Annotated in this window: 49 protein-coding genes; 35 read left to right on the top strand and 14 right to left on the bottom strand. The window is 71.0% G+C overall.

Annotated features, from left to right (window positions below):
• On the top strand, positions 1 to 372 hold a 372-nt coding region (locus PV363_RS01070; RefSeq protein WP_301021507.1), incomplete at its 5' end, for a sortase.
• Positions 369 to 908, top strand: coding sequence for an orotate phosphoribosyltransferase (gene pyrE / locus PV363_RS01065; RefSeq protein WP_220343212.1), 540 nt, complete (start codon positions 369 to 371; stop codon positions 906 to 908). The genes PV363_RS01070 and pyrE, both read left to right, overlap by 4 nt.
• Here pyrE and PV363_RS01060 read toward each other — a convergent pair.
• On the bottom strand, positions 869 to 1909 hold the full coding sequence (locus PV363_RS01060; RefSeq protein WP_301021506.1) for a glycerophosphodiester phosphodiesterase: 1041 nt from the start codon (positions 1907 to 1909) through the stop codon (positions 869 to 871). The two genes, pyrE and PV363_RS01060, sit on opposite strands and share 40 nt — an antisense overlap.
• A gap of 86 nt (positions 1910 to 1995) precedes the next feature.
• On the opposite strand from PV363_RS01060, the gene PV363_RS01055 reads away from it, so the two are divergent.
• The 4 genes from PV363_RS01055 to PV363_RS01040 all read left to right on the top strand — a co-directional run bounded on the left by PV363_RS01055 (position 1996) and on the right by PV363_RS01040 (position 5595).
• The gene (locus PV363_RS01055; protein ID WP_301021505.1) at positions 1996 to 2625 is read left to right on the top strand and encodes a TrmH family RNA methyltransferase; all 630 of its coding nucleotides are present in this window, start codon (positions 1996 to 1998) and stop codon (positions 2623 to 2625) included.
• A 48-nt stretch (positions 2626 to 2673) separates the two neighbouring features.
• Entirely contained in the window at positions 2674 to 4035 is a 1362-nt protein-coding gene (locus PV363_RS01050; protein ID WP_220343215.1) for an FAD-dependent oxidoreductase, read from the top strand.
• 79 nt (positions 4036 to 4114) lie between these two features.
• On the top strand, positions 4115 to 5137 hold the full coding sequence (gene fbaA / locus PV363_RS01045) for a class II fructose-bisphosphate aldolase (protein ID WP_220343216.1): 1023 nt from the start codon (positions 4115 to 4117) through the stop codon (positions 5135 to 5137).
• A gap of 41 nt (positions 5138 to 5178) precedes the next feature.
• Positions 5179 to 5595 carry a DUF3151 domain-containing protein gene (locus tag PV363_RS01040; RefSeq protein ID WP_220345950.1) on the top strand — a complete coding sequence of 139 codons (417 nt, stop codon included), beginning with the start codon at positions 5179 to 5181 and terminating at the stop codon, positions 5593 to 5595.
• A gap of 129 nt (positions 5596 to 5724) precedes the next feature.
• Here the strand turns inward: PV363_RS01040 and PV363_RS01035 are convergent, their stop codons facing one another.
• Entirely contained in the window at positions 5725 to 6636 is a 912-nt protein-coding gene (locus tag PV363_RS01035; RefSeq protein ID WP_220366360.1) for a YegS/Rv2252/BmrU family lipid kinase, read from the bottom strand.
• Positions 6637 to 6750: 114 nt separating this feature from the next.
• Here PV363_RS01035 and PV363_RS01030 point away from each other — a divergent pair, with 114 nt between their 5' ends.
• From PV363_RS01030 to PV363_RS01020, 3 genes are read left to right on the top strand one after another with little or no spacing between them, the layout of a single operon-like run.
• Positions 6751 to 8034, top strand: coding sequence for an adenylosuccinate synthase (locus PV363_RS01030; RefSeq protein WP_301021504.1), 1284 nt, complete (start codon positions 6751 to 6753; stop codon positions 8032 to 8034).
• Positions 8035 to 8082: 48 nt separating this feature from the next.
• On the top strand, positions 8083 to 9345 hold the full coding sequence (purD, locus tag PV363_RS01025; protein WP_220343220.1) for a phosphoribosylamine--glycine ligase: 1263 nt from the start codon (positions 8083 to 8085) through the stop codon (positions 9343 to 9345).
• Positions 9346 to 9391: 46 nt separating this feature from the next.
• On the top strand, positions 9392 to 9829 hold the full coding sequence (locus tag PV363_RS01020; RefSeq protein ID WP_220343221.1) for a nitroreductase family deazaflavin-dependent oxidoreductase: 438 nt from the start codon (positions 9392 to 9394) through the stop codon (positions 9827 to 9829).
• A gap of 13 nt (positions 9830 to 9842) precedes the next feature.
• Here PV363_RS01020 and PV363_RS01015 read toward each other — a convergent pair whose 3' ends face one another.
• Together PV363_RS01015 and PV363_RS01010 are read right to left on the bottom strand one after the other, a co-directional pair.
• Complete coding sequence (locus PV363_RS01015) at positions 9843 to 10130, bottom strand: transcriptional regulator (protein ID WP_301021503.1); 288 nt, start codon at positions 10128 to 10130, stop codon at positions 9843 to 9845.
• The gene (locus PV363_RS01010) at positions 10127 to 10603 is read right to left on the bottom strand and encodes a hypothetical protein (RefSeq protein WP_220343222.1); all 477 of its coding nucleotides are present in this window, start codon (positions 10601 to 10603) and stop codon (positions 10127 to 10129) included. Before PV363_RS01010 ends, PV363_RS01015 begins: the two co-directional genes overlap by 4 nt.
• A 108-nt stretch (positions 10604 to 10711) precedes the next feature.
• Between PV363_RS01010 and purB the strand changes: the two genes are divergently transcribed.
• A complete protein-coding gene (gene purB, locus PV363_RS01005) occupies positions 10712 to 12133 on the top strand; it encodes an adenylosuccinate lyase (RefSeq protein ID WP_301021502.1) in 1422 nt (473 codons plus the stop codon).
• A 96-nt stretch (positions 12134 to 12229) separates the two neighbouring features.
• Here purB and PV363_RS01000 read toward each other — a convergent pair whose 3' ends face one another.
• Positions 12230 to 13039 (bottom strand): ABC transporter permease, encoded by an 810-nt coding sequence (locus PV363_RS01000; RefSeq protein ID WP_220343224.1) that lies wholly within the window; start codon positions 13037 to 13039, stop codon positions 12230 to 12232.
• Positions 13036 to 14049: an ABC transporter ATP-binding protein gene (locus PV363_RS00995; RefSeq protein ID WP_308290277.1), complete on the bottom strand. Its 1014-nt coding sequence runs from the start codon at positions 14047 to 14049 to the stop codon at positions 13036 to 13038. Before PV363_RS00995 ends, PV363_RS01000 begins: the two co-directional genes overlap by 4 nt.
• 63 nt (positions 14050 to 14112) lie before the next feature.
• Here PV363_RS00995 and PV363_RS00990 point away from each other — a divergent pair, with 63 nt between their 5' ends.
• A complete protein-coding gene (locus tag PV363_RS00990; RefSeq protein ID WP_301021501.1) occupies positions 14113 to 15060 on the top strand; it encodes a YafY family protein in 948 nt (315 codons plus the stop codon).
• A gap of 16 nt (positions 15061 to 15076) precedes the next feature.
• On the opposite strand, the gene PV363_RS00985 is transcribed toward PV363_RS00990, so the two are convergent.
• Both PV363_RS00985 and PV363_RS00980 read right to left on the bottom strand, forming a co-directional pair.
• Positions 15077 to 16612 (bottom strand): DUF6297 family protein, encoded by a 1536-nt coding sequence (locus PV363_RS00985; protein ID WP_301021500.1) that lies wholly within the window; start codon positions 16610 to 16612, stop codon positions 15077 to 15079.
• Positions 16609 to 17250 (bottom strand): ABC transporter ATP-binding protein, encoded by a 642-nt coding sequence (locus tag PV363_RS00980; protein ID WP_301021499.1) that lies wholly within the window; start codon positions 17248 to 17250, stop codon positions 16609 to 16611. The genes PV363_RS00985 and PV363_RS00980 overlap by 4 nt, the downstream gene beginning before the upstream one ends.
• A gap of 122 nt (positions 17251 to 17372) precedes the next feature.
• Here PV363_RS00980 and PV363_RS00975 point away from each other — a divergent pair, with 122 nt between their 5' ends.
• The gene (locus tag PV363_RS00975) at positions 17373 to 18515 is read left to right on the top strand and encodes a serine hydrolase domain-containing protein (RefSeq protein WP_255559665.1); all 1143 of its coding nucleotides are present in this window, start codon (positions 17373 to 17375) and stop codon (positions 18513 to 18515) included.
• 3 nt (positions 18516 to 18518) lie between these two features.
• On the opposite strand, the gene PV363_RS00970 is transcribed toward PV363_RS00975, so the two are convergent.
• Positions 18519 to 18953 carry a MarR family transcriptional regulator gene (locus PV363_RS00970; RefSeq protein ID WP_220366355.1) on the bottom strand — a complete coding sequence of 145 codons (435 nt, stop codon included), beginning with the start codon at positions 18951 to 18953 and terminating at the stop codon, positions 18519 to 18521.
• An 85-nt stretch (positions 18954 to 19038) separates the two neighbouring features.
• Here PV363_RS00970 and PV363_RS00965 point away from each other — a divergent pair, with 85 nt between their 5' ends.
• From PV363_RS00965 to PV363_RS00915, 11 genes are all read left to right on the top strand, one after another.
• The gene (locus PV363_RS00965) at positions 19039 to 19476 is read left to right on the top strand and encodes a nuclear transport factor 2 family protein (RefSeq protein ID WP_301021498.1); all 438 of its coding nucleotides are present in this window, start codon (positions 19039 to 19041) and stop codon (positions 19474 to 19476) included.
• 26 nt (positions 19477 to 19502) lie between these two features.
• Positions 19503 to 20372 (top strand): phosphoribosylaminoimidazolesuccinocarboxamide synthase, encoded by an 870-nt coding sequence (locus PV363_RS00960; RefSeq protein ID WP_301021497.1) that lies wholly within the window; start codon positions 19503 to 19505, stop codon positions 20370 to 20372.
• 138 nt (positions 20373 to 20510) lie between these two features.
• On the top strand, positions 20511 to 22061 hold the full coding sequence (locus PV363_RS00955; RefSeq protein ID WP_220366352.1) for a long-chain fatty acid--CoA ligase: 1551 nt from the start codon (positions 20511 to 20513) through the stop codon (positions 22059 to 22061).
• 164 nt (positions 22062 to 22225) lie between these two features.
• Positions 22226 to 22498, top strand: coding sequence for a phosphoribosylformylglycinamidine synthase subunit PurS (purS, locus tag PV363_RS00950; RefSeq protein ID WP_220343233.1), 273 nt, complete (start codon positions 22226 to 22228; stop codon positions 22496 to 22498).
• The gene (gene purQ, locus PV363_RS00945; RefSeq protein WP_220343234.1) at positions 22495 to 23163 is read left to right on the top strand and encodes a phosphoribosylformylglycinamidine synthase subunit PurQ; all 669 of its coding nucleotides are present in this window, start codon (positions 22495 to 22497) and stop codon (positions 23161 to 23163) included. Before purS ends, purQ begins: the two co-directional genes overlap by 4 nt.
• Positions 23164 to 23194: 31 nt before the next feature.
• Complete coding sequence (locus PV363_RS00940) at positions 23195 to 23497, top strand: GNAT family N-acetyltransferase (RefSeq protein ID WP_301021496.1); 303 nt, start codon at positions 23195 to 23197, stop codon at positions 23495 to 23497.
• A 111-nt stretch (positions 23498 to 23608) separates the two neighbouring features.
• Positions 23609 to 24022, top strand: coding sequence for a hypothetical protein (locus PV363_RS00935; RefSeq protein ID WP_220343236.1), 414 nt, complete (start codon positions 23609 to 23611; stop codon positions 24020 to 24022).
• Between the two features lies 1 nt (position 24023).
• Positions 24024 to 24512 (top strand): hypothetical protein, encoded by a 489-nt coding sequence (locus tag PV363_RS00930; RefSeq protein ID WP_301021495.1) that lies wholly within the window; start codon positions 24024 to 24026, stop codon positions 24510 to 24512.
• Between the two features lie 63 nt (positions 24513 to 24575).
• Positions 24576 to 25796, top strand: a complete 1221-nt coding sequence (locus PV363_RS00925) for an Nramp family divalent metal transporter (RefSeq protein WP_220345959.1) — start codon at positions 24576 to 24578, stop codon at positions 25794 to 25796.
• Positions 25797 to 25858: 62 nt separating this feature from the next.
• On the top strand, positions 25859 to 26275 hold the full coding sequence (locus tag PV363_RS00920) for a VOC family protein (protein ID WP_220343239.1): 417 nt from the start codon (positions 25859 to 25861) through the stop codon (positions 26273 to 26275).
• Between the two features lie 35 nt (positions 26276 to 26310).
• On the top strand, positions 26311 to 27156 hold the full coding sequence (locus PV363_RS00915; protein WP_220366349.1) for a siderophore-interacting protein: 846 nt from the start codon (positions 26311 to 26313) through the stop codon (positions 27154 to 27156).
• A 25-nt stretch (positions 27157 to 27181) separates the two neighbouring features.
• On the opposite strand, the gene PV363_RS00910 is transcribed toward PV363_RS00915, so the two are convergent.
• Positions 27182 to 28333 (bottom strand): GNAT family N-acetyltransferase, encoded by a 1152-nt coding sequence (locus PV363_RS00910; protein WP_301021493.1) that lies wholly within the window; start codon positions 28331 to 28333, stop codon positions 27182 to 27184.
• 82 nt (positions 28334 to 28415) lie between these two features.
• Between PV363_RS00910 and PV363_RS00905 the strand changes: the two genes are divergently transcribed.
• From PV363_RS00905 to PV363_RS00895, 3 genes are read left to right on the top strand one after another with little or no spacing between them, the layout of a single operon-like run.
• Positions 28416 to 28730 (top strand): cupin domain-containing protein, encoded by a 315-nt coding sequence (locus tag PV363_RS00905; RefSeq protein ID WP_220343242.1) that lies wholly within the window; start codon positions 28416 to 28418, stop codon positions 28728 to 28730.
• A gap of 30 nt (positions 28731 to 28760) precedes the next feature.
• The gene (purL, locus tag PV363_RS00900) at positions 28761 to 31067 is read left to right on the top strand and encodes a phosphoribosylformylglycinamidine synthase subunit PurL (protein ID WP_301021492.1); all 2307 of its coding nucleotides are present in this window, start codon (positions 28761 to 28763) and stop codon (positions 31065 to 31067) included.
• 6 nt (positions 31068 to 31073) lie between these two features.
• On the top strand, positions 31074 to 31574 hold the full coding sequence (locus tag PV363_RS00895) for a GNAT family N-acetyltransferase (protein ID WP_220343244.1): 501 nt from the start codon (positions 31074 to 31076) through the stop codon (positions 31572 to 31574).
• Between the two features lie 4 nt (positions 31575 to 31578).
• Here the strand turns inward: PV363_RS00895 and PV363_RS00890 are convergent, their stop codons facing one another.
• Positions 31579 to 31968: a nuclear transport factor 2 family protein gene (locus PV363_RS00890; protein WP_220343245.1), complete on the bottom strand. Its 390-nt coding sequence runs from the start codon at positions 31966 to 31968 to the stop codon at positions 31579 to 31581.
• Positions 31969 to 32032: 64 nt separating this feature from the next.
• On the opposite strand from PV363_RS00890, the gene PV363_RS00885 reads away from it, so the two are divergent.
• The 4 genes from PV363_RS00885 to PV363_RS00870 are packed head-to-tail and all read left to right on the top strand — an operon-like array spanning position 32033 to position 35850.
• A complete protein-coding gene (locus PV363_RS00885) occupies positions 32033 to 33124 on the top strand; it encodes a histidine kinase (RefSeq protein WP_220343246.1) in 1092 nt (363 codons plus the stop codon).
• A gap of 57 nt (positions 33125 to 33181) precedes the next feature.
• Entirely contained in the window at positions 33182 to 33940 is a 759-nt protein-coding gene (locus PV363_RS00880; protein ID WP_301021491.1) for a LytTR family DNA-binding domain-containing protein, read from the top strand.
• Complete coding sequence (locus PV363_RS00875; protein ID WP_220343248.1) at positions 33937 to 34314, top strand: hypothetical protein; 378 nt, start codon at positions 33937 to 33939, stop codon at positions 34312 to 34314. The genes PV363_RS00880 and PV363_RS00875 overlap by 4 nt, the downstream gene beginning before the upstream one ends.
• Positions 34315 to 34335: 21 nt before the next feature.
• Positions 34336 to 35850 (top strand): cation acetate symporter, encoded by a 1515-nt coding sequence (locus tag PV363_RS00870; RefSeq protein ID WP_220343249.1) that lies wholly within the window; start codon positions 34336 to 34338, stop codon positions 35848 to 35850.
• Here the strand turns inward: PV363_RS00870 and PV363_RS00865 are convergent.
• A complete protein-coding gene (locus tag PV363_RS00865; RefSeq protein ID WP_220343250.1) occupies positions 35847 to 36488 on the bottom strand; it encodes a TMEM175 family protein in 642 nt (213 codons plus the stop codon). The genes PV363_RS00870 and PV363_RS00865 overlap by 4 nt on opposite strands.
• 124 nt (positions 36489 to 36612) lie before the next feature.
• Positions 36613 to 38049: a DEAD/DEAH box helicase gene (locus tag PV363_RS00860; RefSeq protein ID WP_301021490.1), complete on the bottom strand. Its 1437-nt coding sequence runs from the start codon at positions 38047 to 38049 to the stop codon at positions 36613 to 36615.
• Positions 38050 to 38256: 207 nt separating this feature from the next.
• Here PV363_RS00860 and PV363_RS00855 point away from each other — a divergent pair, with 207 nt between their 5' ends.
• The 4 genes from PV363_RS00855 to PV363_RS00840 all read left to right on the top strand — a co-directional run bounded on the left by PV363_RS00855 (position 38257) and on the right by PV363_RS00840 (position 42965).
• On the top strand, positions 38257 to 39762 hold the full coding sequence (locus tag PV363_RS00855) for a glycosyltransferase family 39 protein (protein ID WP_301021489.1): 1506 nt from the start codon (positions 38257 to 38259) through the stop codon (positions 39760 to 39762).
• A gap of 170 nt (positions 39763 to 39932) precedes the next feature.
• Complete coding sequence (locus PV363_RS00850) at positions 39933 to 40271, top strand: DUF485 domain-containing protein (protein WP_220343253.1); 339 nt, start codon at positions 39933 to 39935, stop codon at positions 40269 to 40271.
• Entirely contained in the window at positions 40268 to 41920 is a 1653-nt protein-coding gene (locus tag PV363_RS00845; RefSeq protein ID WP_220343254.1) for a cation acetate symporter, read from the top strand. The genes PV363_RS00850 and PV363_RS00845 overlap by 4 nt, the downstream gene beginning before the upstream one ends.
• 121 nt (positions 41921 to 42041) lie before the next feature.
• Entirely contained in the window at positions 42042 to 42965 is a 924-nt protein-coding gene (locus PV363_RS00840; RefSeq protein WP_301021488.1) for an AEC family transporter, read from the top strand.
• A 5-nt stretch (positions 42966 to 42970) separates the two neighbouring features.
• Here PV363_RS00840 and PV363_RS00835 read toward each other — a convergent pair whose 3' ends face one another.
• Positions 42971 to 44011 carry an NAD(P)-dependent alcohol dehydrogenase gene (locus PV363_RS00835; protein WP_301021487.1) on the bottom strand — a complete coding sequence of 347 codons (1041 nt, stop codon included), beginning with the start codon at positions 44009 to 44011 and terminating at the stop codon, positions 42971 to 42973.
• A gap of 73 nt (positions 44012 to 44084) precedes the next feature.
• Here PV363_RS00835 and PV363_RS00830 point away from each other — a divergent pair.
• A partial coding sequence (locus PV363_RS00830) for a patatin-like phospholipase family protein (protein ID WP_301021486.1) occupies positions 44085 to 44522 on the top strand: 438 nt, incomplete at its 3' end.

Below are 44522 nucleotides of genomic sequence, written 5' to 3'. Positions count from 1 at the left end.
GGCGTCGGATGGTTCCCCGACTCGGCGCGCCCGGGAGAGATCGGCAACGTCGCGATCGCCGGGCACCGGGTCACCCACGGTGAGCCGTTCCGCGACTTCCTCGAGCTGAGGAAGGGCGACAAGGTCGAGATCGAGACGCGGACGCACATCTTCACCTACCGGCTGCGCGACGACGGGACCGACCGCGAGCTCGACTTCTCGGAGAGCTGGGTCCTCGACCCGGTGCCCGAACGTCCGGGTTCGAAGCCGACCGAGCGGCTCCTCACGATGGTGACCTGCTCCGAGCTGTTCCACACCGACAAGCGGTCGGTCGTCTTCGGGGAGCTGGTCTCGTCGGTGGAGAAGCAGCCCGCCGATACGCTGACGCCATGAGCGATCGCGACGCCCTCATCGACCAGATCAAGGACAAGTCCGTCATCCACGGCACGGTGACACTGTCCTCCGGCAAGGAGGCCGACTACTACGTCGACCTCCGGCGGGTCACCCTCGACCACGAGGCGGCGCCGCTGGTGGGGCGCGTCATGCTCGACCTCCTCGACGACCTCGACTACGACGCCGTCGGAGGGCTGACGATGGGGGCCGACCCGGTGGCGGCGGCGATGCTGCACCAGGCCGCCGCGCAGGGCCGGGCCCTCGACGCGTTCGTCGTGCGAAAGGCCGAGAAGGCGCACGGCCTCCAGCGGCGGATCGAGGGGCCGGACGTCGCCGGGCGTCGCGTGGTGGCGGTCGAGGACACCTCGACCACCGGTGGCTCGGTTCTCACAGCGGTCCAGGCCCTGCGGGAGGCCGGTGCTGAGGTGGTCGCCGTCGCGGTCATCGTCGACCGGGAGACCGACGCCGCCGATCGGGTCCGCGGCGAAGGGCTCGACTACCGCTTCGCGGTGTCCAAGAGCGACCTGGGCCTGTAGGCCTCCCGGGCCGCGACGGCGACGTCCGGCTGGTCGGCGAACACGCCGTCGACGCCCAGGTCGAAGAGCGCGGCCAGCTCCGCGCCCACGTCGCCGCCCTCCTGCTCGAGATCGCTGCTGCGCAGGTCGCACGCGAGGAACGCGTTCTCCTGCCGCACCGTCCACGCGTACACCTGCAGCCCGGCCGCGTGCGCCTGCGCCGTCAGCGTGCTCGGGACGCCCCGCGACCCGTCGGCGGAGCGGGGCAAGAGCAGGTCCTTCGGGACTCCGAGGACCTGCGCGTACTCGGCGACGGCGCCGAGGCCTTCAGGGGTGACCATGTCGGCGTACGTCAGCGGGTCACCGGCCTGGCTGCGGTCGTACGGCGCCCCGTTGGGCAGGACCAGCTGGAGCAGGCGGAGCTGTGACCCGGCGGCGAGAGCCTTCAGGTTGGACACCTCGAGCGACTGGACCAGCAGCCCTGACGGCGGGTCGTCGAGGCCGCGCTCCCTCAGCGTCCGGAGCAACGGCTCCTCGAGCGGCAGACCGCGATCGCGGAAGTACGTCGAGCTCTTGAGCTCGGGGTAGACGTCGACGCGTCGCCCGTACTGGGTGGCGGCGACTTCCGCGAGGTCGAGGATCTCGTCGAGGGTCGGCACCTCGTACCAGCCGTCGTAGGCGGTGCAGCCCGGGCGCAGGTGCGAGATCCGCTCCTTGGCCCGCAGCGTCTTGAGCTCGTCGAGGGTGAAGTCCTCCGTGAACCACCCGGTCACCCGGCGGGCGTCGACCACCTTCGTCGTCCTGCGCGCCGCGAACTCCGGATGCTCCGACACGTCGGTGGTGCCGCCGATCTCGTTCTCGTGCCGAGCGACGAGGACACCGTCGGACGTGCTGACGAGATCGGGCTCGATGGCGTCGGCGCCGAGCCCCACGGCCAGCCGGTAGGCGGCGAGGGTGTGCTCCGGCCGATATCCGCAGGCACCGCGGTGTGCGATGACGATCGGCGTGGGTACGTCGGGCATCCCGGCCGATCGTAGGCGGTCGGGTCAAGCCTCGCAGGAGAGCCGCGCCGTACGACGTCGGCGGCGTGACACCGTACGCTCGGCGCGTGGACCCGGAGGACGAGCAGGCACCGGTGGTCGGCGTGGGGCCCTGGGAAGGCCCGTGGCCCGACGACCCGCGGCTCGACCCTGACCTGCTGCGCGAGGGCGACCGGCGCAACGTGGTCGACGGCTACCGCTACTGGACGGTGGAGGCGATCGTCGCCGACCTGGACACCCGCCGGCACCCGTTCCATGTCGTCGTCGAGAACTGGCAGCACGACCACAACATCGGCTCGATCGTGCGGACGGCCAACGCCTTCGGGGCCGCAGAGGTGCATGTGGTCGGGCGGAGGCGGTGGAACCGGCGCGGCGCGATGGTCACCGATCGCTACCAGCACGTACGCCACCACCCCGACGTCGACGACCTGGTCGCGTGGTCGCAGGGTGCGGGCGTGCCGCTGATCGCGATCGACAACGTGGAGGGATCGCGGCCCATCGAGCGGGCGCTGCTGCCACGGGAGTGCGCGCTGGTGTTCGGCCAGGAGGGGCCGGGGCTGTCGCCGGACCTTCTCGCCGCTGCCGAGGCTGTCCTCGCCATCTCGCAGTTCGGCTCGACGCGCTCCATCAACGTCGGCGCGGCTGCCGCGGTCGCGATGCACGCCTGGATCCTCCAGCACGCCGAGATCGGCGATTGACCGCTCGGGCGTCGGCGGGCGTCCTCGACGGGTCCTAGGCTCGGGCCCATGCCCCGCAGACTGGTCGTGGTCGGAGGGGACGCTGCGGGCATGTCCGCGGCGTCCACCGCAAAGCGCGCGCTCGGCGACGCGATCGACGTGCTCGTCCTCGAGCGGCAGCGGTGGACGTCGTACTCGGCGTGCGGCATCCCCTACTGGGTGGCCGGCGACGTCGCGACGGCCGACGACCTGGTGGCCCGAACCCCCGAGGAGCACCGCGCCAACGGCATCGATGTGCGCACCGGCTCGACGGTCACCGAGCTCGACCTCGATGCCGGCAAGGTCGTCGCCCTCACGCCGGACGGCACGCAGTCCTTCGGCTACGACGAGCTCCTGATCGCCACCGGCGCGGAGCCGATCCGTCCCGACGTGCCCGGCGTCGAGTCGCGAGGGATCCACGGGGTCCAGACCCTGACCGACGGGCGCCGGGTGCTCGACGCGCTCGAGACCGACCCCAAGCACGTCGTCATCGTCGGGGCGGGCTACATCGGGGTGGAGATGGCCGAGGCATGCATGCGCCGCGGCCTGGAGACGGTGGTCGTCGGCAAGCACCCGACACCGATGCCGACGATCGACGACGACCTGGGCGAGCTCATCGCCGCGGAGATGCGCGCCGACGGGATCGACGTACGCACCTCCGTCACCGTGACCGGCTTCGAGGACGACGCCGAGGGGCGGGTGCGCGCCGTCGTCACCGACCAGGGTGCGATCCCGACCGACCTCGTGATCCTCGGCACCGGCGTGCGCGCGCGCACCGAGCTCGCGGCCGGGGCTGGGCTCCCGACAGGGATCAAGGGCGCTCTCCCGGTCGACCCGCGCGGCCGCGTCGACGCCGAACGCCACGTCTGGGCGGCCGGTGACTGCGTCGAGACCCGCAACCGGGTCAGCGGCCGCGCGGCGTACGTCCCCCTCGGCACCCATGCCAACAAGCAGGGGTGGGTCGTCGGACGCAACCTGGCCGGCGTCGACGTCGCCTTCCCCGGTGTGCTCGGGACGGCGATGACCAAGGTCGTGACGCTGGAGATCGCGCGGACGGGCCTGGGTGAGCAGGAGGCCGCAGACGCCGGGTTCGACGCGCTGGTCGTCCGGATCGACGCGACGACGAGTGCGGGATACATGCCCAACGCGCGCTCGATGACGATCAAGGTCGTCGCCGAGCGCTCCACCCACCGGCTCCTCGGCGCCCAGATCGTCGGGAGGGAGGGGGCGGCACTCCGGATCGACTCCTTCGCGCTCGCGCTGTGGAACGAGATGACCGTCGACGAGCTGATGATGACCGACCTCGGCTACGCGCCCCCGTTCGCGTCGGTCTGGGACCCGGTCCAGCAGGCCGCGCGCGCGGCAGCCACCCGGCTCGGGCCACGGGCCTGACACGGCGGGCGGGTGGTGGGCGATAATGACCACACCGCCTGATGTGTGGCAAACCAGCACTGGTCGATGAGGAGTCAGCATGCCTGTCGCAACCCCCGACGTCTACGCCGAGATGCTCGACAAGGCGAAGCGTGAGTCGTTCGCCTACCCGGCGATCAACGTCAGCTCGTCCCAGACCCTCAACGCGGCTCTCGCCGGGTTCGCGGAGGCCGAGAGCGACGGCATCATCCAGATCTCGACCGGCGGCGCCGACTACCTCTCGGGACCGACCGTCAAGGACATGGTCGCCGGCTCGCTGGCCTTCGCCGCGTATGCGCAGGAGGTCGCCAAGAACTATCCCGTCAACGTCGCCCTCCACACCGACCACTGCCCGAAGGACAAGCTCGACGGGTTCGTCCGCCCGCTGCTGGCGGCGTCGACCGAGCGGGTCCAGCAGGGCGGCCTTCCCTATTTCCAGTCGCACATGTGGGACGGCTCGGCGGTGCTGCTCGACGAGAACCTCCAGATCGCGGAGGAGCTGCTCGCGGCGTGCGCTGCAGCCCACGTGATCCTGGAGATCGAGGTGGGTGTCGTGGGCGGCGAGGAGGACGGCGTCGTCGGCGCGATCGACGACAAGCTCTACACCACGCCGTCCGACGCGCTCGCCACCGTCGAGGCGCTCGGCACCGGCGAGAAGGGCCGCTACCTCACCGCCCTGACGTTCGGCAACGTGCACGGCGTCTACAAGCCCGGCAACGTCAAGCTCCGCCCGGAGGTCCTCGACGCCGCTCAGAAGGCCGTCCAGGAGAAGTACGGCATCGAGCGCGCATTCGACTTCGTCTTCCACGGAGGCTCCGGCTCGACCGCCGAGGAGATCGCGGAGGCGGTCTCGTACGGCGTCGTCAAGATGAACATCGACACCGACACCCAGTACGCGTTCACGCGTCCCGTGGCCGACCACATGTTCCGCAACTACGACGGCGTCCTCAAGGTCGACGGCGAGGTCGGCAGCAAGAAGCAGTACGACCCGCGTGCCTGGGGCAAGGCCGGCGAGGCCGGCATGGCTGCCCGGGTCGTCGAGGCGTGCCAGCACCTGTCGTCGACGGGCACCAGGATCGCCTGACCGACCGGAGCCGGCGGCGGGCGCAGCGCTACGGTGAGCCCATGACGAACCTCTTGGGAGAGCCGCCGGAGACCCTGCTGCCCGCCGACCCGGTGGCCGACGCCGACGGGACCCCCCAGGAGCTGGCCCGCGACAACCCGTCGTCGAGCCTCGCCTGGGCGCTCTGTGCGGAGGAGGCCCTCGCCGACGGCGAGGACGTGACGGCGTACGCGTTCGCGCGCACCGGCTACCACCGGGGCCTGGACGCGCTGCGACGCAACGGCTGGAAGGGCCACGGCCCCATCCCGTGGGGACACCCGGGCAACCAGGGCTTCCTCCGGGCGCTCGCCGACCTCGCGGAGGCCTCCGAGCGGATCGGCGACCTCGACGAGGCCCACCGGTGCCGGGAGTTCCTCCGGGAGTCGAGCCAGGAGGCGTACGACGTGCTCGTGCTCGGCGGGCGCGCCGGCGAGGAGTAGGAGACCCCGGACGAGGCAACAGTGGCCGCGGACTAGAGCCATCCCCCGGTAGACTCCGTCGCGGCCACTGCTACCCGACCATTGTCACCCTCAAGGGGTCACACCGCAATATGTCTGATTCGGACAGTTCTAGTCGGTCTCAGCGCCCCGCTTGATCCCGGCTGGGAGCAACATCCGGTAGGCGCCCGGGACGACCGTCCAGGTGCGCTCCCGCAGCCCGTCACCCGTCTCCCCGTCGGCATTCCACGACATCGCCTTGCCCGAGATGGTGACCGACCTTCCCCGCGTGGTCACGACGTCGTCGCGGTCGGTGTGCGAGCCCCTCATGAGCCTCACGCCGTAGGCGATCCGGCGGTGCATGGGGTTGGCCCGCGACACGGTCACGTCCAAGATCCCGTCCGTGGGGTCGGCCTCGGGGAGCAGCGGCGCCCCGCCTCCGACGTATCGGCCCACCCCGACCGCGACCTGCACCACGTCGTCATGGCGCACCAACGACCTGCCGTCGACGACGACGCTCAGCCGCGCCGGAGAGCCGAGGAGCCCGGCCTTGAGTGCGCCGACCACGTATCCCGCGGGGCCCAGCCGTCGCTTCCAGGGCTCGGCGTCCTTGCCCGCCTGAGCGCCGACGCCCACGTGGACGGCGTTGACGACCACGTGGTCGTCGTCGTCGATGGCGATGTCGTGCGGAGTCGGCGTCGCCCCGAGGAGGCCCTGAGCCACCTTCTCGGGGTCCTCGTCGAGACCGACCGTGCGGGCGAAGTCGTTGCCGGTTCCCATCGGGACCAGCGCCAGCGTGGCGGTCGAGAGCCGGTCGAGCGTCCACAACCCCTGGACCGTCGCGTGGAGCGACCCGTCACCACCGGCGACCACCACGACATCGACGTCGGGGTGCGAGACGAGCGCCTCCGCCAGGTCCTCGGCGTCGCTGGTGCGGGCCACCTCGACGGTCCAGGAACGGCGGAGCGTCTCCAGGATGCGCTCGAGCACCTCGTCGTCGGAACTCCCGGCGTCGGCGTTCGCGATCAGCAGTGCGGCGGTCATGGAACGAGGTCTATCACCGTGGGGAAACTCCGTCCGAGGGCGAGGCCGATAGACTCCCACCGTAAGAGCCCCTCCCGTGGGGCTTGTCGTATGTTGTCAGGTGGTGCGCCTCCCATGCCCGCAGTCGTGATCGTCGGAGCCCAGTGGGGTGACGAAGGGAAGGGCAAGGCGACCGACCTGCTCGGCAGCCGCGTCGACTACGTCGTGAAGTTCAACGGTGGCAACAACGCCGGGCACACGGTCGTGATCGGCGACGAGAAGTACGCGCTCCACCTCCTCCCCAGTGGCATCCTCACCCCCGGCTGCATCCCCGTGATCGGCAACGGCGTCGTGGTGGACATCGGTGTCCTCTTCGAGGAGATCGACGGGCTCGAGGCCCGCGGCGTGGACACGTCGCAGCTCAAGGTCAGCGCGAGCGCGCACGTCATCCCCGAATACAACAAGGTGCTCGACAAGGTCACCGAGCGATTCCTCGGCTCCCGCAAGATCGGCACCACCGGGCGGGGCATCGGCCCCACCTACGCCGACAAGATGAACCGCCAGGGCATCCGCGTCCAGGACATCTTCGACGAGAAGATCCTCACCCAGAAGGTCGAGGGCGCGCTCGAGCTCAAGAACCAGATCCTCACCAAGGTCTACAACCGTCGCGCCGTCACCGTCGAGGAGGTTGTCGAGGACCTTCGCTCGCACGCCGACCGGCTCGCGCCGTACGTCGCCGACACCACGCTGCTCCTCGACTCGGCCATCGTCGACGGCAAGATCGTCCTGCTCGAGGCGGGCCAGGCGACGATGCTCGACGTCGACCACGGGACGTACCCGTTCGTCACGTCCTCCTCGGCCACGTCCGGCGGTGCGGCGACCGGGTCCGGGATCGCGCCGACCAGGATCGAGCGCGTGATCGGGATCGTCAAGGCCTACACGACGCGTGTCGGCGAGGGGCCGTTCCCGACCGAGCTCTTCGACGAGTCCGGCGAGTTCCTCCGGGAGCAGGGTGCCGAGTTCGGCACGACGACGGGACGCCCGCGTCGTTGCGGCTGGTACGACGCGGTGATCGCGCGTTATGCGGCGCGCATCAACGGGGTGACCGACTTCGTCCTCACCAAGCTCGACGTCCTGACCGGCCTGGAGACGATCCCTGTGTGCGTCGCCTACGACGTCGATGGAGTGCGGCACGAGGAGATGCCGGTCAACCAGACTGACTTCCACCACGCCGTCCCGGTGTACGAGGAGCTGCCCGGCTGGAGCGAGGACATCTCCGGCGCGCGCTCGTTCGAGGACCTTCCGCCCACCGCGCAGGCGTACGTCCGCCGTGTGGAGGAGCTCTCGGGAGCCCGGATGTCGGTGATCGGCGTCGGTCCCGGTCGCGACCAGGCCATCGTCTGCCACGACCTGATCTGAGTCAGGCGCCGCCTGGTTCCGGGCCGGCGGCCACTAGGGTGGGGGCCCGTGAAGACCCTCGTGATCGGGACCGGCGGCCGTGAGCACGCCCTCGCCCTCGCACTCTCCCGTGATCCATCGGTCGCCGAGGTGCACGCCGCGCCGGGCAACCCCGGCATCGCGCGGATCGCGACGCTGCACGACGTCGACCCGATGGACGGCGAGGCGGTCGCCGAGCTCGCGGTCTCGGTCGGCGCGGACCTCGTCGTCGTCGGTCCGGAGGCTCCGTTGGTGGCCGGCGTCGCCGACGCCGTCCGCGCGCGGGGCATCGCGGTGTTCGGTCCGTCGGGGGAGGCTGCGCAGCTCGAGGGATCGAAGGCGTTCGCGAAGCAGGTGATGGCCGCTGCCGAGGTCCCGACCGCGGTCGCGCACGTGTGCACCGACGCCGACCAGGTCGCCGCGGCGCTGGACGCGTTCGGTCCGCCGTACGTGGTGAAGGACGACGGCCTGGCGGCGGGCAAGGGCGTCGTGGTCACCGACGACCGGCAGGAGGCGGTCGAGCACGCGGCCGGGTGCGGGCGGGTGGTCGTCGAGGAGTACCTCGACGGGCCGGAGGTCTCGCTCTTCGCGCTGTGCGGCTACAGCGAGGCCGAAGGCGCCACGGTTGTGCCGCTCCAGCCGGCGCAGGACTTCAAGCGCGCCTACGACGACGACGCCGGCCCCAACACCGGGGGCATGGGGGCCTACACGCCGCTCCCGTGGGCGCCTGCCGGGCTGGTGGACGAGGTCACCCGTCGCGTCCTCCAGCCCACGGTGGACGAGATGGCGCGGCGCGGCACCCCCTTCTCCGGGCTCCTGTACGCAGGACTGGCGCTGACCTCTCGCGGACTGAAGGTCGTCGAGTTCAACGCGCGCTTCGGTGATCCTGAGACCCAGGCCCTGATGGCACTGCTCGTGTCGCCGATCGGTCCGCTGCTCCACGCCGCCGCGACGGGCACCCTCGACGAGGTCCCGGCGCCACGGTGGCGTGACGGTGCGGCGGTCACGGTCGTCGTGGCCGCCGAGGGCTATCCCGTGTCGCCGCGCAAGGGCGACAGGATCCGCGGGGTCGAGGAGGCCGACGCGCTCGAGGGAGTCGACGTCATCCACGCGGGTACGGCGCTGGACGCCGCCGGGCAGCTGGTGACCGCGGGCGGGCGCGTGCTCGCCGTCACCGCCTCCGGCCCCGATCTGGACGCGGCGCGGCGACGGGCGTACGAGGCCGTCGACCTGATCACGATCGACGGCGCTTTCTCCCGCCGCGACATCGCCGCGAGGGCCGCCGGAGCCTGACTTCGGGTGCCGTGCCAGGGGCCGCGGTCGGTGCTTGACTGGGGAGATGTCAGTCACCGGAGAGTATGAACCCAGCCCTTCCGCGCGTGTCCGCAAGCACGTCGAGGAGATGGAGACGACGGGACGGCCCACGGAAACGCCGCTGGGTCTCCCCATCGTCGTGATGACGTTCCAGAGCCGCCGGTCCCACAAGGTCCACAAGACGGCGGTGATGAAGGTCGAGCACGACGGGTCGTACGCGCTCGTGGCGTCGAAGGGCGGTGCTCCTCAGCACCCGCAGTGGTACCACGCGCTGACGCTGCATCCCGACCTCGACCTGCAGGACGGCACGGAGAAGTACGCGATGCGGGTGCGCGAGCTCCACGGCGACGAGCGCGCGCAGTGGTGGGAGCGGGCGGTGGAGGCGTACCCGCCGTACGCGGACTACCAGCGCAAGACCGATCGCGAGATCCCGGTCCTGCTGGCCGAGCCCGTCGCTCGTTAGCGGTCCGCCCCGCTCATTCGCCGAGCAGCTCCTGGAGGGCCGTACGGTAGCGACGGTAGGCCGACCGTCCGCTCGAGGTGAGCGAGTAGGACGTCCCTGAGCCTCGCCCGCGCCCACTCTTGTGCACCTTGATGTAGCCGGCCCCCTCGAGCGCGGACATCTGCTTCGACAGGTCCGACTCCGCGATCGTGAGGTGCTCGACGAGGAACCGGAACGTCACCTGGTCGGACGCAGTGAGGACGGCCATCGCCGCCAGTCGCTTGGGGGCGTGGATGACGGGGTCGAGGTCGGCGAGGCTCACGCGAGACGCTTCTTGGTCGCCGCTGCGGCTGCCACGTAGGCGCGCTCGTACCACCACAGGCCGGCGGCTGTGGTGACGAACCCGACCACCGCGCACACCCACCAGGGCGCGACAGCGACCGTGAGTGCGTTGAGGGCCAGCACGACCGCCGCACCCACGGCATAGAACCCCATGACGCGCCGGATCTCGGGCGGCTTCTTGCGGAACAGCGAGGGCGTCGCGCCGTGGTAGCTCTGGTACCAGGCGACGTAGACACCGAGGAGTGCCGAGAGCCCGATGATGCCGACGACGGCCACGATCTCGGCGGGCCGGCTGTCGCTCCGGCCCAGGCGGACCAACGCCGCGAGGGAACCGCCCCAGAGGGCGGCTGCGGGGAGGAACCACCGAGGGGTCGGTCGGAAGTCGGTGTAGGGCGCGGCCTCGGCGCGCTCGAGGGTCCGGAGCTGGGCGCGGATCTCGTCGTCACTTTCCATATCGGAAACCTATCAGGTTACTTTCCACTTGTGCAACTAGAAAGCAAGGGAGGCAGTCTCTCTCGGAGCGGTTCGGACTCGCACGGCCTACCTGGGACACTGGGAGGCGTGACGACTCCCAACGTGCTTGCCCTGCGCTACGCCTCGCCCGAGATGGTTCGCCTCTGGTCGCCCGAGCACAAGATCGTGCTCGAGCGCCGACTCTGGATCGCGGTCCTCGAGGCGCAGCGCGACCTCGGCATCGAGACGCCCGACGGCGTGATCGAGGCGTACGAGGCCGTCGTCGACCAGGTCGACCTCGCGTCGATCGCCGCCCGCGAGCGGGTGACCCGGCACGACGTCAAGGCGCGGATCGAGGAGTTCAACGCCCTCGCCGGCCACGAGCACATCCACAAGGGCATGACCTCGCGCGACCTCACCGAGAACGTCGAGCAGCTCCAGGTCCGCTCATCGCTCGCGCTCGTCCGCGACCGCGCCGTGGCCGTCCTCGCGCGGCTCGCCGAGCGAGCCGCGGAGTACGAGGCGCTCGTGATGGCGGGACGCAGCCACAACGTCCCCGCGCAGACCACGACCCTCGGCAAGCGCTTCGCGACCGTCGCCGACGAGATGCTCGTCGGCACCCGCCGGATCGAGGAGCTGATCGCGCGCTATCCGATGCGTGGGATCAAGGGCCCCGTCGGCACCGCCCAGGACCAGCTCGACCTCCTCGGCGGCGACCGTGACGCGCTGGCCGCCCTCGAGCAGCGGGTCGCCGACCACCTGGGCTTCGAGAACGTCCTGACCAGCGTCGGGCAGGTCTATCCGCGCTCGCTCGACTTCGACGCGGTCAGCGCCCTCGTCCAGCTCGTCGCAGGCCCGTCGAACCTCGCCACCACCGTGCGACTGATGGCCGGCAACGAGCTCGTCACCGAGGGGTTCAAGCCGGGTCAGGTCGGCTCCTCGGCGATGCCGCACAAGATGAACTCCCGCTCGTGCGAGCGGGTCAACGGTCTCGCCGTGGTCCTCCGCGGCTACCTGTCGATGATCGGTGAGCTCGCCGGTGACCAGTGGAACGAGGGCGACGTCTCGGACTCGGTCGTACGCCGCGTCGCGCTGCCGGATGCGTTCTATGCCGCGGACGGGTTGTTCGAGACGTTCCTGACCGTGCTCGACGAGTTCGGAGCGTTCCCGGCGGTGGTGCAGCGCGAGCTCGACCGCTATCTCCCGTTCCTCGCGACCACCAAGGTGCTGATGGCCGCGGTCCGGCACGGCGTCGGGCGCGAGGTGGCGCACGAGGCGATCAAGGAGCACGCGGTGGCCGTCGCGCTGGAGATGCGGGAGAAGGGTGCGAGCGAGAACGACCTGTTCGGCCGGCTCGCTGCGGACCCCCGGCTCGGACTCACCGAGTCCGACCTCCGCGCCCTCGTCGCCGAGCCGCTGTCCTTCACCGGCGCGGCCGTTCCGCAGGTGGAGTCGGTCGTCGCGCAGGTGGCGCAGCTCGTGGAGCGCTATCCCGACGCTGCCTCGTACGCCCCCGGTGACATCCTCTGACCTGCGGCGAACGTGAACTGAGGCGAAAGGCTGAGGCATCGCGACCACCTCCGGTGGTCGCGATGCCTCATCCTTTCGCCGATTCTCTCGTCGCGGTCAGCTGCTGGCGCGCATCGCCTTCGCGCCGACGACCAGGCCAAACGCGCACGTGATCGTCGCAGCGACTGCGCCGGCGACCGCGTCGCCGTCCCAGGTGCCCGCGATCAGGGCACGCTCCGCGTCGACGACGTACGTCAACGGGTTGACCTTGGAGGCGACCTCGAGCCATCCCGGTGCGCCGGTGAGCGGGAGCAGGATCCCGGCGAGCAGCATCAGCGGGAACAGCAGTGTCTGCTGGACGCCCCAGAACGCCCACTGGTTCTCCTTGACCGCGAGCGCCAACGCGTACGACAGCGCGCCGAGCCCGACGCAGAACACCGACAGCACCGCGAGCCCGACGACGAGTCCGGCGACGTCGGGACGGAAACCGAACGGCACCGCGACGCCGACGATGACCAGCGCCTGCACGATCGTCGGGACGATCTCCTTCAGGGCGCGTCCGATCATGAGCGACGAGCGGGACAGCGGGCTGACGAGAGTGCGCTCGTGCGAACCGGTCTGCATCTCGACCTGAAGGTTGGAGCCGGTCGTGGAGGTGCCGAACAACGCCAGCATCACGATCACGCCCGGCACGAACCACTGGAGGGTGTCGGCCGTCGACTGCCCCGACGAGGCCACGAGCAGCGGTGTGAACAGCCCGAGGAAGAACAGCGGCTGGATGATCCCGAAGACGATCGAGAACGGGTCGTGGGCGACGGGACGCAGCTCGCGGCCGAAGACGAGCCCGATGTTGTGGAGCTGGCTGGTCGGCCGGCTGGTCGCCGCCGGGGCGGACGTCGTACGGGGGTGGGTGTCGAGGGCGGTCATGCCGCCACCTCCTCGGTGGTCTGGGTGATCGGGTCGGTACGGAGGTCGGTGCGGCCCTCGCGCAGGCTGCGGCCGGTGAGGGCGAGGAACACGTCGTCGAGCGTCGGTCGCGCCACCTCGACGGTCGCCGGCGCGATGCCTGCGCCCGTGAGGTCGGTGATCAACGCGCTGACGTGGCCGGCGCCCCCGGCGACCTGGAGGTCGACCGCGGTGCCGTCGTGGGCGAGCTGCGCTCCCGGGAACGCCGCCGCCGCCCGCTCGGACGCGCGAACCGCGTCCTCCACGCGGGGGAACGTCATGGCGATCCGGTCCCCGGCGTGCTCGGCCTTGAGAGAGTCGGGCGTGTCGTCCGCGACGACCTGCCCGTGGTCGATCACGACGATCCGCTCGGCCAGGGCGTCAGCCTCGTCGAGGTAGTGCGTCGTGAGGACGACCGTCGCCCCGTGCTTGCGTCGCAGGTCGACGACGTGCTGCTGGAGGTTCGCACGGTTCTGCGGGTCGAGCCCGGTCGACGGCTCGTCGAGGAACAGGAGTCCGGGCGAGTGGATGAGGCCCATCGCGATGTCGAGCCTGCGCCGCTGTCCGCCTGACAGTGTCATGACCTTCCTTGTCGCCTGCTCGCTCAGGGCCAGTGACTCGAGCAGCTCGCCGGCGCGGCTGCGCGCCTCGCCCCGCGACATCCCGTACGCCCTGCCGCTGACGACGAGCTCGTCGATCACGCGCTGCGAGTGGCCGGCGCTGTTGCCCTGGCCGATGTAGCCGATCGCACGGCGGACGGCGTGCTGGTCCGTCGTCACGTCGAGCCCGGCCACGCGGGCCGAGCCGGACGTCGGTGCGAGCAACGTGGTCAGCATCCGAAGCGTCGTCGACTTGCCCGCGCCGTTCGGTCCGAGCAGCGCGACCATCTCGCCGTCGGCGATGTGGAGGTCGAGGTCCTTGACCGCGGTGACGGTCTTCTTGCCGGAACGGAACTCCTTGGTGAGTCCCCGGGTGTCGATCATCGTGTCCATGGACCTACCGTCTCGTGGCTTCCGGACAGGTTTTGTCCTGATTCAGCCTCTAGGCTGAGAAACATGGCGGGATCGAGTGAACGCATGCTGCGGCTGCTGTCTCTGCTGCAGACCCATCGCTACTGGACGGGCCCCGAGCTGGCAGGTCGGCTCGAGGTCAGCGAGCGCACGCTGCGACGCGACGTCGAGCGGCTGCGCGGGCTCGGCTACCCGGTGGACGCCACGCGTGGCGCCGCCGGGGGCTACCAGCTGCAGGCCGGCGCGTCGCTCCCACCGCTGCTGGTCGCCGACGACGAGGCGGTCGCGATCGCGGTGGGGCTGCAGGCGTCGGCCGGGACGGGGACGAGCGCGTTCGACGACGCGGCCGTCCGCGCGCTGAGCAAGATCGTGCAGGTCATGCCACCGCGGCTGCGCCGGCGGGTGAAGGCTCTGCAGGACTACACCGACCGGGGCCCGATGTACGGCCCGTCGACCGATGCGGTGCTGCTTTCCGTCCTCGCGCAGACCTGCCGCGACGACGAGCGTCTCGAGATCGTCTACCACCGCGCCGACGGTGAGCGGAGCCGCCGTACGGTGGAGCCGCACCGCCTGGTCTCTCGTGGTCGCCGTTGGTATCTGGTCGCGTACGACCTCCAGCGTGGCGACTGGCGCACCTTCCGGGTCGACCGGATGTCCGAGCCGCGTGCGACGGGTGTCCGGTTCCGTCAGCGCGAGCTGCCGGCTCCCGATGCGGCGACGTTCGTGAGCGAGAAGATCGCTGCACTCCGGCCGACCACGGACGTCTCGTTCGTGGTGCGCGCGCCGGCCGAGAAGGTGGCCGACGTCGTCCGCTGGTGGGGCACGGTCGAGCCCGACGGCGACGAGCGGTGCCGCGTCACGATGAGCGTGGACACCCTGGACTGGGTGGTGTTCGTGCTCGCGGCGGTGGGTGCCCCGTACGAGCAGGCCGAGCCCGCCGCTCTCGCCGAGCACCTGCGCCGTACGGGGGAGATGCTCGCTGGCCCCCGCTGACGGTCGTCAGGTCGGGTCAGGACTCCCGCTTCTCGCGGGCGGCCTCGAGCACGCGCTCGCTGTACGGGCGGGTGTCTCCGACCGCCGCGAGCGCCCGCCACAGGACCCACGCCGCGACGAGCGCCGCCAGGGCGAGGGACCATCCGGTCGGTGCGCCGAGCGTCGGCGCGATGGCCGCGAGGACGGTGGCGTCGGGTCCACGGACGACCGCCCCGACCGCCCCGGGAGGCAAGGCGCCCATCGGGCTGGTCACCAACGGCCCGTCGAAGCGCGGTGGCGCCGACGCGGCCGAACGGACGATGCCGCTGCCGATCGCCACCGTCAGCACGATCCCCGTCACCACGGAGGCGTCAGGGAGGAGTGCGGTGACGCCCGCTGCCCACAGGGCGCACACGACGACGCCCGGCACGGCGAGCCCGACCAGGAGCGCCATGTCGTCGATCCCGAGGGCCCGCCGCAGACCGGGCGAGCGCCAGACGATCCGCAGGGACGCGGTGGTCCACCGGGTCGCCGCATAGCCGACGACAACCGCCAGCAGGGTCGTCACCGAACCAAGACCGGTCGCCGCCCCGAGCTCCACGACGACCGCGGCTGCCGCCAGGGCGAGAACCCGCCGGGGCGACCGGCCGAGCCGCATCGCCTCGCGCGCGACGACGGCGCCGAAGCCTCGACCGACCCCGCGCCACGAGCGGCGCGCGCCGAGCAGACGGTAGCGGCGCGCGGTGAGCACCTCTCCCACCAACGACGGATCGAGCCCGTACGCCGCACCGGACAGCCCGGCGACCAGCGCACCACCGGGCTGGACGTCCGCGCGAGTCAGCCGGCTCACCCGCGTCGATGCGAGCACCACGGCCACGAGGCCCAGGACCACCAGGCCGCCGGCGACCAGGCTGGCGGACGACCGCTCGACCGACACCTGCCAGGACCACCCGAGCGCCACCGCCGCCGCGAGCACGACGGCCACGGCGAGCAGCAGGTCACCCACCACCGCGACCGTGCGACGGGCGCCGGGGTGCGGCTGAGCGGCGGTCGCGGCGGCGGTGGCGAGCAGGCCCACCCCCGCTGCCCCGACCAGGACCGTCACGACCGTCGCCGCCGAGGCGGTCGTCCCCGTCATCGCGAGGCCTGGCAGCGCCACGGTCGTCACGACCGCCACGCCCACGGCGGCGGCGAACGCGCGGCGGAGGAGGCCGCCACGGGCCACCGGGGTCGCGAGCACCCACTGGCCGAACGCGGCGTCGCTCACCACCGGACCGATCGAGGCGAGCGCCCGGAGGACGACGCCGACCGTGCCGACGGCGGCCACCACCGGCAGCTCCTCGCGGACGACCCCGCACCCCGCGGTGGGGCAGCCGAGCAGCTCGTGGTGGACCTGGGCGATCGCCGCACCGACGACGACCCCGAGCATGAGGAGCGAGAAGATCGCGACGTACGCGTCCTCCGCGACCTGCAACCACGTGCGGTTGGCGTGGGCTCGGCGCACACGCGTCAGCCGCCGACGCATCGCGCGCGGCGACGGGACGGGCTGCGCCGGGGCGACCGAGGTGGTCACGCGCCGAGCTCGAGCACGTCGTCTCCCACGGCTGCGGCGAGGTCCGGGTCGTGGGTCGCCATCACGATCGCGGCACCCCCGCGCTTGTCGTCGAGCAGGCGGTTGGCCAACCACTCCTGGCCGTCGGTGTCGAGGCGCTGCTCCGGCTCGTCGAGCACCAGCAGCCGGTACGGCCGGACGAAGGCCGTCGCCAGGGCGAGGCGCTGCCGCTGGCCGGACGACAGCGTGCCGGGGAACTGGTCGCGCACGGCGGCGATGCCGACCGCCTCCAGCACCGCCTCCGCCCGATCCGGCGGCTGGCCGTGGGCGCGAGCAAGGAGGTCGAGATGTTCGAGGACGGTGAGGTCGGGGAAGAAGTCCAGGTCACCGAGGACGGTGGCCACGTCCGCACGGAACCGCGGGTCGGACTCGTCCACGCGGCGGCCGTCGTACGACACCGTGCCCGACGTCGGCGGGTCGCCGACGAGGCAGCGCAGGAGCGTGGTCTTGCCCGACCCGTTCGGGCCACGCAGCACCAGGCAACGACCGGCCCGGACGTGGAACGTCACGTGGTCGAAGACGACGCGGTGCCCGTAGGCGTGCTGGAGATCGTCGACCGAGACCAGTGGGGGAGGTGTCTTCTTCGACTTGCGGCTCACCGCGTCAGTCTGCCACCGGCTTCCGAGGCGCCGGCGACGCCGTCGACGCTCGACAGCCGTCGGCCAGAATGGGAAGGTGAGCGGGCGCTCAGTCGCTCACCCCCCCTGCTCCAGGAGCCCGCATGGCCGAGATCCACGGCACGTACGACGACCGTTTCCAGCCGCTGGTCGATGAGCTCGCCCGACGCGTGGACGCCGGCGAGGAGGTGGGAGCCTCTCTCGCCGTCGTGCAGGACGGCCGCCTGGTGGTCGACGTCTGGGGAGGCCATGCCGACGCCGGACGGACCACGCCGTGGGTCGAGGACACCGTCACCAACGTCTGGTCGTGCACCAAGACGGTGACCGCGCTCGCCGCCCTCGTGCTGCACGACCGCGGGCTGCTCGACGTGCACGAGAAGGTGGCGACGTACTGGCCGGAGTTCGCTGCGAACGGCAAGGCCGACGTCGAGGTGCGTCACCTGCTCGCCCACACCTCCGGCGTCGCGGCCATGGACCCGCCGTGCGTCGTCGAGGACCTCTTCGACTCTCGGCGCGCGGCGGAGAGGTTCGCCGCACAGGCGCCCTGGTGGGAGCCGGGGACGGCGTCCGGCTACCACGCGATGAACTACGGCCACCTCGTCGGTGAGGTCGTACGCCGGGTCACCGGCCAGACGCTCAAGGAGTTCGTCGCCGCGGAGATCGCCGGCCCGCTCGGTGCCGACTTCACCATCGGGTTGCCGCGCGACGCGTACGACCGCGTGAGCGACATCATCGCCCCGACAGGTGTGGAGTTGCCTCCCGGCGTGCAGCCCGGTCCGCTCGCGATGCAGACGCTCGGCGGCCCGCCGCTGCACGCGAACGTCGCGCTCACCGATGCCTGGCGCAGCGCCGACATCGGTGGGGCGAACGGCCACGGCAACGCTCGGTCCCTCGCGACGATCCAGTCGGCGGTGAGCCACGACGGCATCGCCGTCGGCGGGCACAAGCTCCTCGGTCCGGAGACGATCGAGCTGGTCTTCGACGAGCAGGTCGAGGGTCGCGACCTCGTGCTGGGCGCGCCGCTCCGATGGGGCATCGGCTATGCCCTCGTGGACCGGGCGACACAGCCGTACCTTCCTGACGGTCGGATCTGCCACTGGGGAGGGTGGGGCGGCTCGTACGTCGTGAACGATCTCGACCGCCGGGTCACGGCGACGTACGCGATGAACCGGATGAGCAACGGCCTGCTCGGGTCGCGCCGCGGCGAGGGCTACCTCCGCGCGGTGTACGCCTGCCTGGACGCGTGACGTTCACGCGCCGAGGAGCTTGCGGAGCAGGTCGACCAGGCGGTCTCGCTCGTCGCTGGTGAGGCGTGCCGTCGCGTCGGCCTGCGCGGCGGCGAGGATCCGGTCCAGCGCCCCGAGCCGCGTGCGGCCGGTGGGGGTCAGTGCGATGAGGTTGCGGCGCCGGTCCTCCGAGTCGGGCTCGCGCACGACCAGCCCCTCGTTGCCGAGGATGTCGAGCAGGCGCACCATGTCGCTGCGGTCGACCCCGATGCTGTCGCTGAGCGCCGACTGGCTCATCGGTCCGCGCTCGTCGAGAGCGACGAGGACGGCGTAGTGGCTGCGGTGCGCGCCGGCTTCGCCGAGTGCTGCAGCGACGATGCGGCCGCTCGCCGACGCCGCCTGTGCGAGGAGCCAGCTCGGGAGTGCGGTCATCCGTCGAGGGGCATGGGCGAGATCCATGGCAGCAGGGTACTCGGAGTCATGGGTTGAACGAATCATGGGTATGGCCTATCGTTGGATATCCCAACGAATGACAGGGCCGCCCATGACCACCACTCCGACCACCCGTGACTCCCACACCGACCGCGTTGATCTCGTCGACCTCGTCTCGCGCCTCGGCCGGTGTCTCGACACGCGTGACTTCGACGGCCTGCGAGACGTCTTCGCAACGGACGGGCGCGTCGTCACGCTCGGCGGCACCGCGGAGGGGCACGACGCCCTCGTGGCGCAGGCTGCGCGGAAGCACTCGCAGGGCAACGTCTGGCACAGCGTGACCGGGCACGTGATCGACCTCGACGGCGACACTGCGACGATCCGGGCGAACCTGCTGGTCGCCTTCGCCGAGGGCGTCGCAGACCCGGCGCCGTTCCTGCTCGGGGAGGTCTACGACATGGAGGCACGGCGCGGCGACCGGGGCTGGCGGCTCACACGCATGAGCGCGACACCGGTCTGGTCGCTCAACAACCGGTTGCCCGCGGCCTGAGGTCGAGCGAGCCCTAGGCTGGCACCGTGACCGCCCCGTACGCCGTCCCCGGAGCCACGCACGTCTACTCCGGCAAGGTCCGCGACCTCTACGAGCTCGACAACGGCAACCTGCTCATGGTCGCCAGCGACCGGATCTCGGCGTACGACCACGCGCTCGACCCGCCGATCCCCGACAAGGGCGAGATCCTCACGCGGATGTCGCTGTGGTGGTTCGACCAGCTCCGCGACGTCGCGCCCAACCATGTCATCTCGACCGACGTGCCCGACGTCGTCGCCGGCCGCGCGATCGAGGTCGAGCGGCTCGACATGGTGCAGGTCGAGTGCATCGCCCGGGGCTATCTGACGGGCTCGGGGCTCAGCGACTACCGCGCCACGGGTGTCGTGTCGGGCATCGTGCTGCCCGTCGGGCTGACCGACGGCTCCCCGCTGCCCGAGCCGATCTTCACGCCCAGCACGAAGGCGGCCTACGGCGGCCACGACGAGCCCATCTCGTACGAGCAGGTTGCCGGTCTCGTCGGGGAGGACCTCGCGGCGCAGCTGCGTGACCTCACGCTCGAGGTCTACCGCCGCGGTGAGGCGATCGCCCGTGAGCGCGGGATCATCGTCGCCGACACCAAGATCGAGATCGGCCTGCGGTCCGACGGCACGCTGGTCCTCGCCGACGAGCTCCTCACCCCGGACTCCTCCCGGTTCTGGCCGGCCGACCGGTGGGAGCCCGGCCACGTCCAGCCGTCGTACGACAAGCAGTTCGTCCGCGACTGGCTGACCTCGTCCGAGTCGGGGTGGGACCGCGCGGGAGACTCGGCCCCGCCGCGGCTCCCCGACGACGTCGTCGAGAAGACGCGCGCCCGCTACGTCGAGGCGTACGAGACCCTCACGGGCGAGACCTTCTAGTTGCGTTCCCGTCACGTCTGCCGCCCTCTCGGACCGGCTCGACGTGTTCCATGTCACTCTTGGGGCACCCGCACCGGCCGGTAGCCCCGCGGCTCCCCGGTGCAACCCCTGACGGACACCACGAACAGGAGCACTGCGGTGAGCAACCTGGCCTCCCTTCTCGAACGCTCGGCGACGTCGTACCCCGAGCGGGCCGCGATCGTCTTCGGTGACATGCGCCTGACCTACCCCCAGGTCGACGCGGCCGCGAACCAGGTCGCCAACCTGCTGGCGTCGCGTGGCATCGGCCGCGGCGACAAGGTCGCGCTGTCCTGCCCGAACCTCCCGTACTTCTCGGTCGTCTACTACGGCATCCTCAAGGCCGGTGCGACGGTCGTGCCTCTCAACGTCCTGCTCAAGGGGCGCGAGGTCGCGTACCACCTCGGCGACTCCGACGCGCGGGCGTACTTCGCCTTCCAGGGGACGCCCGAGCTGCCGATCGGTCAGGAGGCGTGGGACGGCTTCAACGCGACCGAGGGGTGCGAGCACTTCTTCCTGATCACGGCCGACCCGACTGCTCCGTCGCCGATCGAGGGCGCGGAGACCTTCGGTGCCGCGGTCGGCAACCAGCCGCCGACGTTCGACACGGTCGAGACCGCCGACTCCGACACCGCGGTGATCCTCTACACCAGCGGGACGACCGGTCAGCCCAAGGGTGCGGAGCTCTCGCACTCCAACATGATCAGCAACGCCCTCATCGGTGACCGGCTCTTCGGGGCCGACGCGGACGACCCGCACGTCTACCTCTGCGTGCTCCCGCTGTTCCACTCGTTCGGGCAGACGGTGATCCAGAACTCGGGCTTCGCCTATGGCGGGACCATCGTGATGCTCCCGCGCTTCGAGGCGGAGGCGGCGCTCCAGCTCATGGTCAAGGAGGGCGTGACCTTCTTCGCCGGCGTCCCCACGATGTACTGGGGGCTTCTCGGCGCACTCGAGGGCAGCGACGTCACCGCCGAGCAGGTCGCCCGTACGTTGAAGACGGCTGCCGCCGGTGGGTCGTCGCTCCCGGTGGAGATCATCAAGGAGTTCACGGCACGCTTCGGCATCGACATCCTGGAGGGGTACGGCCTCTCCGAGACCTCTCCGGTCGCCAGCTTCGCTCCGCTGGGCCAGCCCCCGCGTGCCGGGTCGATCGGCACCCCGATCCCCGACGTCGAGATGAAGCTCATCGACCCGGAGTGGAAGGAGATCACCGAGGTCGGCGAGATCGGTGAGATCGCGATCAAGGGCCCGAACGTCATGAAGGGCTACTACAACCGCCCCGAGGCGACCGCCGAGGTGATCAAGGACGGGTGGTTCCGGTCGGGCGACCTCGCGAAGAAGGACGAGGACGGCTACTACTACATCGTCGACCGCGCCAAGGACATGATCATCCGCGGCGGCTTCAACGTGTACCCGCGCGAGCTGGAGGAGGTGCTGATGTCGCACCCGTCGGTCTCGCTGGTCGCGGTCGTCGGTGTGCCGCACGACAGCCACGGCGAGGAGGTCAAGGCCGTCGTCATCAAGAACCCCGGCGACGAGACGACCGAGGAGGAGCTGATCGCGTGGGCCAAGGAGCAGATGGCGGCCTACAAGTACCCCCGCATCGTCGAGTTCCGTGACCAGCTCCCGATGACGAGCACCGGCAAGATCCTCAAGCGCGAGCTCTGACCCGTACGCCCCGTCCCCGTCCGCCCCGTCCGCGTTTCGATGGGTTCCGGTCGCTCTCCCGGTGAGAAACCGACCGCAACCCATCACAACGGGGACGGGGCGGCGACGGCGGCCCCGCTAGACTCGGGGCCGGAAACCCGTACCGCCTCCCAAGGAGTGCCACCGTGGCTCGTGTCGTCGTCGACGTCATGCCCAAGCCCGAGATCCTCGACCCCCAGGGCAAGGCGGTGCACGGTGCGCTCGACCGCCTCGGATTCGCCGGGGTCGCCGACGTCCGTCAGGGCAAGCGGTTCGAGCTGGAGGTGGAGGGCGAGATCACCGAGGAACGCCTCGCGGAGATCCGCAACATCGCCGAGACTCTCCTCTCGAACCCCGTGATCGAGGACTTCGCGGTCCGGATCGAGGAGTCGATCGTGCCCGAGGGCCCGGCCGCATGAGAGTCGGCGTCGTCACCTTCCCCGGCTCGCTGGACGACATCGACGCCCAGCGTGCCGTACGCCTCGCCGGTGCCGAGCCCGTCGCGCTCTGGCACGGCGACCACGACCTGCGGTCCGTCGACGCGGTCGTGCTCCCCGGCGGGTTCTCGTACGGCGACTACCTCCGCTGCGGCGCCATCGCCCGCTTCGCGCCGGTGATGACCGAGGTCGTCGCGGCGGCGCACGAGGGCATGCCGGTTCTCGGCATCTGCAACGGCTTCCAGATCCTGTGCGAGTCGCACCTCCTCCCCGGAGCCCTGATCCGCAACGACCACCGCAAGTTCGTCTGCCGCGACCAGCGGCTCCGCATCGACAACGCCGCCACTGCCTGGACCAGCGCGTACGAGGCGGGCGACGAGGTCGTCATCCCGCTCAAGAATGGTGAGGGTGGCTTCGTCGCCGACGACCTGGTGCTCGACGTCCTGGAGGGCGAGGGGCGTGTGGTCGCGCGCTACGTCGGCGACAACCCCAACGGCTCGATGCGCGGCATCGCCGGGATCACCAACGAGCGCGGCAACGTGGTGGGCCTCATGCCGCACCCCGAGCACGCGGTCGAAGACCTGTGCGGCCCGGGCACCGACGGGCTGGGCTTCTTCACGTCGGTGCTGACCGCGCTCGTCAGGTAGCCGGGCGGCCGGCGTCGTACGAAGGAGCATCATGGTGCAGGTAGAAGGCAACGTCGAGGTCGGGGACAACGCCGACGACAGCCGGTACGACCTCCTGGTCGACGGCGAGCTCGGCGGGACCATCGTCTACCGGGACCCGCGTCGCGGTGTGCGCCAGCTCGTGCACACCGAGGTGAAGCCCGAGCTGAGCGGGCGTGGCCTCGCCGCGGTGGTCGCGAAGGCCGCTCTCGACGACATCCGCGCCAAGGGCTGGAAGGTCGTCGCGACCTGCCCCTACATCGCCTCCTACGTCGGCAAGCACCCCGAGTACGAGGACCTGGTCGAACCCCGCTGACCCGTCCCGGACGTGGATCCCGGCGTTCGAGTCGCGGAGCGTCCTCGATCGGGTGAGGATCGGAGGGCCCCCGAACGACGTCGAAGCGAGCCGCACTCGGGGGTCTTGTCCATGATCACGAAGCTCGTCCTGTGGACGGTCACCGCATCGGTGGTCGCCACGCTGAGCCTCGTGGGAGGTGCAGGGAAGGGGCCGACCGGTGATCCTGCGGAGAGCCTGGAGCGCATGCTCGTCGCGATGGGCAGCGCTGACTACGAGGCCGCGTGCGAGATGATGGCCCACCGTCAGGGCCCGCTCACCGACGATGCTCGCTCCGAGTGCGCCGAGACGATGCGGGTCTACGCCGAGGGGATCAGGCCCGGCGCCGTACGCCGGCTGCGCGACGTGGAGGTGTCGGAGGTCCCGGCTCACGGCTCGCGGGTCGAGATCCCCGGCGCCGACATCGTCGGTGCTCCGGCTCCCTTCAGCGAGGACGTCTACGAGCTGGTCCGTGTCGAGGACAAGTGGTACGTGGTGGCGGGCTGACGTGCGAGCTTCCCCCGAGCGCTCCGTCCCGAGACCCCTGGTGGTCCTGGCCGCGCTCGTCTTCGCGGCGACCGGGGTCGCCCTGATCACGCTCGCTATCGGGCTCGGCTCGGTCGGAGTCGACGGGCACGGTGCGGCTTCCGCGTCGGTGGCCCCTCCGCCGAGGTCACCGACGGCCGCCCTCGAGCAGATGCTCACCGCGTTGGGCCGCGAGGACGTGCGTGCGGCGTGCGAGGTCGCGGCGCCGGACGGCTTCCCGATCAGGTCGCGGGAGGCGCTCGCACGGTGCGAAGGTCAGCTGCGCGACCAGCTCGACGACCTCGATCGTCGCCTCCTCGCGGCATACCGCGGGATCGAGGTGCGGGGCGCGCGCGTGGACGGCAACAGCTCGACGGTGCACCCGCGCCAGATCGCCGGTGCTCCGGTCAGCATGGGCAACGCGGTGTTCGCCCTCGTCGAGGCCGGCGGGGTCTGGTACGTGATCGTCTGAGGCGGTGGTCCGTCGATCGGGATCGGCGGCATGAGGGGCGGCAACATGGGCCATCCTGAAAGGATGTTCCTCCGCACTCCCCGCCTCCCGAAGAACGTCGCGCTCCTCGGGCCGGCGTTCGTCGCCGCGGTCGCGTACGTCGATCCGGGCAACGTGGCCACGAACGTCACCGCGGGGGCGACGTTCGGCTACACGCTGGTGTGGGTGGTCGTCCTCGCGAACGCGATGGCGGTCGTGGTCCAGTACCTGTCCGCCAAGCTGGGCCTGGTCACCGGGCGGTCTCTCGCGACGCACATGGGTGAGACGCTCCCGCGCCCGGCGCGGATCGCCTACTGGCTGCAGGCGGAGGCCGTCGCGATCGCCACCGACGTCGCGGAGGTGGTCGGCGGCGCGCTCGCGCTCTACCTTCTCTTCGACCTCCCGCTGGTCTCCGGCGCCCTCGTGACCGTCGCTGTCTCGATGGTGGTCCTGCGGGTCGGCGACCGGTTCGGGCAGAGCGCGCTCGAACGCGTCGTGATGGCGTTCCTGCTGCTCATCGCGGTCGGGTTCACCGCCGGTCTCGTGGTCGCCCCGCCTGAGCCCGCCGCCGTCGCCGAAGGGCTCGTGCCCACCTTCGCCGGGACGGAGAGCGTGCTGCTCGCGTCCGCGATCATCGGGGCCACGGTGATGCCGCACGTGATCTATCTGCACTCCGGACTCACCGCCGGGCGGCTCGGGCGGCGTGGCGAGCGCCGGACGATCTCCGAGCTGCTCGCTGTGACGCGGATCGACGTGGTGGTCGCCCTCGTCATCGCCGGCTCGCTGAATCTCGCGTTGCTCCTGATGGCCGCGTCGAGCCTGTCCGGCCTGGAGGGGACGGACACGCTCGAGGGGGTGCACGCCCTGATGACCTCCGAGCTCGGGTCGGGTGTCGCGCTGCTCTTCGCCGTGGCGCTCCTGGGTTCTGGCCTCGCCTCGACCTCGGTGGGGTGTGCGGCGGGCGCGGAGGTGATGCACGGGCTGCTCCGCATCCGCGTGCCGGTGGTCGCCCGGCGGATCGTCACGGTGATCCCCGCGCTGGTGATCCTCGTGCTCGGGGTCGAGCCGTCGTGGGCGCTGGTGGGCTCACAGGTCGTGCTCTCGATGGGCATCCCGTTCGCGCTGGTGCCCTTGCTGTGGCTCACCGCACGACCCGCGGTGATGGGAGAGGCGGTCAACCGGCGGATCACGACGGCGCTCGCTGCCCTGGTCGCGACGTTGGTGATCGTGCTCAACGTGGCGCTCCTGGTGCTGACCTTCGCCTGAGACCGACACCGGCGTCGGGGAGACAGCACCGGTTGTCGGCGGTCCGCACTAGGCTCCCCGCCATGGATCAACGGGTCAGCTTCCTCACTCTGGCCGTGGCCGACGTCGCTGCGAGCCGCACGTTCTTCGTCGACGGTCTGGGCTGGACGGCGAGCCTCTTCGTCCCCGGGGAGGTGCTGATGATCAAGGTCGCCGACCGGGTCGTCCTGTCACTGTGGGACCGCCGTGCGTTCGAGGAGGAGGTCGGGCCGATCGCGACAGGCGGCGGCTTCGCGCCGATGACGCTCGCGCACAACGTCGCCACCCCCGCCGAGGTCGACGAGGTCCTGGAGGAGGCCGTCGCCGCCGGAGCAGCTCTCCGCTCGCCCGGCACCCGGCGGGAGTGGGGCGGCTACAGCGGATACTTCCTCGACCCTGACGGCTACGCGTGGGAGGTCGCCTACAACCCGGGCGAGATCGGGCGCGACCTCCTGCCCTGAGACGGTCTCTTGGCCCCGCAGTTAGGGTGCCTGACATGAGCATCGTGGCGCAGCCGGAGTCGTCCGCCACCAAGGGCCGGCGCGCCCCTCTCGCGTTCGAGGTCGTCTCCAGCGACCGGCTCACCCGGCACATCCAGCGTGTCGTGCTCGGCAGCCGTCAGTTCGACGAGTTCGCCCGCAGGTTCGGTGGATTCACCGACTCCTACGTCAAGCTCGTGTTCCTCGTCGACGGTGTGGACTACCCCGATCCGCTCGACCTCGACGTCGTCCGTGGCTCCTACCCGCCCGAAGCCCAGCCCGTCGTCCGGACCTACACCCTCCGCAGGATCGACGTCGAGCACTGCCGCATCACCATCGACTTCGTCGTCCACGGTGACTCCGGTGTCGCCGGCCCCTGGGCAGTCCGAGCCGTGCCTGGCGACGTGCTGCACCTGACGGGCCCTGGAGGCGCGTACGCCCCGGACCCGTCCGCCGCGTGGCACCTGCTTGCGGGTGACGAGGCGGCGCTGCCCGCGATCCAGGCCGCGCTCGAGGCGATGCCTGCCGGTGCCCGGGTCCACGCCTACGTCGAGGTCGACGGTCCCGAGGACGAGCAGCCGGTGGTCTCCGAGGCCGACGTGACGCTGACGTGGTTGCACCGTGACGGAGCGCCCGCCGGCACCACCACGCTCCTTGCCGACGCCGTCCGCGCCCACGACTGGGCGGCCGGTGAGCCGCACGTGTTCGTGCACGGCGAGTGCGGTCTTCTCAAGCAGCTCCGCTCCTACCTTCTCCATGAGCGGGGCGTGCCGCGCGAGCGACTCTCGCTGTCGGGCTACTGGCGCTGCGGCGAGACCGAGGAGGGCTTTCGGGCCTGGAAGAGCGCCCAGCCCAAGGTCTGACACGGCGCCTGGGCCGTGCCGCGGCTCAGAAGTAGTCGGTCATGTACGGCGTCGCCGCGAAGGCCGCATCGAGCAGCGGGTCGTCCTCCGGGTCGCCTCCGTCGGCGAGCCCCGACGCGCGCAGGGTGGCGAGCGGCGTCCCACCGAAGAGCGCCGCGGCCCCGCGCGGCCCGAGCGCCACGCCGCCCGCCCCTTCGGTACGGCGCAGCACCCCCTGACCACCGGACACCACGAGCAGGTGTCGACCCGACGAGCCTTCGTGGAGCGGATCGGTGAGGACCAGGGGCACCTCGACGTCGATCGCGGCGGGGAAGCCGCGGGCGGCGACGGCCGCAGGGGCGTCGACCAGCCGCAGCATCCACCACTGCGTCTGGTGCACGGCCACCTCGTTGTCGGTCAGCATCCAGAACAGCGGGTCGTGCGGCCCCAGGGCGACCCGTACCAAGGACCGCGTGGACGACCCGGACCCGACGAGCCGCCACAACGCCCGCAGCGTCGAGGTCGATGCGGCACCCAGAGTCTGGACGTCCAGGTGGTCACCTGCGAAGGCGTACGAGACGACCCCGTCGTCGGCGAGGTAGGTCAGGATCTCGTCGTCGGCCAGGTCGACGGCCACCTCGACGGGATCCCAGTCGAAGGGGCCGCTCTGGCGACGCGCCTCGTATCCGGCCGCGAGGAGGCGGGTCAGCTCGGCGGCGTCCTCAGGCCCGCCGCGGCGGAGCCGGACCGGCTCTCCGGACAACCGCCTCAGCGCCTCGGTCGAGACGTCGACGACCCGCCGGGTGCCGGTGATCTCGTAACCGACCGCGCGGTACGGAGCAGTCGTCGCCGGATAGAGCGCAGAGACCAGGAACCCGAGCTCGCGGGAGCGCTCGAGCACCGCGCGCATGAGCGCTGAGCCGACGCCGCTCCCACGGTGCTCGGGCGCCACCACGACGCCGCCGATCCCCGCCATCGGCAGGCGACGCCCTCCCCACCACTGCCCGAAGGCGTTGATGCGCGCTGTCGCGACGACCGTGCTGCCGTCGTAGGCCGCCAGCTGTCGACCGACGTCGACGGCTCGCGCGACCATGCCCTTCCACTGGTCGACGTCGGTCGACGAGAGCGGACCGAAGGACCGCGAACGGACGTCGAGCGCCGCATCGAGGTCGTCGAGGCCGAGGTCACGAATCTCCACCGCACGACCGTAGTGGCTGCCTGAGCCGCGAGCGATGGAAATACGCGAGGTCCGGGAGGCTGCCGGTGGTTAGCGTCGTGGCATGCACATCATCGAGGTCGGCACGACCGACAACATCGAGGGAGCGGCGTACGGGGCGGGCGTCTCGATCATCCAGTCGGACTCCCAGGTCGAGGGCAGCGGCCCGCGGCTGCACACCCATCCGTACGCCGAGACGTTCCTGATCCATGCCGGGAGCGCACTGTTCACCGTCGACGGTGAGGAGCTCGTGGGGCGTGCAGGCCACGTGATCGTCGTCCCGCCCGACACCCCGCACAAGTTCCGCGTCCTGCCGGGCGGCTACCGCGCGACACACATCCACGCCAACGACACCTTCGTGACGGACTGGCTGGAGTAGGCGCCTGGCAGCGACGACTACGCTGGTGCCGTGACCGACGCGCCTGCCGCCACCATTCCCTCCGCGAAGCCCCGCCTCGACACCGTCGAGAACGCCGCCGCCACCCCAGACCGGGAGCTGCCGTGGGCGGAGCTGGGACTGAAGCCCGATGAGTACGAGCAGATCGTCGAGATCCTGGGGCGCCGCCCGACCGGCGCCGAGCTCGCGATGTACTCCGTGATGTGGAGCGAGCACTGCTCCTACAAGTCGAGCAAGGTGCACCTCAAGAAGTTCGGCGAGCTCCCCCAGGAGACGCCGCTCGGCAGGACGCTAGCCGGGATCGGTGAGAACGCCGGCGTGATCGACGTCGGCCAGGGCTACGCGGTCACCTTCAAGGTCGAGTCCCACAACCACCCCAGCTACGTCGAGCCGTACCAGGGCGCCGCCACCGGTGTCGGCGGCATCGTCCGCGACATCCTCGCGATGGGCGCCCGCCCAGTTGCGGTGATGGATCCCCTGCGCTTCGGCCCCCTCGACGCCCCGGACACCAGGCGTGTGATGCCGGGGATCGTCGCCGGCGTCGGGGGCTACGGCAACTGCCTCGGTCTGCCGAACATCGGGGGCGAGGTCGTCTTCGACGAGACCTATCTGGGCAACCCGCTCGTCAACGCCCTCTGCGTCGGCGTCCTGCGCCACGAGCAGCTGCACACCGCTCACGCGTCGGGCGAGGGCAACAAGGTCGTCCTGTACGGCGCTCGCACCGGCGGCGACGGCATCGGCGGTGTCTCGGTGCTCGCGTCGGAGACCTTCAGCGACTCAGGGCCGACGAAGCGCCCGAGCGTCCAGGTCGGCGACCCCTTCATGGAGAAGCTGCTCATCGAGTGCACGCTCGAGCTCTTCGACGCCGGCGTGGTGGCCGGCATCCAGGACCTCGGCGGCGCCGGTCTGTCGTGCGCGACGAGCGAGCTCGCCAGTGCCGGTGACGGCGGGATGCACGTCGAGCTCGACACGGTCCCGCTGCGCGACTCCACGCTCTCTCCGGAGGAGATCCTCATGAGCGAGTCGCAGGAGCGGATGATGGCGGTCGTGGAGCCCGACCACCTCGACGCCTTCATGGAGATCTGCGCGAAGTGGGACGTCGAGGCCACCGTCGTCGGTGAGGTCACCACGACAGGGCGCCTGGTCATCGACTGGCACGGCGAGACCGTCGTCGACGTGCCGCCGCGCTCGGTCGCGCACGACGGCCCGACCTACGAGCGCCCGTACGCCCGGCCCGCCTGGCAGGACGCGCTGCAGGCCGACACCGCCGCCACGCTGGCACGTCCGTCGAGCGGCGACGAGCTGCGGGCCGCGCTCCTCGACGTCCTCGGCTCTCCGAACCAGGCCGACAAGTCGTGGGTCACCGACCAGTACGACCGCTACGTCCGGGGCAACACCGTCCTGGCGCAGCCCGAGGACGCCGGTGTGGTCCGGATCGACGAGGAGACCAACCTCGGCGTCGCGCTCTCGACCGACTGCAACGGACGCTTCGCCAAGCTCGACCCGTACGCCGGCGCGCAGCTCGCCCTCGCGGAGTCGTACCGCAACGTCGGGGTCGCGGGTGCCCTGCCGCTGGCGGTGACCGACTGCCTCAACTTCGGCTCTCCGGAGGACCCGGCCGTGATGTGGCAGTTCGAGCAGGCCACGTCGGGTCTCAAGGACGCCTGCGCCGCGCTCGGCATCCCGGTCACCGGCGGCAACGTGTCGTTCTACAACCAGACCGGCGAGACGGCGATCCTGCCCACCCCGGTCGTGGGTGTGCTCGGCGTGATGACCGACGTCACCAAGCGGGTGAGGCAGGGCTTCGCCGCCGAGGGTGACGTGGTCCTCCTGCTCGGCACCACGCGCGAGGAGCTCGACGGTTCGGCGTGGTCGCAGGTGGCGCACGGCCACCTGGGTGGACGTCCGCCCCAGGTCGACCTTGCGGCCGAGAAGGCGCTCGCGGACCTGATGGTGGAGGTGGCGCGGCGTGAGCTCGCCACCGCCGCGCACGACCTCTCCGACGGCGGCCTGGCCATCGCCCTCGCCGAGGCGGTGATCCGCCACGGTGTCGGCGCGACGGTGTCGCTCGACGGCGGGCCCTTCGGTGGGGACGACTTCGTGCCGCTGTTCTCCGAGTCCACGGCCCGGGCCCTGGTGGCGGTCGCGCCCGACCACGTCGAGGGGTTCACCGACCTTGCCGCGTCGTACGGCGTCCCGGTCACGCGGATCGGTGAGACCGGAGGAGAGGCGCTGACGGTCGAGGGGGCGTTCTCCGTCCCGGTGGCGGAGCTTCGAGACCGCTGGTCGACCACCATCCCGGCCGCCATGGGGGCCTGAGCGCCGGTGTTCCCCACCCGCGCCTACCGGGCGGACGCCGAGGCGGTCGTGTCGCTGCGCGACGACCTCGCACGGTGGCAGCTCGGGTCAGGCATCACCCAGTGGCAGCCCGGTGAGATTACGGCGGACGAGGTGCGCGACCAGATCGCCCGGCAGCAGTGGTGGGTCGTCCGTGACGACGGAGCGATCAGCGCGACGGTCCGGGTGCTCGAGGCCGACCCCGCCATCTGGGACGATCTCGTCGATCCTGCGGCCGACGACGCGCTGTACGTGCACGGGCTGATGGTGCGGAGGGCCCACCGTGGACGCGGGCTCGGTGGAGCGCTGCTGGACTGGGTGGCCGGTCGCGCCCGCGACGCGGGGCGTACCAGCGTTCGGCTCGACTGCGCGGCGGCCAACGCCGGGCTTCGTGCGTACTACGCCGACCTCGGGTTCGTCGAGCGCGGCGATCGTGAGTTCCCAGGGCGGTGCAAGACCCTGGCACGGTTCGAGAAGCCGGTCGGCTGACCCCTCAGCGTCCGGTGCCGGCGAGGTCGGTGTCGCTCTCTGACGCGAGGTAGGTCCCGTGTCCCTCGACGACCAGCCCGTCGCGGAGCCGCAGCACCTCGCACACGAGCCCGCCCTTCTGGTTGCGGTAGTGGATGACGAGGGTGTCCAGCCCGGCGTACGCGCCGAGCACCTCGAACCGCAGGTCCGGCACGTGACGGAGGCCTTCGGTCCAGTAGTGCCGCAGGGCCCCCTTGCCGCGCAGCACACCGGCGCTGTCGGGGAGGAGCGCAGCGGCGACGGGCGAGCTGAAGACGACGTCGTCGGCGAAGTGGGCGAGAACGGCCTCGACGTCGTGGGCGTTCCAGGCGGCGCACCACTGGTCGGCGAAGGCGCGTGGGTGTGACGGCTCCATCAGTCCACCGTAGAGCGGCCGACGGACAGCGCTCCACTGCCGACGCGTGGCACACTCTCCACCCATGTGGACACCGTGGTCCCGTCGCTCGCTCGGGTCGGCCGAGGACCGGGCGACGTACGAGACGCTGCACACGGCCTCGCTGGCCGCGCCGGCGCTGCGCCGGGGCCTCGACGAGGACAGCGCCTCCGCCTCGCTCAAGCACCTGCGGACGCTCCTCGGCGCACCGTCGGTCGCGCTCACCGACACCGAGCAGGTCCTCGCGGTCGAGGGCTCCCGCGAGCGGCGCTCGGACGCGATGGAGCTCGCGAGACAGGCGATCGCGGCTGGCGCCACGCAGGCGTTCAGCACCCCGCACGCGCACTACCCGCACGCGATCGTGGCACCGCTGACCGTCGAGGACACCGTCGTCGGTGCCCTCGTGGTGAGGTCACCGACCAGCTCGGCCGGTCTGGCCCGCGCGACGACGGAGGTCGCGCGCTGGATGTCCAGCCAGCTCGAGCTGGCCGAGCTCGACAAGTCCCGTACCGCGCTGATGGAGGCCGAGCTGCGGGCGCTGAGAGCCCAGATCTCACCGCACTTCGTCTACAACTCCCTCGGGGCGATCGCGTCATTCGTCCGGACCGACCCCGAGCGGGCGCGCGAGCTGCTGCTCGAGTTCGCCGACTTCACCCGCTACTCGTTCCGGCGCCACGGGGAGTTCACCACCCTGGCCGACGAGCTGCAGTCGATCGAGCGCTACCTCGTGCTCGAGAAGGCCCGCTTCGGCGACCGCCTCCACGTCACCGTGCAGGTGGCTCCCGAGGTCCTCTCCGTCCGGCTCCCCTTCCTCTCGATCCAGCCGCTGGTCGAGAACGCCGTACGTCACGGGCTGGAACGCAAGGCCGACGGCGGCACGGTCGTCGTGATCGCCCGCGACGCGGGCAACGAGGCGGTGATCACCGTCGAGGACGACGGGGTCGGGGAGGACCCGGACCGCGTACGCCGTGCCCTCGCCGGCGACAGCGCGGGGGACTCGGTGGGCCTGGGCAACGTCGACGAGCGGATGCGCACCGTCTACGGCAACGCGTACGGGATCGTCATCGAGACCGCGCCGAGCGCCGGCACGAAGGTCACCGTCCGGGTGCCCAAGTACGCGCCGGGCGCCGAGAGATGAGGGTCCGGCCGCACCAGACGTGACGCAGGCCACACCGCACACCTACACTCGTGCGCCATGGGTCTGAACGTTCTCGTCGCCGACGACGAGCAGCCGGTCCTCGACGAGCTCGTCTATCTCCTCGAGCGCGACGAGCGGATCGACCACGTCCGGGCCGTCGGCTCCGGCGCCGACGTCCTGCGAGCGCTGGAGGCCGACCCTGTCGACGCCGTCTTCCTCGACATCGCGATGCCGGCCCTGTCGGGCCTGGAGGTGGCGCGGGTCCTCGCCCGCTTCCGCAGCCAGCCCAAGGTCGTGTTCGTGACCGCGCACGAGGACCACGCCGTCGACGCCTGGGACCTCGACGCGGTCGACTACGTCCTCAAGCCGGTCGCGGAGGATCGTCTCCGCGAGTCCGTCCGCCGGATCTGCGGTGCCCGGTCGCCTCTGACGTCGTCCGCGACGGCGGACGACGACGTCGTCGCGGTCGAGCTCGCCGGCGTCACACGCTTCGTCGCGCGCAACAGCGTGGCCTACGTGGAGGCGCAGGGCGACTACGTCCGGCTCCACACCGTCGAGGGCGACAGCCACCTGCTCCGTACGGCGTTGGTGACCTTGGAGCACGAGTGGGCGTCCGCCGGGTTCGTCCGGATCCACCGCAGTCTGCTGGTGGCGTCGTCGCGGGTGCGGGAGGTGCGGATGATCGCCGGCCGATGCTCCGTCCTCGTCGACGCCGGGGGCCCGCCGTACACCGAGCTGCAGGTCGCTCGCCGCCACACACGCGACCTGCGGGAGCTCGTCCAGCAGCGGTCCCGCTCCGGTGGTGGGGTGTCGTGACGGGCACCGACCCGGCGGTCGACCGGGTCCGCATCACCAGCCCTCACACGACCGCTCGTCCTCGCCGGCGCCGCACGGTCGTGCAGGAGATCGACGAGGAGACTGCCATCGGCGAGGTCTACGTGCGGTCGCTGGTGCGCTCGCAGCTGCGCCTTGCGCTGGTCGTCGCGGCCGTGGTCGCCGCCGCGATCGGGGGACTGCCGATCCTTTTCATGGTCGCCGATCTCGAGGCCGTCCAGGTCGGACCCCTCCCGTTGCCGTGGTGGGTCCTCGGCGTCGGGGTCTATCCGGTGCTGTTCCTGATCGGCTGGGCGTTCGTGGTGGCCTCGGAGCGCAACGAGCGTGCGTTCAGCGATCTCGTCGAACGCCCCTGACCGGGGCAAGGAGCATCCCCCGTGAGCAGCACGTACGCCGCGGTCGCCGTGGCGGTGGTCGCGCTCGCGACCCTCGGCATCGGCCTGTTCGGGCTGCGGTTCAGCAGGACCACCTCCGACTTCTACGTCGCGTCGAGATCGGTGAGCCCGCTCTGGAACTCGTCGGCGATCGGCGGCGAATATCTCTCTGCGGCGTCGTACCTGGGCATCGCCGGATTGATCCTGACCTACGGCGCGGACATGGTGTGGTTCCCGGTCGGGTGGACGGCCGGTTATCTGGTCCTCCTCGCGTTCGTCGCCGCCCCGCTGCGGCGGTCGGGCGCCTACACGCTTCCCGACTTCACGCAGATGCGTGTGCAGTCGACGACCGCGCGCGCGGTCGCGTCGATGCTGGTGGTGGTCATCGGCTGGCTCTATCTCATGCCGCAGTTCCAAGGCGCCGGGCTCGTCCTGCACACCGTGACGGGAGCACCGACGTGGGTCGGGTCGGTGATGGTCGCCGTGATCGTCGTCGTCAACGTGATCTCCGGCGGCATGCGCAGCATCACCTTCGTGCAGGCCTTCCAGTACTGGCTCAAGCTCACCGCGCTGCTGGTGCCGCTGGTGTTCCTGCTGCACGCCTGGACCGACGACGGGAGGCCGACCCCTGCCGACGCCGGGGCCTCGGCAGCCTGGTTGTCGCCGATGGCCGCGGACGCGCCCGGTCTGGCGCTCTATGCGACGTACTCGCTGATCGTGGCGACGTTCCTCGGAACCATGGGCCTTCCGCACGTCGTGGTGCGGTTCTACACCAATCCTGACGGGCGCGCGGCACGCCGGACGACCCTGCTCGTGCTGGCGCTGCTCGGCGTCTTCTACCTCCTTCCGACGGCGTACGGCGTCATCGGCAGGGTCTACGCCGCCGACCTGGTCGCCACCGGCAACACCGACATCGTGGTGCTGGAGCTGCCGATGCGGATGATCGGCGGGTCGCTCGGTGACCTGCTGGGCGCGCTGCTCACCGCAGGTGCGTTCGCCGCCTTCTTGTCGACGTCCTCCGGCCTGACGATGTCGGTCGCCGGGGTGCTCGCCCAGGGATCGGTGGGTCGGCGCGTCCTCGGACCGGTCGCCGGACTGCGCGCCGGCGCCGTGGTGGGCACGGTGTTCCCGCTCGCGCTCGCGCTGGCCTCGGACCAGATCGCGGTCGCGAGCTCGGTCGGCTTCGCCTTCGCGGTAGCCGCGTCCACGTTCTGCCCGCTCCTCGTCCTGGGCATCTGGTGGCGACGCCTGACCGCAGCGGGCGCCGTCGCGGGGATGCTCGCCGGCGGGATCGGCGCCGGAGGTGCGGTCGTCGCGACGATCGTGCGCGGGAGTGACGACGGCTGGCTCGACCTTCTCTTGTCGCGACCCGCCGCCTGGTCGGTGCCGATCGCCTTCGCCACCATGGTGGCCGTCTCGCTGGCGACCCAGAACCGGCGACCCTCCAACGTCGCGCGGACCATGGTCCGGCTGCACACCCCCGAGCGGCTGCTGCTGGATCGGGCGGACGGTCCCTAGCTCGGCCGCTCGATGATGTCGCGGTCGCGGGGCAGCTTGCGGACACCCACCAGCCGCGCCACCGGCCCGGCGAGGAAGAGCAGAAGAAGCCAGAACATCCCGACGCTCGGCGCCACCAGGTCGAGGAGGAATGCGAGCAGCAGCAGGCCCAGGGCGACGAGCCCTCCGCGGACGTCGAGCTGTCCCCGTACATCGCTCCGTTGGAGATCGGGGTGGCGCACGGTGAGCCACTGGATGACGGCCAGGCACGCGCTCGCGACGATCAGCACGCCGATGTAGAGCGAGTTTCCCCCTCTGGTGTCGCTGCTCAGCTCACCGAGGAGCTGGGTCGTGAAGGGGATGAAGACGATGCTGGCCAACCAGACGAAGTTGGTCCAGAGGATGGCGTTGGAGTAGTCGCGCAGATGCTCGAACAGTCGGTGGTGACCGACCCAGAAGTGCGCGATGACCGCGAAGCTGAGCGCGAACGCGACGAACGTCCAGCGTTCGTCGGCCAGCACGGACGCGACCGAGTGGGACCGTCCGTCCGTGACGAGGTCCATGAGGGGAAGCACGAGGAGGGTGATCGCGATCGCGACCGCGGCGTCGGTGAAGTTGACGAGCCGGTCCAGGCCGCGGTCCGTGTGAGTTCCCGCCATCCGTCCACTGTAGGAAGAGCCGGACGATGCGGCGCGGGCAAGCAGCAGCCGCGGACGCGTACCCGGCACCGAGGGGTGCCGAGGACGGCCGCGGCTGCTGGCCGAGAGGTCGTGGGGAGTCGCGTCAGCGACCGCGGCGCCCGGCCTGGGACGAGAACGAGGCAGCCCCACCGGAGCGCGAGGAGCTCGAGCTCGAGGCCGAGCCGCTGCCGCTTCGTGTGGCCGTCCCGCCACCGGAGCGACGTCGACGCGAACCGCTGCTGCTGCGGGCGCCCTCGCCGGAGCGCTGGCCCCCGCCGTTGTTGCCCCGGCCACCACTCCCGCGACCGCCGCTACGGCCACCGTTGCCGCGAGCGCTGGCCGCCGCGGCAGCGACGAGCGCCGGGGGCGGCGAGACGCGCTCGGCCTGCGGGCCGACGAGCGAGCCGATGATCTCGGAACCGGCGGCGACCTCGTGGTCGGTCGGCTTGATCGAGGCCGCGCGCATCAGCGTACGGACGTCGCGGCGCTGCTCGGGTGTCGCGATGGTGACGACGACGCCCGAGGCGCCGGCACGTGCCGTACGGCCCGAGCGGTGGAGGTACGCCTTGTGCTCGGTCGGCGGGTCGACGTGCACGACGAGCGAGACGTCGTCGACGTGGATGCCGCGGGCCGCGATGTCGGTGGCGACCAGGACTCGGACGGTGCCGTCGGAGAACGCCGAGAGATTGCGCTGGCGTGCATTCTGGCTCAGGTTGCCGTGAAGGTCGACGGCCGGGATCCCGGAGTCCGTGAGCTTCTTCGCGAGCTTCTTGGCCGCGTGCTTGGTACGGGTGAAGGCGAGCGTCTTGCCCTCGCCGCCGACCAGCTGGTTGATGAGCGACTGCTTGCCGTCGTGGGTCACGGAGAGCACGTGGTGCTCCATGTCCGGGACGTGCGACGTCGCCTCGTCCACCGAGTGGGTGACCGGGTTGTGGAGGTAGCGCTTGACGAGGGTGTCGATCCCGTTGTCGAGCGTCGCCGAGAAGAGCAGGCGCTGCGCGTCCCGCGGGGTCCGGTCGAGGATCCGCTTGACGCCGGGGAGGAAGCCGAGGTCGGCCATGTGGTCGGCCTCGTCGAGCACGGTGACCTCGATGTCGCTCAGGTCGCAGTGACCCTGAGCCATCAGGTCCTCGAGCCGACCCGGGGTGGCGACGACGACGTCGACACCGTTGCGGAGCTTGGTCACCTGCGGGTTCTGGCCGACGCCGCCGAAGATCGTCATGGTGCGCATCTGCATCGCCTGCGCGAGCGGCTGGAGCGTCTCGTGGACCTGGGTCGCGAGCTCGCGCGTCGGGACGAGGACCAGCGCGCGGGGGTTCTTGGCGCGCCGGCGGCGACCGCTGGCGGCGAGGACGGCGAGCGTCGGCAGGCTGAAGGCGACGGTCTTGCCGGAGCCGGTACGGCCTCGACCGAGCACGTCACGACCCGCGAGCGAGTCGGGCAGGGAGGCCGCCTGGATGGGGAAGGGGGTGGTGATGCCGCGCTCCGCGAGGGAGGCGACGAGAGGTGCAGGTACGCCGAGATCGGCGAAGGTGGGCACAGGGGTGTCCTTCAAGTCGTGGGGGTGGCCGTGATTGCAGCCACTCACGAATGAGGACGGGAGGGCGCGGGGTGCGCGCCGCTCGAGCAGACGACCGCGGACGCCGGATGCGTCCTTCGTCGACAGTACCCGGGATGCGGCCGTGACGACGAATCGAGTGGTGCTGATCACACACGTCCTGACCCTGGGGACCCCTACATTGCGGGGATGGGCACCACGGCCCCGATGGTCGGTGGACACCAACGTGAGACGTCGCCCGTGCCTGCGTACGCACGGGTGCCCGTGCTCTCTGCCGCCGCGGCGCTCGCGGTCGTGCTGCTCGCGACGGCCGGCCGCTACGGCTTCCATCGCGACGAGCTCTACTTCCGGATGCTGGACCCGTCGTGGGGCTACGTCGACCAGCCGCCGCTGATCCCGCTGATCGCCCGCGCGATGACCGACCTGGTCGCCGATGAGCCGTGGGCGCTGCGGCTGCCGGCGATCGCGGCCGTGGTGGCCTCCACGCTGGTGGTCGCCGCGATCGTCCGCGAGCTCGGAGGCGGCGCTCTCGCCCAAGGGCTGTGCGCCTGGACGTTCGCGTTCGCGACGTTCCCGCTCGTGGCCGGGCACGTGCTGATCACGACCTCGCCGGATCTCCTGGCGTGGGTGCTGGCGTCGTGGTTCGTGATCCGCGCCCTGCTCCGCGACGACGGCCGGTGGTGGCTCGCCGTCGGTCTCGTGGTGGGTCTCGCGACCTACGGCCGCCTGCTGATCCCGTGGTTGATCCTCGGCCTGCTCGTCGGCGTGGTGCTGGTCGGTCCCCGGCGGGTGCTGCGGTCGGGCTGGTTCTGGTCCGGCGGCGCGCTCGCCGCGGTCGTCGCCCTCCCGAACCTCGCCTACCAGGTCGTGAACGGCTTCCCGCAGCTCGACATGGGCGCGGCGCTGGCTGACAACAACGCCGACGAGGTTCGGGTGATGATGTGGCCGTTCCTCTTCATCATGCTGCCCGCCGTGTGGGTCGTGGGTGCGGTCGCGCTGTGGCGACGGCCGCAGTGGCGAGCCCTCCGTGCCTTCGACGTCGCCTTCGTGGTCGTCCTCGTGCTGACCTTCGTGGGGGGAGCGCAGTTCTACTACCCGGTCGGTGTGCTCGCCGTGCTGTTTGCCGCCGGCTGGGTCCCGACGGCGTCGTGGTTCACCCGCTCGTCGAACGCCGTGCGCGCAGGGGTCGGGGCGCTGCTGGTGCTGTACGCCGCGGTGTCCGTCGTCGTGTCGCTGCCGGTGATCGGCGTCGGCACGCTCGGGAGCACCCCTGTCCCGGGGATCAACCAGGCTGCCGCCGACCAGGTCGGGTGGCCGACGTACGTCCGTCAGATCGCCGCCGTGTGGGACGGGTTGTCGGCGGAGGAGCGGGCCGAGGCAGCGATCATCACCAGCAACTACGGCGAGGCCGGGGCGATCGACCGGTACGGTCCCGCGCTCGGCCTGCCCACGCCGTACAGCGGGCAGAACGCCCTCCACGACCAGGCCCGGCCGCCCGACGGAACCGAGACGGTCGTCTTCGTCGGCGGCCAGTACGGGTTCGCGGTCACGATCTTCGAGGAGTGCGAGGCCGTGGACGTGCTCCGCAACGGGGTCGGTGTCGACAACGAGGAGGAGGGCGTCCCCGTGGCCGTGTGTCGCGGTCCGCTGCGGCCGTGGGCCGAGCTCTGGGACGACCTGCGGCACCTGGACTGACGCCCGCCGTTCGTCGCGTGAGCACGACCGCTCGGCGTGCGCGCGATGCCGTACGGCGACCGGTCGCGCACGTCCACCGAACCTCTCGGGTGTGACCTGGCACACACCCTGCGGCCGCCCCTAGCCTCACGCGAGAACACCCATGCCCGTGCGTCCCGAGAGGCGAAGCCGTGATCGAGAGAACCACAGCGGCGGAGGATGCGGCCTACGCACGCATCCGCTCCACCGAGGAGTTCCACACCCTCAAACGCAAGTACATAGGCTTCGTCGTCCCCGTGACGATCGGCTTCATGGCCTGGTACCTGCTGTACGTCATCTGCTCCAACTGGGCGCCCGACCTGATGAACGCCAAGGTCGTCGGCAACATCAACGTCGCCCTGATCTTCGGACTGCTCCAGTTCGTCTCCACCTTCGCCATCGCGATCTGGTACTCGAAGTTCTCCGTCAAGAACCTCGACCCGCTCGCTGACTCACTGCGCGCCGAGTACGACGAGGAGATCACCCGATGAGCGGACGCGACGTGGTCCTCGCAGCCAGTGCCGAGGGTGACCACCAGACTCTGACCACCGTCCTCTTCGTCGGTGTCGTGCTGCTCACGGTCGCCATCACGTTCTGGGCGAGCCGCAACAACAAGACGGCAGCCGACTACTACGCCGGCGGCCGGTCGTTCACCGGCTTCCAGAACGGCCTCGCGATCGGCGGCGACTACATGTCGGCGGCGTCGTTCCTCGGCATCTCCGGCGCCATCGCGCTGTCCGGCTACGACGGCTTCCTCTACTCCATCGGGTTCCTCGTCGCCTGGCTGGTCGCGCTGCTCCTCGTCGCCGAGCTGCTGCGCAACTCCGGCCGCTTCACGATGGCCGACCAGCTGGCGTACCGGATGCGGCAGCGTCCTGTCCGTACCGCTGCGTCCGTCTCCACCGTCGTCGTGTCGATCTTCTATCTCCTCGCGCAGATGGTCGGTGCCGGCGCGCTCGTGTCGCTGCTGCTCGGCGTCGAGGGCGACACGCTGAAGAACCTGACGATCGTCGCCGTCGGCGTGCTGATGATCTTCTATGTCGTCGTCGGCGGCATGAAGGGGACGACCTGGGTGCAGATCGTCAAGGCGGTGCTGCTCATGGCCGGCACGCTGCTGATCAGCATCCTGGTGCTGGCGAAGTTCAACTTCAACCTGTCCGAGCTGCTCGGCACGGCCGCCTCGAACTCCGGCAAGGGGCAGGCGTTCCTCGAGCCCGGGCTCAAGTACGGCGCCGACTTCACCAGCAAGCTCGACTTCCTGTCGCTCGGCATCGCCCTGGTGCTCGGCACGGCGGGTCTGCCGCACATCCTCATCCGCTTCTACACGGTGCCGACGGCCCGTCAGGCGCGCGTGTCGGTGAACTGGGCGATCGGTCTGATCGGCACGTTCTACCTGATGACGCTGATCCTCGGGTTCGGTGCCGCGGCGCTGCTCAGCGACGACCAGTACGCCAAGGTCGCCGAGTCCGGCGGCAACCTGGCCTCACCGTTGCTCGCCGAAGCCGTCGGTGGCGGCGCGGGCTCGACCGGAGGCGCGATCCTGCTCGCACTGATCGCGGCGGTGGCGTTCGCCACCATCCTCGCCGTGGTCGCGGGCCTCACGCTCGCGTCGGCGTCGTCGGTCGCGCACGACCTCTACGCCAACGTGTTCAAGAAGGGTGAGGTCTCCGGCAAGGACGAGGTCAAGGTCGCGCGGATCGCGGCGTTCGTGATCGGCGGCGTGGCGATCGCGCTGGCGATCCCCGGGCAGTCGCTGAACGTCGCGTTCCTGGTCGCCCTGGCGTTCGCCGTGGCGGCGTCGGCGAACCTCCCGGCCCTCCTCTACAACCTGTTCTGGAAGGACTTCAACACGCGCGGGGCGGTGTGGAGCATCTACGGCGGTCTGATCTCGGCCGTCGGCCTGGTGTTCTTCTCGCCGGTGGTCTCGGGCAAGGTCGACCCGGAGACGGGGGAGAGCCTGTCGCTGTTCGGGACCGGCGTGGACTTCAGCTGGTTCCCGCTGGAGAACCCCGGCCTGGTCTCGATCCCGATCGGGTTCTTCCTCGGGTGGCTGGGCACGGTCACGACCAAGGAGAAGGCCGACCCCGTGAAGTACGAGGAGCTCGAGGTCCGGTCGATGACCGGCGCGGGCGCCGAGTGACGGGCTGACCGACCAACCCTGACCAACCACGAGACACACGATTCCCCCGCTCTGGCGCTCCTCCTGGCGGCAGAGCGGGGGATTCGTGCGTCCGCAGGGTCGCGTCGGTGAGGATGGACCCGTGACGGGAGTGCTCGAGGGGTTCGGCGTCATCACCGTCGTGATCGCGGTCGGCTTCGTCCTCGCGCACCTCGGGGTGGTGACGCTGGACTACCAGTGGATGCTCTCGCGCCTGGTGTTCTTCGTCGGCAGCCCGGCGCTGCTGTTCTCGGTCCTCGCCGACACCGACGTCGGCGGTGCGCTGTCGAAGGCGCTGGTCGCGAATGCGGCGAGCGTCGCGGCGGTGGCGGTGATCGCTCTCGTGCTCGCGCGGTGGCGGTGGCGGCGGGGGTGGGCCGACACCACGCTGGCCGCCCTCTGTGCGGGCTACGTCAACGCCGGCAACCTCGGCCTCCCGATCGCGATCTACGTGCTGGGTGACGCGTCCGCGGTCGCCGGTGCGCTGCTCCTCCAGCTGCTCGTCCTCGCGCCGCTGGCGTTCGTCGTCCTCGACCAGTCGGAGTCGATGGAGCGACCGACGGTGCTGACGGTGCTGTCGCGTCCCTTCCGCAACCCGCTCACGGTCGGCGCGGTCGTCGGGGTGGTGGTCGCGCTCACCGGCGTGCCGGTCCCGAGGTGGGTGGCCGACCCGATCGACCTGCTTGCCGGGCTCGCCATCCCCGGGATGCTGATCGCGTTCGGCATCTCGCTGCGGCTGGGGCCGAGACCCGGCGCGAGCGGCGCCGGCACCCAGGTGGCGATCCTGACGGTCGTCAAGCTGGCCGTCCAGCCGCTCGTCGCCTACCTCGTCGCGCGCTTCGCCCTCGGTCTCGACGGCAGCGCCCTGCTCGCCGTGGTGGTGGTCGCGGGTCTTCCCACGGCGCAGAACGTGTTCGTCACCGCGGTGCGCTACGACCGGTCGGTGGCGGTCGTGCGCGATGTCGTGTTCGCGACCACCGTGCTCTCGTTCCTCACGATCCTGGCGATCGCGGCCCTGCTGGCATAGCGGCCTCAGCCGTTCGGCAGGACCACGGCACGCCCTCGGATCTCTCCGGCGTGCAGACGCTCGTACGCCTGGGGTGCTTCGTCGAGCGAGTAGGTCTCGATCTCGACGTGGAGCTGGTCGCGGCGTGCCATCTCGAAGACCTCGATGAGCTCGGACCGGGTGCCCCAGTACGGCGCCCGGAACGCGGCGTCATACGGGGTGACCCCGAATCCGACCGGCACGGCGCCTCCACCGATACCGACGAGCTGCACGTCGCCCTCGAGTGCGACCGACGCCGCCGCGATCGCGCCGGTGGCCGGAGCGCCGACGAAGTCGAAGACGGCCTCGGCGCCGAGACCGCCGGTGAGCCGCTTGATCGCCTCCGGTGCCTCATCGTTCGAGAGGACCGCCTCGTGGGCCCCGACCTCCTTGGCGAGGGCGAGCTTCTCGTCGTTGACGTCGAGCGCGATCACGCGGGCGCCGGTGAGCGCACGCAGGATCTGGATCGCGACGTGTCCGAGGCCGCCGGCGCCGATCACCACGGCCGTGCTGCCCCCGACGAGCTTCGGCATGGCGGTGCGGATCGCGTGGTACGGCGTCAGGCCCGCGTCGGTCAGCGACACGTTGCGCACAGGGTCGAGGTCGCCCAGAGGGACGAGGTGTCGTACGTCGTCGACGATCATGTACTCCGCGATCGCGCCGGGCGCTCCGAGCCCCGGCGGCGCGATGCCGAGCTCGACGGCGTACGGGCAGGAGTTCTCCGCACCGCGCGAGCAGGCGTGGCAGCGTCCGCAGCCCCAGGGGCCGTAGACCGCGACCGAGTCGCCGAGCGCCACGTTCGTCACTCCCTCCCCGAGCGCGTCGACGGTGCCGGCCCCCTCGTGGCCGAGCGTGAGCGGCAGCCCGAAGGTGTAGGCCTCCGCCGGCAGGCTCATCACGAACTCGTCGGAGTGGCAGACCCCGGCGGCCGACACCTTCAGCCGGACCTCGCCGGGCCCTGGCTCAGGGGTCTCCACCTCGACGACCCGAGGAGGACTGCCGATCTCGACGTACTGGAGTGCTCGCATCTGTTCACGCTAGATCCGCCCTGCAGGTTCAGCGAGCGCAGCGCGTCGAGGCCCTCTCCTGCACAATGGCGCGGTGACCACACGCGCGCTCGTTCTCGGTGGCGGCGGGATCACCGGCATCGCCTGGGAGATCGGACTGCTGCACGGCCTCATCGAGGCCGGTGTCGACCTCACCGGCGCCGACCTCGTCCTCGGCACCTCGGCGGGATCGGTGGTCGGGGCGCAGGTGACCAACGGTGCGACGACCGAGGCGATGTACGAACGCCAGCTCTCCCCGCTCGGCACGTACGGCCCCGAGCCCGCGTCGTCGATCGGCTGGAACGTGACCGCACGGTGGGTACTCCTCGGCCTACGCAGCGGACGCGATGCCGAGGCGCTCGGTCGGCGCCTCGGCGCGTACGCGGTGAGCGAGGCCGCTGCCGGTCGCGTCGCGACGGAGGAGGAGCGCGTCGCCGTGATCCGCGACCGGCTCGTGTCGCAGGAGTGGCCGGCGCGCGAGCTGCGGGTGACC

It is taken from the genome of Mumia sp. (genome assembly GCF_028803055.1).
In the GTDB taxonomy this organism is placed as follows: domain Bacteria; phylum Actinomycetota; class Actinomycetes; order Propionibacteriales; family Nocardioidaceae; genus Mumia.
Note: the sequence above shows the minus strand (reverse complement) of the source record. Positions and strands in the feature narration are given on the sequence as shown.

Excerpts from the sequence above, each read along its gene's own strand:
- pyrE (WP_220343212.1), top strand. The coding sequence starts at position 369 with ATGAGCGATCGCGACGCCCTCATCGACCAGATCAAGGACAAGTCCGTC.
- PV363_RS01060 (WP_301021506.1), bottom strand. The coding sequence starts at position 1,909 with ATGCCCGACGTACCCACGCCGATCGTCATCGCACACCGCGGTGCCTGC.
- PV363_RS01050 (WP_220343215.1), top strand. The coding sequence starts at position 2,674 with ATGCCCCGCAGACTGGTCGTGGTCGGAGGGGACGCTGCGGGCATGTCC.
- fbaA (WP_220343216.1), top strand. The coding sequence starts at position 4,115 with ATGCCTGTCGCAACCCCCGACGTCTACGCCGAGATGCTCGACAAGGCG.
- PV363_RS01040 (WP_220345950.1), top strand. The coding sequence starts at position 5,179 with ATGACGAACCTCTTGGGAGAGCCGCCGGAGACCCTGCTGCCCGCCGAC.
- PV363_RS01035 (WP_220366360.1), bottom strand. The coding sequence starts at position 6,636 with ATGACCGCCGCACTGCTGATCGCGAACGCCGACGCCGGGAGTTCCGAC.
- PV363_RS01030 (WP_301021504.1), top strand. The coding sequence starts at position 6,751 with ATGCCCGCAGTCGTGATCGTCGGAGCCCAGTGGGGTGACGAAGGGAAG.
- PV363_RS01020 (WP_220343221.1), top strand. The coding sequence starts at position 9,392 with ATGTCAGTCACCGGAGAGTATGAACCCAGCCCTTCCGCGCGTGTCCGC.
- PV363_RS01010 (WP_220343222.1), bottom strand. The coding sequence starts at position 10,603 with ATGGAAAGTGACGACGAGATCCGCGCCCAGCTCCGGACCCTCGAGCGC.
- PV363_RS01000 (WP_220343224.1), bottom strand. The coding sequence starts at position 13,039 with ATGACCGCCCTCGACACCCACCCCCGTACGACGTCCGCCCCGGCGGCG.
- PV363_RS00995 (WP_308290277.1), bottom strand. The coding sequence starts at position 14,049 with ATGGACACGATGATCGACACCCGGGGACTCACCAAGGAGTTCCGTTCC.
- PV363_RS00990 (WP_301021501.1), top strand. The coding sequence starts at position 14,113 with ATGGCGGGATCGAGTGAACGCATGCTGCGGCTGCTGTCTCTGCTGCAG.
- PV363_RS00975 (WP_255559665.1), top strand. The coding sequence starts at position 17,373 with ATGGCCGAGATCCACGGCACGTACGACGACCGTTTCCAGCCGCTGGTC.
- PV363_RS00970 (WP_220366355.1), bottom strand. The coding sequence starts at position 18,953 with ATGGATCTCGCCCATGCCCCTCGACGGATGACCGCACTCCCGAGCTGG.
- PV363_RS00965 (WP_301021498.1), top strand. The coding sequence starts at position 19,039 with ATGACCACCACTCCGACCACCCGTGACTCCCACACCGACCGCGTTGAT.
- purQ (WP_220343234.1), top strand. The coding sequence starts at position 22,495 with ATGAGAGTCGGCGTCGTCACCTTCCCCGGCTCGCTGGACGACATCGAC.
- PV363_RS00940 (WP_301021496.1), top strand. The coding sequence starts at position 23,195 with ATGGTGCAGGTAGAAGGCAACGTCGAGGTCGGGGACAACGCCGACGAC.
- PV363_RS00935 (WP_220343236.1), top strand. The coding sequence starts at position 23,609 with ATGATCACGAAGCTCGTCCTGTGGACGGTCACCGCATCGGTGGTCGCC.
- PV363_RS00925 (WP_220345959.1), top strand. The coding sequence starts at position 24,576 with ATGTTCCTCCGCACTCCCCGCCTCCCGAAGAACGTCGCGCTCCTCGGG.
- PV363_RS00920 (WP_220343239.1), top strand. The coding sequence starts at position 25,859 with ATGGATCAACGGGTCAGCTTCCTCACTCTGGCCGTGGCCGACGTCGCT.
- PV363_RS00915 (WP_220366349.1), top strand. The coding sequence starts at position 26,311 with ATGAGCATCGTGGCGCAGCCGGAGTCGTCCGCCACCAAGGGCCGGCGC.
- PV363_RS00905 (WP_220343242.1), top strand. The coding sequence starts at position 28,416 with ATGCACATCATCGAGGTCGGCACGACCGACAACATCGAGGGAGCGGCG.
- PV363_RS00890 (WP_220343245.1), bottom strand. The coding sequence starts at position 31,968 with ATGGAGCCGTCACACCCACGCGCCTTCGCCGACCAGTGGTGCGCCGCC.
- PV363_RS00885 (WP_220343246.1), top strand. The coding sequence starts at position 32,033 with ATGTGGACACCGTGGTCCCGTCGCTCGCTCGGGTCGGCCGAGGACCGG.
- PV363_RS00880 (WP_301021491.1), top strand. The coding sequence starts at position 33,182 with ATGGGTCTGAACGTTCTCGTCGCCGACGACGAGCAGCCGGTCCTCGAC.
- PV363_RS00865 (WP_220343250.1), bottom strand. The coding sequence starts at position 36,488 with ATGGCGGGAACTCACACGGACCGCGGCCTGGACCGGCTCGTCAACTTC.
- PV363_RS00855 (WP_301021489.1), top strand. The coding sequence starts at position 38,257 with ATGGGCACCACGGCCCCGATGGTCGGTGGACACCAACGTGAGACGTCG.
- PV363_RS00845 (WP_220343254.1), top strand. The coding sequence starts at position 40,268 with ATGAGCGGACGCGACGTGGTCCTCGCAGCCAGTGCCGAGGGTGACCAC.
- PV363_RS00835 (WP_301021487.1), bottom strand. The coding sequence starts at position 44,011 with ATGCGAGCACTCCAGTACGTCGAGATCGGCAGTCCTCCTCGGGTCGTC.